Origin of the sequence: Catellatospora sp. NPDC049609, from assembly GCF_040675365.1 — a bacterium.
In the GTDB taxonomy this organism is placed as follows: domain Bacteria; phylum Actinomycetota; class Actinomycetes; order Mycobacteriales; family Micromonosporaceae; genus Catellatospora.
The window spans coordinates 1-56369 of sequence record NZ_JBFAOU010000030.1 but is presented as its reverse complement, the minus strand read 5'-3'; the positions used below and the strand labels follow the sequence as shown (position 1 = coordinate 56369).

General features: G+C 73.1%; 55 protein-coding genes, 1 pseudogene and 1 riboswitch (1 of these 57 running past the window's edge). Of the genes and pseudogenes, 19 read left to right on the top strand and 37 right to left on the bottom strand.

The annotated features are described in order from the left end of the window. Nucleotides 1-437 carry the 5' end (the start) of a permease gene (locus AB0J67_RS11970; protein ID WP_363480108.1) on the bottom strand. The gene continues 520 nt to the left of window position 1, outside the view, so 437 of the gene's 957 nt are visible here — the first part of the coding sequence; it begins with the start codon at nucleotides 435-437; the stop codon falls past the left edge of the window. 186 nt (nucleotides 438-623) lie between these two features. Then, nucleotides 624-728: riboswitch (TPP riboswitch) on the top strand. Nucleotides 729-824: 96 nt separating this feature from the next. On the opposite strand from AB0J67_RS11970, the gene AB0J67_RS11965 reads away from it, so the two are divergent. The 3 genes from AB0J67_RS11965 to AB0J67_RS11955 are packed head-to-tail and all read left to right on the top strand — an operon-like array spanning nucleotide 825 to nucleotide 3555. Further along, nucleotides 825-1409: an ECF transporter S component gene (locus AB0J67_RS11965; RefSeq protein ID WP_363480093.1), complete on the top strand. Its 585-nt coding sequence runs from the start codon at nucleotides 825-827 to the stop codon at nucleotides 1407-1409. After that, nucleotides 1409-2773: an ABC transporter ATP-binding protein gene (locus AB0J67_RS11960; protein ID WP_363480090.1), complete on the top strand. Its 1365-nt coding sequence runs from the start codon at nucleotides 1409-1411 to the stop codon at nucleotides 2771-2773. Before AB0J67_RS11965 ends, AB0J67_RS11960 begins: the two co-directional genes overlap by 1 nt. Continuing rightward, the gene (locus AB0J67_RS11955; RefSeq protein WP_363480087.1) at nucleotides 2770-3555 is read left to right on the top strand and encodes an energy-coupling factor transporter transmembrane component T; all 786 of its coding nucleotides are present in this window, start codon (nucleotides 2770-2772) and stop codon (nucleotides 3553-3555) included. Before AB0J67_RS11960 ends, AB0J67_RS11955 begins: the two co-directional genes overlap by 4 nt. Before the next feature lie 166 nt (nucleotides 3556-3721). On the opposite strand, the gene AB0J67_RS11950 is transcribed toward AB0J67_RS11955, so the two are convergent. Genes AB0J67_RS11950 through AB0J67_RS11935 form a run of 4 tightly spaced genes read right to left on the bottom strand, consistent with a single transcriptional unit; the run spans nucleotide 3722 to nucleotide 7393 of the window. Further along, nucleotides 3722-4534: an isoprenyl transferase gene (locus tag AB0J67_RS11950; RefSeq protein ID WP_363480084.1), complete on the bottom strand. Its 813-nt coding sequence runs from the start codon at nucleotides 4532-4534 to the stop codon at nucleotides 3722-3724. Nucleotides 4535-4567: 33 nt separating this feature from the next. Further along, nucleotides 4568-5323 carry a DNA repair protein RecO gene (recO, locus tag AB0J67_RS11945; protein WP_363480081.1) on the bottom strand — a complete coding sequence of 252 codons (756 nt, stop codon included), beginning with the start codon at nucleotides 5321-5323 and terminating at the stop codon, nucleotides 4568-4570. Nucleotides 5324-5350: 27 nt separating this feature from the next. After that, complete coding sequence (gene era, locus AB0J67_RS11940) at nucleotides 5351-6238, bottom strand: GTPase Era (protein ID WP_363480078.1); 888 nt, start codon at nucleotides 6236-6238, stop codon at nucleotides 5351-5353. Nucleotides 6239-6253: 15 nt separating this feature from the next. After that, entirely contained in the window at nucleotides 6254-7393 is a 1140-nt protein-coding gene (locus AB0J67_RS11935) for an XRE family transcriptional regulator (protein WP_363480075.1), read from the bottom strand. Nucleotides 7394-7510: 117 nt separating this feature from the next. Here AB0J67_RS11935 and AB0J67_RS11930 point away from each other — a divergent pair, with 117 nt between their 5' ends. From AB0J67_RS11930 to AB0J67_RS11915, 4 genes are all read left to right on the top strand, one after another. Continuing rightward, on the top strand, nucleotides 7511-8341 hold the full coding sequence (locus tag AB0J67_RS11930; protein ID WP_363480072.1) for a phosphoribosylaminoimidazolesuccinocarboxamide synthase: 831 nt from the start codon (nucleotides 7511-7513) through the stop codon (nucleotides 8339-8341). A 47-nt stretch (nucleotides 8342-8388) separates the two neighbouring features. Beyond that, the gene (locus AB0J67_RS11925; RefSeq protein WP_363480069.1) at nucleotides 8389-8577 is read left to right on the top strand and encodes a hypothetical protein; all 189 of its coding nucleotides are present in this window, start codon (nucleotides 8389-8391) and stop codon (nucleotides 8575-8577) included. After that, the gene (locus tag AB0J67_RS11920; protein ID WP_363480066.1) at nucleotides 8574-8960 is read left to right on the top strand and encodes a hypothetical protein; all 387 of its coding nucleotides are present in this window, start codon (nucleotides 8574-8576) and stop codon (nucleotides 8958-8960) included. Before AB0J67_RS11925 ends, AB0J67_RS11920 begins: the two co-directional genes overlap by 4 nt. Nucleotides 8961-9140: 180 nt before the next feature. Continuing rightward, nucleotides 9141-10373 (top strand): delta-60 repeat domain-containing protein, encoded by a 1233-nt coding sequence (locus tag AB0J67_RS11915; RefSeq protein WP_363480063.1) that lies wholly within the window; start codon nucleotides 9141-9143, stop codon nucleotides 10371-10373. Nucleotides 10374-10448: 75 nt separating this feature from the next. Here the strand turns inward: AB0J67_RS11915 and AB0J67_RS11910 are convergent, their stop codons facing one another. The 3 genes from AB0J67_RS11910 to AB0J67_RS11900 all read right to left on the bottom strand — a co-directional run bounded on the left by AB0J67_RS11910 (nucleotide 10449) and on the right by AB0J67_RS11900 (nucleotide 13721). Then, entirely contained in the window at nucleotides 10449-11165 is a 717-nt protein-coding gene (locus AB0J67_RS11910; protein ID WP_363480060.1) for a hypothetical protein, read from the bottom strand. Nucleotides 11166-11555: 390 nt separating this feature from the next. Continuing rightward, entirely contained in the window at nucleotides 11556-12602 is a 1047-nt protein-coding gene (locus AB0J67_RS11905) for a hypothetical protein (protein ID WP_363480057.1), read from the bottom strand. 93 nt (nucleotides 12603-12695) lie between these two features. Beyond that, nucleotides 12696-13721 carry a LacI family DNA-binding transcriptional regulator gene (locus tag AB0J67_RS11900; RefSeq protein WP_363480054.1) on the bottom strand — a complete coding sequence of 342 codons (1026 nt, stop codon included), beginning with the start codon at nucleotides 13719-13721 and terminating at the stop codon, nucleotides 12696-12698. 133 nt (nucleotides 13722-13854) lie between these two features. Between AB0J67_RS11900 and AB0J67_RS11895 the strand changes: the two genes are divergently transcribed. Genes AB0J67_RS11895 through AB0J67_RS11885 form a run of 3 tightly spaced genes read left to right on the top strand, consistent with a single transcriptional unit; the run spans nucleotide 13855 to nucleotide 16903 of the window. Further along, nucleotides 13855-15000: a Gfo/Idh/MocA family oxidoreductase gene (locus AB0J67_RS11895; RefSeq protein WP_363480051.1), complete on the top strand. Its 1146-nt coding sequence runs from the start codon at nucleotides 13855-13857 to the stop codon at nucleotides 14998-15000. Further along, complete coding sequence (locus tag AB0J67_RS11890) at nucleotides 14997-16097, top strand: dihydrodipicolinate synthase family protein (RefSeq protein WP_363480048.1); 1101 nt, start codon at nucleotides 14997-14999, stop codon at nucleotides 16095-16097. The genes AB0J67_RS11895 and AB0J67_RS11890 overlap by 4 nt, the downstream gene beginning before the upstream one ends. Continuing rightward, on the top strand, nucleotides 16094-16903 hold the full coding sequence (locus tag AB0J67_RS11885; protein ID WP_363480045.1) for a sugar phosphate isomerase/epimerase: 810 nt from the start codon (nucleotides 16094-16096) through the stop codon (nucleotides 16901-16903). The genes AB0J67_RS11890 and AB0J67_RS11885 overlap by 4 nt, the downstream gene beginning before the upstream one ends. 146 nt (nucleotides 16904-17049) lie before the next feature. On the opposite strand, the gene AB0J67_RS11880 is transcribed toward AB0J67_RS11885, so the two are convergent. The 7 genes from AB0J67_RS11880 to AB0J67_RS11850 all read right to left on the bottom strand — a co-directional run bounded on the left by AB0J67_RS11880 (nucleotide 17050) and on the right by AB0J67_RS11850 (nucleotide 23417). Continuing rightward, a complete protein-coding gene (locus AB0J67_RS11880; RefSeq protein WP_363480042.1) occupies nucleotides 17050-17928 on the bottom strand; it encodes a hypothetical protein in 879 nt (292 codons plus the stop codon). A 66-nt stretch (nucleotides 17929-17994) separates the two neighbouring features. Next, a complete protein-coding gene (locus AB0J67_RS11875; protein WP_363480039.1) occupies nucleotides 17995-18348 on the bottom strand; it encodes a cytidine deaminase in 354 nt (117 codons plus the stop codon). Next, nucleotides 18341-19657 carry a hemolysin family protein gene (locus tag AB0J67_RS11870; RefSeq protein WP_363480036.1) on the bottom strand — a complete coding sequence of 439 codons (1317 nt, stop codon included), beginning with the start codon at nucleotides 19655-19657 and terminating at the stop codon, nucleotides 18341-18343. Before AB0J67_RS11870 ends, AB0J67_RS11875 begins: the two co-directional genes overlap by 8 nt. Before the next feature lie 100 nt (nucleotides 19658-19757). Continuing rightward, nucleotides 19758-20309, bottom strand: a complete 552-nt coding sequence (gene ybeY / locus AB0J67_RS11865; RefSeq protein ID WP_363480033.1) for an rRNA maturation RNase YbeY — start codon at nucleotides 20307-20309, stop codon at nucleotides 19758-19760. A gap of 16 nt (nucleotides 20310-20325) precedes the next feature. Continuing rightward, entirely contained in the window at nucleotides 20326-21369 is a 1044-nt protein-coding gene (locus AB0J67_RS11860) for a PhoH family protein (protein WP_363480030.1), read from the bottom strand. A gap of 307 nt (nucleotides 21370-21676) precedes the next feature. Next, nucleotides 21677-23053, bottom strand: coding sequence for a serine hydrolase domain-containing protein (locus AB0J67_RS11855; protein WP_363480027.1), 1377 nt, complete (start codon nucleotides 23051-23053; stop codon nucleotides 21677-21679). 10 nt (nucleotides 23054-23063) lie between these two features. After that, on the bottom strand, nucleotides 23064-23417 hold the full coding sequence (locus tag AB0J67_RS11850; RefSeq protein WP_363480024.1) for a histidine triad nucleotide-binding protein: 354 nt from the start codon (nucleotides 23415-23417) through the stop codon (nucleotides 23064-23066). Nucleotides 23418-23465: 48 nt separating this feature from the next. On the opposite strand from AB0J67_RS11850, the gene AB0J67_RS11845 reads away from it, so the two are divergent. Continuing rightward, nucleotides 23466-24206 (top strand): SDR family oxidoreductase, encoded by a 741-nt coding sequence (locus tag AB0J67_RS11845; RefSeq protein WP_363480021.1) that lies wholly within the window; start codon nucleotides 23466-23468, stop codon nucleotides 24204-24206. 103 nt (nucleotides 24207-24309) lie between these two features. On the opposite strand, the gene AB0J67_RS11840 is transcribed toward AB0J67_RS11845, so the two are convergent. From AB0J67_RS11840 to hrcA, 3 genes are all read right to left on the bottom strand, one after another. Continuing rightward, the gene (locus AB0J67_RS11840; RefSeq protein ID WP_363480018.1) at nucleotides 24310-25044 is read right to left on the bottom strand and encodes a 16S rRNA (uracil(1498)-N(3))-methyltransferase; all 735 of its coding nucleotides are present in this window, start codon (nucleotides 25042-25044) and stop codon (nucleotides 24310-24312) included. Nucleotides 25045-25135: 91 nt separating this feature from the next. After that, the gene (dnaJ, locus tag AB0J67_RS11835) at nucleotides 25136-26266 is read right to left on the bottom strand and encodes a molecular chaperone DnaJ (protein ID WP_363480015.1); all 1131 of its coding nucleotides are present in this window, start codon (nucleotides 26264-26266) and stop codon (nucleotides 25136-25138) included. A gap of 49 nt (nucleotides 26267-26315) precedes the next feature. Beyond that, nucleotides 26316-27341: a heat-inducible transcriptional repressor HrcA gene (gene hrcA, locus AB0J67_RS11830; protein WP_363480012.1), complete on the bottom strand. Its 1026-nt coding sequence runs from the start codon at nucleotides 27339-27341 to the stop codon at nucleotides 26316-26318. Nucleotides 27342-27571: 230 nt separating this feature from the next. Here hrcA and AB0J67_RS11825 point away from each other — a divergent pair, with 230 nt between their 5' ends. After that, nucleotides 27572-28090, top strand: a complete 519-nt coding sequence (locus AB0J67_RS11825; RefSeq protein ID WP_363480009.1) for a DUF4870 domain-containing protein — start codon at nucleotides 27572-27574, stop codon at nucleotides 28088-28090. Between the two features lie 9 nt (nucleotides 28091-28099). Here AB0J67_RS11825 and hemW read toward each other — a convergent pair whose 3' ends face one another. Further along, a complete protein-coding gene (gene hemW, locus AB0J67_RS11820; RefSeq protein WP_363480006.1) occupies nucleotides 28100-29314 on the bottom strand; it encodes a radical SAM family heme chaperone HemW in 1215 nt (404 codons plus the stop codon). A gap of 17 nt (nucleotides 29315-29331) precedes the next feature. On the opposite strand from hemW, the gene AB0J67_RS11815 reads away from it, so the two are divergent. The 3 genes from AB0J67_RS11815 to AB0J67_RS11805 all read left to right on the top strand — a co-directional run bounded on the left by AB0J67_RS11815 (nucleotide 29332) and on the right by AB0J67_RS11805 (nucleotide 32191). Then, nucleotides 29332-30150 carry an enoyl-CoA hydratase-related protein gene (locus AB0J67_RS11815; protein ID WP_363480003.1) on the top strand — a complete coding sequence of 273 codons (819 nt, stop codon included), beginning with the start codon at nucleotides 29332-29334 and terminating at the stop codon, nucleotides 30148-30150. A gap of 87 nt (nucleotides 30151-30237) precedes the next feature. Further along, nucleotides 30238-31095, top strand: coding sequence for a hypothetical protein (locus AB0J67_RS11810; RefSeq protein WP_363480000.1), 858 nt, complete (start codon nucleotides 30238-30240; stop codon nucleotides 31093-31095). 169 nt (nucleotides 31096-31264) lie between these two features. After that, a complete protein-coding gene (locus AB0J67_RS11805; protein WP_363479997.1) occupies nucleotides 31265-32191 on the top strand; it encodes a phytanoyl-CoA dioxygenase family protein in 927 nt (308 codons plus the stop codon). 85 nt (nucleotides 32192-32276) lie between these two features. On the opposite strand, the gene AB0J67_RS11800 is transcribed toward AB0J67_RS11805, so the two are convergent. From AB0J67_RS11800 to AB0J67_RS11780, 5 genes are all read right to left on the bottom strand, one after another. Next, nucleotides 32277-33230: a hypothetical protein gene (locus tag AB0J67_RS11800; RefSeq protein ID WP_363479994.1), complete on the bottom strand. Its 954-nt coding sequence runs from the start codon at nucleotides 33228-33230 to the stop codon at nucleotides 32277-32279. 143 nt (nucleotides 33231-33373) lie between these two features. Beyond that, nucleotides 33374-34462 (bottom strand): hypothetical protein, encoded by a 1089-nt coding sequence (locus AB0J67_RS11795; RefSeq protein WP_363479991.1) that lies wholly within the window; start codon nucleotides 34460-34462, stop codon nucleotides 33374-33376. A 378-nt stretch (nucleotides 34463-34840) separates the two neighbouring features. Next, entirely contained in the window at nucleotides 34841-35341 is a 501-nt protein-coding gene (locus tag AB0J67_RS11790; RefSeq protein WP_363479988.1) for an NUDIX hydrolase, read from the bottom strand. After that, nucleotides 35338-37209, bottom strand: coding sequence for a translation elongation factor 4 (gene lepA / locus AB0J67_RS11785; protein ID WP_363479985.1), 1872 nt, complete (start codon nucleotides 37207-37209; stop codon nucleotides 35338-35340). The genes AB0J67_RS11790 and lepA overlap by 4 nt, the downstream gene beginning before the upstream one ends. 129 nt (nucleotides 37210-37338) lie before the next feature. After that, entirely contained in the window at nucleotides 37339-37905 is a 567-nt protein-coding gene (locus tag AB0J67_RS11780) for a DUF4240 domain-containing protein (protein ID WP_363479982.1), read from the bottom strand. A 507-nt stretch (nucleotides 37906-38412) separates the two neighbouring features. Here AB0J67_RS11780 and rpsT point away from each other — a divergent pair. After that, a complete protein-coding gene (gene rpsT / locus AB0J67_RS11775) occupies nucleotides 38413-38679 on the top strand; it encodes a 30S ribosomal protein S20 (protein WP_203755618.1) in 267 nt (88 codons plus the stop codon). 506 nt (nucleotides 38680-39185) lie between these two features. Here the strand turns inward: rpsT and AB0J67_RS11770 are convergent. From AB0J67_RS11770 to AB0J67_RS11755, 4 genes and pseudogenes are all read right to left on the bottom strand, one after another. After that, a pseudogene (locus AB0J67_RS11770) lies at nucleotides 39186-39452 on the bottom strand (hypothetical protein); the annotation flags it as partial. Then, complete coding sequence (gene holA, locus AB0J67_RS11765; RefSeq protein ID WP_363480105.1) at nucleotides 39449-40432, bottom strand: DNA polymerase III subunit delta; 984 nt, start codon at nucleotides 40430-40432, stop codon at nucleotides 39449-39451. The pseudogene AB0J67_RS11770 and the gene holA, both read right to left, overlap by 4 nt. Before the next feature lie 43 nt (nucleotides 40433-40475). Further along, nucleotides 40476-42605: a ComEC/Rec2 family competence protein gene (locus AB0J67_RS11760; protein WP_363479980.1), complete on the bottom strand. Its 2130-nt coding sequence runs from the start codon at nucleotides 42603-42605 to the stop codon at nucleotides 40476-40478. Nucleotides 42606-43012: 407 nt separating this feature from the next. Next, entirely contained in the window at nucleotides 43013-43666 is a 654-nt protein-coding gene (locus tag AB0J67_RS11755) for a ComEA family DNA-binding protein (protein WP_363479977.1), read from the bottom strand. Between the two features lie 675 nt (nucleotides 43667-44341). On the opposite strand from AB0J67_RS11755, the gene AB0J67_RS11750 reads away from it, so the two are divergent. Next, nucleotides 44342-46300 (top strand): S8 family peptidase, encoded by a 1959-nt coding sequence (locus AB0J67_RS11750; RefSeq protein ID WP_363479974.1) that lies wholly within the window; start codon nucleotides 44342-44344, stop codon nucleotides 46298-46300. A 61-nt stretch (nucleotides 46301-46361) separates the two neighbouring features. On the opposite strand, the gene AB0J67_RS11745 is transcribed toward AB0J67_RS11750, so the two are convergent. After that, nucleotides 46362-47300 (bottom strand): hypothetical protein, encoded by a 939-nt coding sequence (locus AB0J67_RS11745; protein WP_363479971.1) that lies wholly within the window; start codon nucleotides 47298-47300, stop codon nucleotides 46362-46364. On the opposite strand from AB0J67_RS11745, the gene AB0J67_RS11740 reads away from it, so the two are divergent. Then, nucleotides 47299-47442: a hypothetical protein gene (locus AB0J67_RS11740; RefSeq protein ID WP_363479968.1), complete on the top strand. Its 144-nt coding sequence runs from the start codon at nucleotides 47299-47301 to the stop codon at nucleotides 47440-47442. The genes AB0J67_RS11745 and AB0J67_RS11740 overlap by 2 nt on opposite strands. A 42-nt stretch (nucleotides 47443-47484) precedes the next feature. Here the strand turns inward: AB0J67_RS11740 and AB0J67_RS11735 are convergent, their stop codons facing one another. The 6 genes from AB0J67_RS11735 to pepN form a co-directional block, all read right to left on the bottom strand. Next, nucleotides 47485-48363: a DegV family protein gene (locus tag AB0J67_RS11735; RefSeq protein ID WP_363479965.1), complete on the bottom strand. Its 879-nt coding sequence runs from the start codon at nucleotides 48361-48363 to the stop codon at nucleotides 47485-47487. A gap of 17 nt (nucleotides 48364-48380) precedes the next feature. Beyond that, nucleotides 48381-48827, bottom strand: coding sequence for a hypothetical protein (locus AB0J67_RS11730; protein WP_363479961.1), 447 nt, complete (start codon nucleotides 48825-48827; stop codon nucleotides 48381-48383). Between the two features lie 42 nt (nucleotides 48828-48869). Then, a complete protein-coding gene (locus tag AB0J67_RS11725) occupies nucleotides 48870-49496 on the bottom strand; it encodes a histidine phosphatase family protein (protein WP_363479959.1) in 627 nt (208 codons plus the stop codon). A 70-nt stretch (nucleotides 49497-49566) separates the two neighbouring features. Then, nucleotides 49567-49956: a ribosome silencing factor gene (gene rsfS, locus AB0J67_RS11720; protein ID WP_363480102.1), complete on the bottom strand. Its 390-nt coding sequence runs from the start codon at nucleotides 49954-49956 to the stop codon at nucleotides 49567-49569. Nucleotides 49957-50080: 124 nt separating this feature from the next. Beyond that, complete coding sequence (gene nadD / locus AB0J67_RS11715; protein WP_363479956.1) at nucleotides 50081-50665, bottom strand: nicotinate-nucleotide adenylyltransferase; 585 nt, start codon at nucleotides 50663-50665, stop codon at nucleotides 50081-50083. A 190-nt stretch (nucleotides 50666-50855) separates the two neighbouring features. Beyond that, on the bottom strand, nucleotides 50856-53345 hold the full coding sequence (pepN, locus tag AB0J67_RS11710; RefSeq protein WP_363479953.1) for an aminopeptidase N: 2490 nt from the start codon (nucleotides 53343-53345) through the stop codon (nucleotides 50856-50858). Nucleotides 53346-53607: 262 nt separating this feature from the next. On the opposite strand from pepN, the gene trpS reads away from it, so the two are divergent. Then, complete coding sequence (gene trpS, locus AB0J67_RS11705) at nucleotides 53608-54603, top strand: tryptophan--tRNA ligase (protein WP_363479950.1); 996 nt, start codon at nucleotides 53608-53610, stop codon at nucleotides 54601-54603. Between the two features lie 24 nt (nucleotides 54604-54627). Here the strand turns inward: trpS and AB0J67_RS11700 are convergent, their stop codons facing one another. Next, a complete protein-coding gene (locus AB0J67_RS11700) occupies nucleotides 54628-55068 on the bottom strand; it encodes a GNAT family N-acetyltransferase (protein WP_363479947.1) in 441 nt (146 codons plus the stop codon). 168 nt (nucleotides 55069-55236) lie between these two features. Then, on the bottom strand, nucleotides 55237-56369 hold a 1133-nt coding region (gene obgE / locus AB0J67_RS11695; RefSeq protein ID WP_363479944.1), incomplete at its 5' end, for a GTPase ObgE.

The following is a 56369-nucleotide window of genomic DNA, read 5'->3' as shown; positions in this document are numbered from 1 at the left end:
ATCTCGGGGTTGTTCGGGAAGGCGACCGCGGTGGCGGCCAGCACGATCGGGTTGATCGCGGGCGCGGCCAGCAGGAACGCCAGCGCGGCGGCCGGGGTGACCCCGCGCCGGATCAGCGAGCCGGCGATCGGCACGGAGCCGCACTCGCAGCCCGGCAGCACCACCCCGGCGCAGCTGGCCACGGGCACCGCCAGCGCGGGGTGCTTCGGCAGCGCCCTGGCCCAGAACGAGCGGGGCACGAACACCGCGATCACCGCCGACAGCGCGACGCCGAACACCAGGAACGGGGTGGCCTGCACCATCACCGACACGAAGACGGTGGTCCAGGTCTGCAGCAGCGGGGTGGAGATCGCGTCGGCGATCGGCCCGCGGAAGAGCAGCAGTGCGATGAGCAGCACCGCGAGCAGCTCGACGGAGCCGACACGGCCGCCCAGCAGCCGGGTCCGGGCCGGACCGGCCCCACCGGGCCGTGCCGGAGGCGCCGCGGACGGGCGCTGATCGACGGAGGTCACGGGGGTCCTTAGGTATCGGGGGTGTGCCGACCGGCACAGGGTACCGCCACGCGGTTCGGTGCTAGCCTCATCGGCACAAGCGCCGCCCGCAGGCGGCTTCAGATGAACAAACAGAAACGACAGGGGAGCGCACAGCGCTGAGAGTGCGGCAACGGCCGCAGACCCTCGAACCTGATCTGGGTAATGCCAGCGCAGGGAGTTCGGTCAACACCTCACCGCCACGTCGGCTTTCGGCATACTCGAATCGGGTATTCCGGGCGCGGCGTGTGCACTTCTCCTCGTTCGTCCCCTTAACGGACCAGGAGTCTCCGCATGAACAACCACCGCTGGCGCACCGTCGACATCGTGGTCGCCTCGATCCTCGCCGTCACCTTCGGCGTCATCTTCTGGGCCTGGGGCCTGCTGTGGAACGGCCCCGCCGGGGCGATCTTCGGCGCGACCTTCCCGCCCGCCGCCGCCGCCATCTACGGCGTATGGCTGCTGCCCGCCGTGCTCGCCCCGCTGATCATCCGCAAGGCGGGCGCCGGCATCTACACCGAGCTGGTCGCGGCGATCGTCTCCGCGCTGCTCGGCACCTCCTGGGGCATCAGCGTGCTCTGGTACGGCCTGGCCGAGGGCGCGGCCGGCGAGCTGGGCTTCGCGCTCGGCGGCTACAAGCGCTGGGGCCTGCCGCAGGCCCTGCTCGCCTCGGTGCTCGCCGGTGCCACCGCCGCCGGGCTCGACCTGTACTACTACTACGCGGACTGGCAGGCCGACTGGAAGCTCGCGTACGTCGGCATCGTCATGGCCAGCACCGTCCTGTTCGCCGGCATCGGCGGGCACTACTCGACCAAGGCCCTGGCCGGCACCGGCGTGCTGGACCGGTTCCCCTCCGGCCGCGCCCGCGACCTGGTCTGATGATCGAGCTCGAGGGGTACGGGTGGCGGCACGCCGGCCGCCGCGCGTGGGCGGTGCGCGGGCTCGACCTGCGTATCGAGCGCGGCGAACGGGTGCTGCTGCTCGGCCCCTCGGGCGCGGGCAAGTCCACTCTGCTGCACGCCCTGGCCGGGCTGCTGCCGCAGGACTCCGGCGAGGCCGAGGGCACGATCCGGATCGCCGCCGGCCGGGCGGGCACCCGGCCGGTCCCCGCGGTGGGCATCGTCTTCCAGGACCCGCAGTCGCAGCTGGTGATGTCACGGGCCGGGGACGAGGTCGCGTTCGGCCTGGAGAACCTGGGCCGGCCGCCGGAGCAGATCTGGCCCCGCGTGGACGAGGTGCTCGACCGGGTCGGCTTCCCCTACCCGCGGGACCGGGCCACCGACGCGCTCTCCGGCGGCGAGCAGCAGCGGCTGGTGCTGGCCGGGGCGCTCGCCCCAGCACCCGAACTGCTGCTGCTCGACGAGCCCACCGCCAACCTCGACCCGGCCGGTGCCGCCCTGGTGCGGCAGGCGCTGCGCGACGCGGTCGGCGCCGACACCACCGTCGTGCTCGTCGAGCACCGCATCGCCGAGGTGCTGGAGCTGGTCACCCGCGTGGTCGTGCTGGAGCCCGGCGGCGGCGTACGCGAGGACATCCCGCCGCACCTGCTGACCGGGCCGCTCGGCGCGGAGCTCGCCGCGGCCGGGGTATGGGTGCCCGGCCACCCCGCCGCCGCCCGCCGCGCCGCCGGCCCGCCCGGCGAGGTGCTGCTGTCCACCCACGACCTGCGGGTACGCCACCTCGCCTACCCCGACACGACGCTGTACGCCGGGCAGGCGCTGGCGGTGACCGGCCCCAACGGCTCCGGCAAGTCGACCCTGGCCCTGGCGCTGGGCGGCCTGCTCGCCCCGGCCTCGGGCGAGGTACGCGGCCCGGACGGCCCACCGCACCGCTGGCGCGCCCGCACCCTGGCGGGCCGGATCGGCTCGGTGTTCCAGAACCCGGAGCAGCAGTTCGTCACCGCGAGCGTGCGCGACGAGCTGGCGCTGGGCGGCACCCCGCCCGGCCGGATCGACGAGCTGCTGACCCGGCTGCGGCTGGACCACCTGGCCGGGGCGAACCCGTTCACCCTCTCCGGAGGCGAGGCGCGGCGGCTGTCGGTGGCCACCGCGCTGGCCGCCCGCCCCCGCCTGCTGATCCTCGACGAGCCCACCTTCGGGCAGGACCGGCGCACCTGGCTCGAACTGGTCGACCTGCTCGCCGGGCTGCGCGACGACGGACACGGGATCGTCACCGTCACCCACGACCCCGACGTCGTCGACACCCTGGCCGACCGGGTGCTGCGGCTGGAGGCCGCGCCGTGACCGGGCCGGTCGCCGTCACCGCCCGCCCCACGCGGTCCGGGGCGCCGCTGGCACGGCGCACGCCCGTGGCGAAGATCGTCGCGCTGGCGCTGTTCACCACGGCGGCGCTGCTCACCCGGGACGTGGCCGCGCTGGGGTTCGCGCTGGCGGTGACGTTCCTGGCCGCGCCGCTGTTCGGGATCACGCCGTGGGGGCTGCTGCGGCGCGGCTGGCCGGCGCTGCTCGGCGCGGGCACCGTGGTGCTGTCGCTGGCGCTGTTCGCCGCCGACCGGTCCGGCACCGTCCTGTTCGCGGCCGGGCCGCTCGTGATCACCACGACCGTGCTGCTGAACGCGCTGTCGCTGGCGCTGCGCCTGCTGGCCATCGCGCTGCCCAGCGTGCTGGTGTTCAGCACCACCGACCCGACCGACCTGGCCGACTCGCTGATCCAGCACGCCCGGGTGTCCCCGCGCTTCGCGATCGGCGCGCTGGCCGCGTTCCGGCTGGTGGGGCTGCTCGGCGACGAGTGGCAGATGATCGCGATGGCGCGCCGGGCCCGCGGCATCGACGCCGGGCGCAACCCGCTGCGCTGGTTGCGCCTGTTCGCGAGCACGGCGTTCGGCCTGCTGGTCGGGGCGATCCGGCGCGGCACCCGGCTGGCCGTGGCGATGGACGCCCGCGGCTTCGACGCGGGCCTGCCGCGTACCGTCGCCCGGCCGATGCCCTGGCAGGCGGCCGACTGGCTGCTCGTCGCGGCCGGCGCCGCACTGGCCGCCGCGATCCAGCTCATCGCCCACCGCTGAGGCGAGCGGCGGCACGAATCCCCTGGGCGGCCCGCCCGTGACCGGCGCCGATCCGGGTGGTCGCGACGATGCGTGGTGGTGAACCCCCGCGAAGATCCGTGGACTTGCCTGGCAGATGGGCGAATCATGGACGCCGGTACGCCCATGTGCCAGGCAAGTCGGGTGATCAAGCGGCGGGGGGCGGGGCCACGGGGTTGGGCAGGGCGCCGCCGAAGCGGCGGTCGCGCTGGGCGTAGAGCTCGCAGGCGTACCACAGGTGGCGGCGGTCGAAGTCGGGCCAGAGCGTGTCCAGGTAGACGTGCTCGGCGTACGCCGACTGCCAGATCAGGTAGTTGCTGGTGCGCTGCTCGCCGGACGGGCGCAGGAACAGGTCCACCTCGGGCACCTCGGGGTGGTAGAGGTAGCGCGCGAAGACCTTCTCGTTGATCTTGTCGGGCTTGAGCCGGCCGAGTGCGACGTCGCGGGCGATCGCGGCGGCCGCGTCGGCGATCTCCGCCTGGCCGCCGTAGTTCACGCAGAACTGCAGGGTGAGCTTGGTGTTGTGCCGGCTCATCTGCTCGGCCGTCTCCAGCTCGTCGATGACGCTCTTCCACAGCCGCCCGCGCCGGCCCGACCACACGATGCGTACGCCCAGGTCGTTGAGCATGTCGCGGCGGCGGCGGATGACGTCGCGGTTGAAGCCCATCAGGAAGCGCACCTCCTCGGGCGAGCGCTTCCAGTTCTCCGTCGAGAACGCGTACGCCGACAGGTACGGCACGCCGATCTCCAGCGCCCCCTCGATGGTGTCGAACAGCGAGAACTCGCCGCGCTTGTGGCCCTCGGTGCGGGGCAGCCCGCGGTCCTTGGCCCAGCGGCCGTTGCCGTCCATCACGATGGCGATGTGCTTGGGCAGCGCCTCGGCGGGCAGCTTCGGCGGGGTCGCGCCGGTCGGGTGCGGGGTGGGCGGCTTCGGCTCACGCGCCTGCCGAGTTCTGATCAAGGCATATCCCCTGCTCCGGGCCGGAACCGTGGCTCAGGACGGCTCCCGGCGGTCTACCAACGGCAGCGAGCGTAGCTGCCGCTCCAGGTGCCACTGCAAATGCGCCGCCACGAATCCCGCACATTCGCGCTGCACCGGCTGCTCGGCCAGCTCGGCGGCGGCCCAGTCGCCCTCCAGCAGCGCCGACATCAGGTCGAGGGTGGCCGGGTCGGGGTGCGCGGCGCCGGGCGGGCGGCAGTTCAGGCAGGTCACCCCGCCGGCGGGCACGGAGAACGCCCGGTGCGGACCGGCCTCGCCGCACACCGCGCAGTCGCGCAGCGCCGGAGCCCAGCCCGCCTGGGACATCGCGCGCAGCAGGTACGCGTCGAGCACCAGCGTGCTGGAGCGCTGCCCCTCCGCGAGCGCCCGCAGCGCACCGAGGGTGAGCTGGTAGAGCCGCAGCGCGGGCTCCCGCTCGACCGGGGTGAGGCGCTCGGCCAGCTCCACGATCGCGCTGGCGGCGGTGTAGCGCGGGTAGTCGGTCAGGAAGCGGCGGGCGAACAGGTCACGGCCCTCGACCTGGGTCACCGTGTCCAGCGAGCTGCCCTCGCTGCACTGCACGTCGACGTGGCCGAAGGGCTCCAGCCGCGCGCCGAAGCGCGACGTGGTGCGGCGGACCCCCTTGGCGACCGCGCGGACCCGGCCGTGCTGCCGGGTCAGCAGCGTGACGATGCGGTCGGCCTCGCCCAGCTTCTGCACCCGCAGCACGAGCGCGTCGTCGCGGTAGAGGGGTCGGCGCATGCCCGGCATAGGCGCGAGCCTACCGACCCCTGCCGACTAGAAGCCGAGGCGGCGGAGCTGGCGGGGGTCGCGCTGCCAGTCCTTGGCGACGCGCACGTGCAGGTCCAGGTAGATGCGGGTGCCGAGCAGCTCCTCGATGTCGGCGCGCGCCTTGGTGCCGACCTCCTTGAGGCGAGAGCCGCGCGCGCCGATCATGATGGCCTTCTGGCTCTGCCGCTCGACGTAGACGTCGGCGTAGACCTTGGTCACCTTGTCCTCGGGGATGATCTCCTCGACCAGGACCGCGATGGAGTGCGGCAGCTCGTCGCGTACGCCCTCCAGGGCGGCCTCGCGGATCATCTCGGCGATCAGCACGTGCTCGGGCTCGTCGGTGAGCATGCTGTCCGGGTAGAGCTGCGGCGACTGCGGCAGGTGCCCGACCATCACGTCGACCAGCGTGTCGAGCTGCGAGTTGGCCACCGCGCTGACCGGGACCACGTCGGCGAAGTCCCCGAGGGCGTTCACCGCGAGCAGCTGCTCGGCCAGGGTCTTCTTGTCCACCAGGTCGGTCTTGGTGACGACGGCGACGACGGTCGCCTTCAGGCCGGAGATCTCCCCGGCGATGAAGGTGTCGCCCTTGCCGACCGGCTCGTTGGCGGGGATGCACAGGCCGATCACGTCGGTCTCGCTCCACGTGGCGCGGACCAGGTCGTTGAGGCGTTCGCCGAGCAGGGTGCGCGGGCGGTGCAGGCCGGGGGTGTCCACGAGCACCAGCTGCGCGTCCGGCCGGTGCAGCACGGCGCGGATGACATGCCGCGTGGTCTGCGGTTTGTTCGACGTGATCGCGATCTTCTGGCCGACGATCGCGTTCGTCAGGGTCGACTTGCCCGCGTTGGGCCGCCCCACGAAACAGGCAAAACCGGCACGGTATGAGTTATCCGCCACTCACGTAACGTACCTTCACGGCTGGAAGGCGGGTTCGTCGGCGTACCCCCGCCGCACCGTGGGCTGCTCGGCGACGAGCGCGGCGAACAGGTCGTCGACCGGGCAGTCGAGCAGCCCGGCCAGCGGGACCAGGGTCGTCGCGCCGTCGGCGTACGCCCCGAACAGCTCGCCGACCAGGCGCGCGGGCGACCGCCGGGTCCGGGCCGCGGTCATCGCGGCCAGCAGCGCGTCCCGGCCGGACGGCCCCTGGTGGCAGCGCGCCGCGGTCCACCGGCTCAGCTCGCCGTGCCGGGGGGCGTCGACCAGCCCGAGCGCCCGCAGCCGGGCGGCCATCGCCCCGGCCGACACCCCGAACCCGCGCACCAGCTCGGCGAAGCAGGCGTCGGTGACCTCACGCCGCCCGGTCACCGCCACCACCTCGTCGTAGGGCATCAGGAACGCGGCGGCGAACGCGTCGGCCCGCACCTCCCCGTCGGCGCGCTGGGCGCCGGGGGCCAGCTCCTGGTCGAGCAGCGGCTCGTCGGCGTCACCGGCCAGCACGTGCCCGAGGGCGTGCGTGAGCGCGAAGCGCTGCCTGGTGAACCGGCTGGTCACCGCCGCCAGGATGAGCCTGCTGTGGCCGGTCTGCCGGCTCAGCGCGTCGGCGCCGCCGGGCAGCGGAAGCAGCGCGACGTCGACCGCGTACGCCTGCTCGATGGCGGCGGCGAGGTCCGCGGTGGCCAGCCCGTGCAGGCCGGGCCGGCCGGTGGCGGCGCGCACCGCGGTGACGGCGCGTTCGGCGAGCTCCCGCCCGGCCGGGGCGGGCGGGCCCGGCGGCAGGGCGGGCAGCGCGGCCAGGCGCGGGCGGCGGCCCAGCAGGCGCAGCGTCTCGTACGCCGCGGCGAACCGGTCCACCAGCGCGCGCAGGTCGTCCCCGGCGCCGGGCGCGGCGGCCGGCGGGGCGGGTGCGCGGGTGCGGCCGGTGAGCAGCCAGTCGACGCTGACGTCCCCGGCGTCGGCGATGAGGGCCAGCTCCAGCGAGGTGAAGCGGCGCACCGCGTTGAGCGACTTGGACAGCTTGTCGGCGCTGATGCCGACCAGCTCGCTGAAGGCGGCCTGGCTGGGCGAGACCCGGATGATCACCGAGCGCACCCGGTCGACGACACCCTCATCCATGGCCGTCACCGTAATGACGGATAGCGATAATCGCAACGGCCCCGGTCTGCCCGCCGCCGGGGCGGCAGGCGGGCACGGCGCGGCGACACGCGGAGGCGCTCCGGTACGGTGATCTCCGTGGAGCTGCTGCACTCGGGCAAGGTCAGAGACGTCTACCGCGACGGCGCGGACATCATCCTGGTGGCGTCGGACCGGCTGTCCATCTACGACGTCATCCTGCCGACGCCGATCCCGGACAAGGGCCGGGTGCTGACCCAGCTCTCGCTGTGGTGGTTCGAGCAGCTCAAAGACATCGTGCCCAACCACGTCATCTCCGAGGACGTGCCTGCCGAGTTCGCCGGGCGCGCGGTGCGCTGCCGGGCGCTGACCATGGTGCCGGTGGAGTGCGTGGCCCGCGGCTACCTCACCGGCGGCGGGCTCAAGGAGTACCAGGCCGGCGGCACCGTGTCCGGCGTGGCGCTGCCGCCCGGCCTGACCGAGGCGTCGCGCCTGGCCGAGCCGGTGTTCACCCCGTCCACCAAGGCCCCGGTCGGCGAGAAGGACCAGCCGATGACGTACGCCGAGGTGGTCGACAAGGTCGGCGCCGACACCGCGGCGCAGCTGCGCGACATCACGCTCGCCGTGTACGCCCGCGGCCGCGACCTCGCCGCCGAGCGCGGCATCATCCTCGCCGACACGAAGATCGAGCTGGGCTGGGCCGCCGACGGCACGCTGGTGCTGGGCGACGAGGTGCTCACCCCGGACTCCTCGCGCTTCTGGCCCGCCGACGGGTACGCGCCCGGCCACGTGCAGCCCAGCTTCGACAAGCAGTTCGTGCGCGACTGGGCGGTCGGCCAGGGCTGGGACAAGACCGCCCCCGGCCCCGAGGTGCCCGAGGACATCGTCGCGGCCACGCGGGCCCGCTACATCGAGGCGTACGAGCGGCTCACCGGCCTGGCCTGGTCCTGACCCGACGGTCGTTGCCGGTGCCCCGGCGGCGGGGCTAACCTCGGCACATGGCCCGCGAAACGTACCTGGAGACCAGGCGGCGGCTCGGCCTGCCGGAGATCCCGCCGGAGCTGATGGACGAGTTCCGCGCCCAGCTCGAGCTGGAGGAGCAGCGGCGCGGCGATCCGGAGTGGATCGCCGAGCAGGAGGCCAACTACGAGGCCGTCATGGCGCAGCTGGCCCGGAAGGCCCGGTGAGGCCGCGCGGCCGCGTCGTCGACACCAGCGCGATCCGGCGGTACGCGGCCGCCGACAGCATGACGGTGAGCGCCGCGCTCGCCGGGCTGGAGGACCGCGGGTTCACCGCTGTCGTGCCCGCGCTGTGCCTGAGCGAGGCGTACTGGATGGCCGACCCGGGCGGCGAGGGCATGCTGGACATCCTCCGCACCCTGCCGCAGGTCGAGATCGTCGCGCTGGAGCCGGGCGACGCCCCGGCGGTGGGCGGGCTCGCCCGGTTCCTGGGCACCCTCGGTATGGCGCACGCCTGCCTGCTGGCCGCGGTGCTGCGGGTGCCGCTGATGACCGCCGAACCGGCGCTGGCCGGGAAGATCCTGGGTGCCGATCTCATCCGGGAAGTGTGAACCCGAGCGAGTTTTCGCTTTTCAGCCGATTTCTTCACATCGCGCCCATATCACGTTGATTATGTATTCATGCGTTATGTGATCGGCGTGTCGCTTCTGATGTCATCCGTCCTGCTAGCCGGTCCGGCTGCCGCGGAACCCGCTCCCGCGCCCTCCCCGGTCGCCGCGTTGCCTCCGGAGGTGCCCCCACCGATCCCACCCGCGGCACCGGCGGCCGCGCTCCCGCGTCGGGTCGTCTCGACCGACCCGGTGGACTGGACCCCGCACGTCACCGACGGCCGGGTCTGGGCGATGGCCCTGCTCGGCGACATCGTGGTCGTCGGCGGGGAGTTCACCACCACCACCGACGCGCTGCGCCGGGCGCCCGCCCGCCGCCGCAACCTGATGGCGTTCCGGCTGTCCGACGGGCAGATCACCCCGCTGGACGTGGACCTGAACGGGCCGGTGTACGCGCTGGCCCAGGCACCGGACGGGAGCCTGCTGGTGGGCGGCGACTTCACCGTGGTGAACGGCCGCGAGCGGCGCTCGCTGGCCCGGGTGGATCCGGTCACCGGAAGGGTGCACCGCAGCTTCTACGCACCGGTCGACGGCGACGTGCGAACGCTCGCCGTGCACGGCTCGGACCTGTACGTGGGCGGTTTCTACCGCTCGGTGCGCGGGCTGTCCCGGGCCGGGCTGGCCCGGCTGGACGCCATGTCCGGACAGCCTGACGAGGGCTTCGACCCCGGCCTGGCGCAGGGGGTGAACAACCGGCCCCGGGCCGAGGCGATGTCGCTGTCGCCGGACGGCTCCCGGCTGGTGGTGATCGGCAACTTCACCCGCGTCCAGGGGCGGAACCGGCAGCAGCTCGCGGAGTTCGACGTCACCGGGCCGCAGGCCGCGCTCACCGACTGGTCCACCGCGTTCTACGGCGCGGACCGCTGCGACTCGCGCTTCGACAGCTACGTGCGCGGCATCGACCACTCCCCGGACGGGGAATACTTCGTCGTCGTCACCACCGGCCACGACTCGGGCCCCGACCTGCCCTGCACCAGCGCGGCACGGTTCGAGACAGCCGGTCCGGGCGAGCACGCGCCGACCTGGATCAACCACACGGGAGGGCACTCCCTCTACGCCGTCGCCGCGACCGGGTCGGCCGTCTACGTCGGCGGCCACCAGCTCTGGCAGGACAACACGTATGGCCACAAGACGATGGGACCAGGCGCGGTGCGGCGCCCCGGCATCGCCGCGCTCGACCCGGCGACCGGCCGCGCGCTGGACTGGAACCCGACCCGCAGCCGGGGCGAGGGCGTACGCGCCTTCCTCGTCTCCCCGCAGGGCCTGCTGGTCGGCTCGGACACCGACGAGCTGGCCCGGGAGTATCACGCCCGCATCGGCCTGTTCCCACATCCGCCCGGCACGGCAGCGCCCTGACGCTGCGCACGGTGACGGCGCCGGCCCTCGCGTGGCCGACGCCGTCATCACACGTCACCGCGGTGCCGTGTGGCCCTAGGGCGCCTGCGGTCGCGGCGTGTGCTTGCCGCTGTGGTGGGGCTTGGGCGACTTGCTCTGGGACGGGCAGGGCGACGCCGACGGAGACGTCGACGGCGAGGTCGACGCCGAGGGCGATGTGGACGGAGACGTCGACGTCGAGGGCGATGTGGACGGAGAAGTCGAAGCGGATGGGGAGACCGACGTCGACGGCGAGACCGACGGCGGCGGGGACGACGGCACCGCGCCGGTGCCGCAGACGAACCAGTGGCTGATCTCGGGCACGTTGCCGCCCATGTTCAGCGGCGACTGCATGTCCTCGACGACCACCGGACCGACGAAGGGCCCGTCGTAGGCGTTCGCGTCCGAGCCGCCCTTGACCAGGATGCCCGAGGCCGTGAAGCCGTCGTTGATCGTCACGTCCAGGGTCGTGCCGTCCGCCGACACCTCACCGGTCCCGGCGTCGGTCGGCGGGGGCGGGTAGGACGCCTCTTCGTTCACCCCGAACAGCAGGGTTCCGGTGAACCCGGCCTCCTCGCACGTGGTCGGGTTGCCCTCGACGAAGCGCGGTTCCGGGGCCGGTACGAAACTTGCCGCTCCGGTGGCGGCGGCCGTGGTGATGCCGAAGCTCACCACCAGCCCGATGGCCAGCGCGCCCACCGACGCGAGGGCGCCTGCCCGCAGGGCCGCGTACTTCGAGCCGGGTTTGCCAGAGATCTCTTCGAGATGCTCCATGCATGCCTCCTGTCACGATAAGTAGCTGTTTAGCCACTTTGCGTAACTATTGATACCGGCAGCGCACGACGCAACCGCGACGCGCCCGGGTGGAGTCACTTTTCCGCAGTTCAGGGCTGGTCTGGCGGCCGCTGTCGCACCACGGCGCCCGGTCGCCGTTTCCGCGGTGCGGTCGCCGACCCAGCGGTCTGGTCGCGGAGCATCAGCCACCCGGACACAGGTGACGGCGCCGGCCCGCCGCTGCGGGGCCGGCGCCGTCACGATGAGGGGCGCGGCGCACCGACCGGGACCGTCCGCAGCGGCCTACCTGTCTCGGGGATGTGCACATCCTGAGACAGGTAGGCCGCTCGCCGTCACCTCTCGGCGGGCCGGACTGCCCTCAGCCGGGCGTCACCACGGGAACGCGGACATGATGTCGTCCCAGAGCGTGCCCAGCGAGGCAGCGCTCTGCCAGCCCGGCACGACCGGCCGCGAGTCGAAGCCGGCGTTCGGCGGCGGCTCGACCGGGTGCGGTCGGCCGGGCCGGGACGGCGGCTCCGGCGACGGGGTCACCGGCGGTTCCGGGGCCGCGGACGGAGCCACGGGCGGCTCCGGCGCGGCGGACGGGTCCACCGGGGCAACCGGCGGCTCGGGCGCGAAGGGGTCCACCGGAGCCACCGGCGGCTCCGGCGCGGAGGACGGGTCGGCCGACGGCTCCGGCGCGGCGGACGGGTCTGCCGGCGGTTCCGGTGCAGTGGACGGGTCGACCGGGGCCACGGGCGGCTCGGGTGCCGCCGACGGGTCCACCGGCGGCTCCGGCGGGGTGGAGGCGAAGGCGCCCGGCACCGGCGAGGCTGACGGGTCGGGCTCGGACGGCGGCGCCGACGGATCGGTGATCGGGCCGGCTGACGGCGACGCGGACGGGCCCGGCAGCGGGGCGCCCGACGGGGCCGGCTCCGGCGCCGTGGCGTCGGCAGGGCAGGTCTGGGTGAGCACGAACGACTCCGCGCTGCCCGAGATCTCGGCGGTCGCGTCGGTGAGCGTCCACCCCGCCGGCAGGGCGATCCACGCCCGGCTGGTCTCGTCGAGCACGATCGCGCCGCCCTCGTCCGGGATGAGCGCGGTGGCCTCGCCGCCGTCCGGCACGGCGAACGTGGCCTTCACGGAGAGGAAGTCACCGGTGACGAGGTGGTCGCCGGGCAGGTTGAACACCCACACGTCCTGCCCGGCCAGCGGGCCGCCGCCGAAGAGCGGGCTGCAGTCGCGGGTGGCGAACTCCGCGGCGGCGACGCCGGTGTCGCCGGGGTTGATACCGATGGGAGCGTTCGCCCAGGCCTTCGCCGTGGGCTGGGTCAGGCCGGCTGCCATCAGCGCCGCCCCGAAGACGAAGGCCGTCGCCCCGCAGGCGGTGAGGGATCGGGACCCCGGCCGGGTCGATGGGAACAAGAGACGTCGCATGCATACCTCCACTGAGCTCGACGCAGCCCAGTGACTACCCGACGTCACCTACCTCAAACCGGACTAATCGGGAAAACTTGGAGAATTGGGAGTTCAGTGCACTCCAGCCGCCCGGCCGGTGCTCCCGCGTACCACGAGCTCGGCCGCGGCGGGCACGGTGCGCCCGCCCGGCTCGTCGTCGAGCAGCAGCCGCATCGCCTGCGCCCCGATCTCCGACAGCTGCAGGCGCACCGTGGTCAGCGCCGGGGTGAGGTCCGTGGCGACCGGCAGGTCGTCGAAGCCCGCCACCGACACCTGCTCCGGCACCGGCCGGCCCAGCTCCCGCAGCGCGGCCAGCGCACCGGCCGCCATCAGGTCGTTCAGCGCGAAGATCGCGGTGATCGCGGGGTGCTCGCGCAGCAGCGTGTGCGCCGCCGCGCGGCCGCCCTCCCGGGTGAAGTCGGCGACGGCGACGTGCGGGCGGGCCACCACCGAGGTGAAGCCCGCCAGCCGCTGCGCCACCGTGGCCAGCCCGGCCGGGCCGGTGATCACGCCCACCTCGCGGTGGCCCAGGGCGACCAGGTGCTCGGCGATCACGCGGCCGCCGCCGTACTGGTCGGGCTGGACCGTGTCGATGCCGGTGCCGTGCGCGCCGATGGCGGCGACCCGCCCGCCGGAGTCGGCGAACGCCGCCACCTCCTCGGCGAACGGCTCGCTCACGAACGCCGAGCCCGCCAGCAGCACCGCCCGCGCCCGCTGCGCGCGCAGCCGGGCCAGGTAGTCGCGCTCCAGCCCCGGATCGCGGAAGGTGTTGGCCACCAGCACCATCAGATCGTGCTCACGGGCCACGCCCATCGCCCCGGCCGCGATCGCGGCGAAGTAGGGGTCGGCGATGTCGTGCACCAGCACCCCCACCACGGTGCTGCGCGAGCGGGCCAGCGACTGCGCCGGGGCGTGCGCGACGTAGCGCAGCTCGGTGGCGGCGGCGGTGACGCGTTCGGCCAGCGCCTCGGCGACCCTGCGCCCCCCGCTGCCGTGCAGCACCCGGGACGCGGTCGCCAGCGAGACACCGGCCGCGGTGGCGACCTGCTGCAGCGTGACCGCGCTGCCGGGGGTTCTGGTTGACGAGGTTCGAGGCATGGGCGTAGGGTACCGCCTCGACGGCGGAAAGCGCTTTCCACCTTCTACCCGATCCCCCTTGACGATGCGTCCCTCGCGCCGCGCATGCGGCCGGGCGGGCGCATCGATCGCACCGAAGTGGAGTGACGTGAACATGGACCGCAGATCAGTCGGCATCGTGATGAACGGTGTCACCGGCCGGATGGGCTACCGACAGCACCTGGTGCGGTCCATCCTCGCCATCCGCGAGCAGGGCGGCCTCACCCTCGCCGACGGCACCGTCGTCTGGCCGGAGCCGGTGCTCGTCGGCCGCAACGCGGCCAAGCTGGAGCAGCTCGCCGAGCAGCACGGGCTCACCCGGTACACCACCGACCTGGCCGCGGCGCTCGCCGACGAGAGCAACGAGATCTACTTCGACGCCCAGGTGACCACCGCGCGGGTGGCGGCGCTGCGCCAGGCCATCGCGGCCGGCAAGCACATCTACACCGAGAAGCCGACCGCCGAGACGCTGGAGGAGGCCGTCGCCCTGGCGAACGAGGCGAAGGCCGCCGGGATCAAGCACGGCGTGGTCGCCGACAAGCTCTACCTGCCGGGCCTGCTGAAGCTGCGCCGCCTGGTCGAGTCGGGCTTCTTCGGGCGCATCCTGTCCGTGCGGGTCGAGTTCGGCTACTGGGTGTTCGAGGGCGACTGGCAGGCCGCGCAGCGTCCGAGCTGGAACTACCGCACCGAGGACGGCGGCGGCATCATCCTCGACATGTTCCCGCACTGGCGCTACGTGCTCGACCACGTGATCGCGCCGGTCCGCTCGGTCTACGCGCAGGCCGCCACGCACATCCCGCAGCGCTGGGACGAGCGCGGCCAGGCCTACCCGGCCACCGCCGACGACGCGGCGTACGCCGTGCTGGAGCTGGAGGGCGGCATCATCGCCTCGGTCAACAGCTCGTGGACCACCCGCGTCGACCGCACCGAGCTGGTCACCTTCCACGTGGACGGCACCGAGGGCAGCGCCGTGGCCGGCCTGCGCAACTGCCGCGTCCAGCACCGGGCGAGCACCCCGAAGCCGGTGTGGAACCCGGACCTGCCGGTCAGCCACGACTTCCGCGACCAGTGGACCGAGGTGCCGGAGAACGACGTGTACGACAACGGCTTCAAGCGCCAGTGGGAGGAGTACCTGGCGCACGTGGTCGCCGACGCGCCGTACGGCCACGACCTGTACGCCGGTGCCCGCGGGGTGCAGCTGGCCGAGCTGGGCCTGCAGTCGGCGCGTGAGGGCCGCAAGATCCTGGTCGGTGACCTGTGACGGGCGAGCTCACCGCGGCCCGGCCGGCCGACAGCGGCCGGTCGCGCGTCTTCTACGCGGCCGCGCACGTGGTGGCCGACCCGGCCGCCGACAACGGCCCCGGCCGCCCGGCGGTCGTGGACTGGGACGCCACCATGGCGTTCCGGCACCACCTGTGGTCGCTGGGCCTGGGCATCGCCGACGCGATGGACACCGCGCAGCGCGGCATGGGCCTGGACTGGGCCGCCACCACCGAGCTGATCCGGCGCAGCGGCGCCGAGGCCAAGGCCGTCGGCGGCACCCTGGCCTGCGGCGCGGGCACCGACCAGCTCGCCCCGGGCGCGCACTCGCTGGCCGACATCGAGGCGGCGTACGCCGAGCAGCTCGACGTCGTGCAGCAGGCGGGCGCGAAGGTCATCCTGATGGCGTCGCGGGCGCTGGCCGCGGCGGCCGCGGGCCCGGCCGACTACCACGCCGTCTACGGCAAGCTGCTGGCGCAGGCCGACCAGCCGGTGATCCTGCACTGGCTGGGCGACATGTTCGACCCGGCGCTGGCCGGCTACTGGGGCGCGGCCGACCTGGACGCCGCCACCGAGAGCGCGCTGGAGCTGATCCACGCCAACGCCTCGAAGATCGACGGCATCAAGGTGTCACTGCTCGACGAGGCCCGCGAGGTCGCGATCCGGCGGCGGCTGCCTGCGGGTGTGCGTCTCTACACCGGAGACGACTTCAACTACCCGCAGCTCATCGCGGGCGACGAGGTCGGCTACTCGGACGCGCTGCTGGGCATCTTCGACGCCATCGCGGTCCCGGCCGCCAAGGCGCTGGCGGTGCTGGACACCGGCGACACCGCCGGGTTCCGCGCGATCCTCGACCCGACCGTGCCGCTGGCCAAGCACATCTTCGGCGCGCCGACGTACCACTACAAGACCGGCATCGTGTTCCTGGCCTGGCTCAACGGCCACCAGGAGCAGTTCCGGATGGTCGGCGGGCAGGAGACGTCGCGCTCCCGCGACCACCTGCTCGAACTGCACCGGCTGGCGGGTGAGGCGGGTGTGCTGGCCGACCCGGACCTGGCCGCGCACCGGCTGGCGCTGTACCTGGACGGCGCCGCATGAGGCTGTCGCTGAACACCGCCACGATCAAGAAGGCCACCCTGGAGCAGGCCGCCAGGCTCTGCGCCGAGCACGGCATCAGCGGCATCGGCCCGTGGCGCGACGTGGTCGAGGCCGCGGGCGGGGCGAAGGCGGCCCGGCAGCTGCTCGACGGGCACGGGCTGACCGTGACCAGCCTGTGCCGGGGCGGCTTCTTCACCACCGGCTCGGCCGAGGCGCTGGACGACAACCGGCGCGCCGTCGACGAGGCGGCCCAGCTCGGCACCTCCGAGCTGGTGCTGGTCGTCGGCGGCCTGGCCCCCGGCTCGAAGGACCTGCCCGCGGCCCGGGCGAACGTGGCCCGCGCCCTGGAGCAGCTCGTGCCGTACGCGAGCGGCCACGGCGTACGCCTGGCGATCGAGCCGCTGCACCCGATGTTCTGCGCCGACCGTGCGGTGGTCTCCACCCTCGGCCAGGCGCTGGACCTGGCCGAGCCGTTCGCCCCGCACGAGGTCGGCGTCGTCGTCGACACGTACCACGTGTGGTGGGACCCGCAGCTGTTCGACCAGATCGCACGCGCCGCCGGGCGGATCTCCGCCTACCAGGTCTGCGACTGGGTGGTGCCGCTGCCCGCGGACATGCTGCTCGGCCGCGGCCACGTCGGCGACGGCCACATCGACTTCGCCCCGATCACCGAGGCGGTGCTGCGGGCCGGCTACACCGGCCACGTCGAGGTCGAGATCTTCAACCAGTCCATCTGGGACACCGACCCGGCCGACACGGTCAAGACCGTCGTCGACCGCCATCTCACCCACCTCGGCCCCCTCTGACGAAAGAGCATGATCGCTGTTTCGGGGCAGAATCTGTGGTCTGACTGCAGTTTCTGACCCGAAACAGCGATCTTGGCCCCGGACAACCGGACCCCTGACGCTGGACGACACCCGTCCCGCGCAGCCAGCCCGCCGACCGAGGCCGGTCAGCGGAGGGACTCGCGGAACAGGGCGGCCCGCAGCCGGACCGAGGTCGGCACGGTCTTCTCCACCGTCCGGTGCCACTTCATCGCCGCACCGATCAGCAGGGCCGCGAACAGGACCCCCGCCAGCCCCGCACCGCAGCTGGCCCCGAGCTCGTTGTTCACGCCCCAGGCGGCCTCGGGCGGCGCGGCCGGGTCCCGCCACAGCCACCGGCCGAGCGCGGCTCCCCCGATCAGCACCTGCGGGGTGAGCAGGAACAGGTTCAGCCCGAGCAGCACGCCGCCGTACCGCAGGCTCCGGCGCAGCGCGCCCGCCAGCCACCACCCCGGCACCAGCCCGAGCAGCAGCCCACCGAGGGCGAACCAGCCGACCCGCGACGGCTCGCCCCGCACCACGCTCATCACGAGCGACGGCCCCTCGATGTCGTTGTACCAGCTCCGGTACTCGTCGACGGCCACCAGGTGCCAGCCGTCCCGGTACGCCGTCACCGTCCACGCGTCGCCGCCGACCTGCCACCCGGCGGCGCCCAGCCGGTGCCGCGCGGCGGCGATCACGTCCTCCTCCACCGCCGCCTCGGGCAGGGCGTAGGAGACCCGCACGGCACCGGCGAGGTAGCGCTCGTCCGTGCCGACCAGCCAGAGCGCCGGGTCGCCCGCCCTGTCGTACTCGTACCCGAACAGCTCGTCGTCGCGGCGGACCGCGGCCGCGGTCAGGTCGCCCGCAGCGTCCTGGGTGAGCCCCACCGCGACCTGGTCGGACGGCAGCGGCGGCGCCCCGCGCCAGCCCAGCCAGGCGCCGGCCTGCAGCCCCATCGCGCCGATGGTCAGCGCCGTCCACAGCGCCAGCCCGGCCGGGCCGATCCTCGCCCGCAGTCCCCGCATGTGGGCGAACGCTAGAGGATCTTCAGCGGACCCGCATCGGCCGAACGCCCATGATCAAAGCGGGGATCAGGCCGTGCCGGTCGCGGCGATGGTGCCGTCCGGAGTGGCCAGGTACACCGGGATGCCGGTGGTCACGTCGCTCACGGCGGCCAGGTCCGACGCGTCGACCACGGACGCCTCGGTCACCACGAGCGCCGCCTCCAGCGTGCTCGCGCCCGCCGCGACCGCCGACGCCACCGCCAGCCGCAGCGCCGACACCGAGAACGAGGGCAGGTTCACGCTGACCCCGGTGTACGTGCGGCCGTCGCCGTCGCGCACCGCGGCGCCCTCGATCGCGCCGATCCGGGCACGGGCCGAGCGGGCCATGGTGAGCAGCTTGCGGTCCTCGGCGGAGACGGTCTCCGCGGCGAGCTCAGACATCGGCCATGTGCCTTTCCTGGGAGGTCGTTTCGTCGGCGGGCACGTCTCGGGTGACCAGCACCGTGTCGATGTGGTTGCGGCGGCCGGTGGTGCCCTCGGCGACCAGGGTCAGCCCGCCCACCGACACCCGCGCGCCCGGGATGGGCACCCGGCCCAGCGCCTGAGCCAGCAGGCCGGCGACGGTCTCCACCTCGTCGGCGGGCAGCTCGACGTCGAACAGCTCGCCCAGGTCCTCGACGGGCAGCCGGCCGGTCACCCGCACCGCGCCGTCGTCGAGGCGCTCGACCGGCGGGCGCTCCACGTCGTACTCGTCGGTGATCTCACCGACGATCTCCTCGAGGATGTCCTCGATCGTGATCAGGCCGGCGGTGCCGCCGTACTCGTCGATGACGATGGCGAGGTGGGTGCGGGCCGCCTGCATCTCCGACAGCAGGTCGTCGACGGGCTTGAACTCCGGTACGAACGAGGCCACCCGCATCAGGTGCGCGACCGGCGTGTCCGCGCCGCCCTCCTGCACCTGGCGGGCGAGATCCTTCAGGTACACCACGCCCAGCACGTCGTCGACGGACTCGCCGATGACCGGCACCCGGGAGAAGCCGGAGCGCAGCGCCAGCGCCAGCGCCTGCTCGGACGCCTTGGTCGACTCGACCCACACCATCTCGGTGCGCGGCACCATCACCTCGCGGGCGATGGTGTCGCCCAGCGCGAACACGGAGTGGATCATCTCGCGCTCGCCGTGCTCCACCACGCCGCGCTGCTCCGCCAGGTCGACCAGCTCGCGCAGCTCCACCTGGGTGCTGGCGAACGGCCCCTCACGGAAGCCCTTGCCGGGGGTGACCGCGTTGCCGATGACGATGAGCAGGCTGGCCAGCGGGCCGAGCACCCGGCCCAGCCAGCGCAGCACGGGGGCGGTGTAGCGGCCCACCTCGTACGCGTGCTGGCGGCCGATCGTGCGCGGGGCGACGCCCACCACGACGAAGCTGGTGACGGTCATCGCGCCCGCGGTGACCAGCGCCGCGGTCCAGCCCGGCCCGAACGTGTCCACCGCGACCAGCGCCACGAGCGTGGTGGCGGTGAGCTCGCTCAGCAGCCGCAGCAGCAGGAGCAGGTTGATGTGGCGTACCGCGTCGGAGGCCACCGCCTGCAGCGCGGCCGCGCCGCGCAGCCCCTCCCGGGCCAGCTCCGCCGCGCGGGCGGGCGAGATCACGGCCAGGGCCGACTCGGCCATCGCGAACAGGCCCGCGAGCACCACCAGACCGGCTGCCGACCAGAGCAGCGACGCGTCGGGCAGGCCGCCCAGCTCGCTCACCGCACTGCCCCGTCGGACGCCCGTGGGCGGTCGTCGGCGGTCCACCGTTCGGGGGGACCACCGGGAGGCTCCAGCGGAGCCGGGACGGTATGGGCAGGGTTCATGATCCGCTCGCCCCGCCTGCCGCCCGCGCCTGCCAGCTCTCCAGGAGTTTGCCCTGCAGGGCGAACATCTCCCGCTCCTCCTCCGGCTCGGCGTGGTCGTAGCCGAGCAGATGCAGCACGCCGTGGATGGTGAGCATGCTCAGCTCGTCCGCGGTGCTGTAGTCACCGTGCAGCCCGGAAGCGGGCGCCTCCGGCACGTTATCACCGGTCCGCATGCGGGGATCGGCGCTCCCGTAGCGAGCGGCCTGGGAGGCGGCCACCTCCGGGCACAGCACGATGTCACCGAGCAGCGAGGGCTGCCCGCCGGAGGACTCCGACGGGCCGTGGTCGATCGTGTCCTCGTCCATCGGGAAGGCCAGCACGTCCGTGGGGCCGTCCTTGTCCATCCAGCGGTGGTTCAGCTCCGCCATGTAGTCGGAGTCGACCAGCAGCACCGACAGCTCGGCGAGCGGGTTCACCCCCATCTGGACCAGGGCGTGCCGGGCCACCGCGACGATGGCGTCGGCGTCGACGTCGAACCCGGACTCGTTGGCGATCTCGATAGACACTCTTCATTCCCTCGCGTCAGCGGCGTCGCCCGGCACCGCGTCGCGGCACCGGATGAACGTTCGCCGGAAGCGTCTCACGCTGCTGGGTCTCGTCCCACTTGGCGTACGCGTCCACGATCTCGCCGACCAGCCGGTGGCGCACGACGTCGGCACTGGTCAGCCGCGAGAAGTGCACGTCCTCCAGGCCGTCCAGGATCTCCTGCACGACACGCAGGCCGCTGCGCTGGTCACCCGGCAGGTCGACCTGCGTCACGTCACCGGTGACCACGACCTTGGAGTTGAAGCCCAGCCGGGTCAGGAACATCTTCATCTGCTCGGGCGTGGTGTTCTGGGCCTCGTCCAGGATGATGAAGGCGTCGTTGAGGGTCCGGCCGCGCATGTACGCCAGCGGAGCCACCTCGATCGTGCCCTGCGTCATCAGGCGCGGGATCGACTCGGGGTCCATCATGTCGTGCAGCGCGTCGTAGAGCGGGCGCAGGTAGGGGTCGATCTTCTCGTTCAGGGTGCCGGGCAGGAAGCCCAGCCGCTCCCCCGCCTCGACCGCGGGCCGGGTCAGGATGATCCGGGTGACCTGCTTGGCCTGCAGCGCCTGGACCGCCTTGGCCATGGCCAGGTAGGTCTTGCCGGTGCCGGCCGGGCCGATGCCGAAGACGATGGTGTTCGCGTCGATCGCGTCCACGTACTTCTTCTGGCCCAGGGTCTTGGGGCGGATGGTGCGCCCGCGACGGGAGAGGATGTTGAGGGTGAGCACCTCGGCAGGCCGCTCGGTGGTGCCCTCATCGGTCAGCATGCCGACGGTGCGTCGGACGGCGTCCTCGGTCAGCGTCTCGCCCTTCTCGATCAGCTCCAGCAGCTCACCGAAGACGCGCTCGGCAAGCGCGTTCTCGGCCGCCGGGCCGGTGATGGTGATCTCGTTGCCCCGGACCAGGATGTCGCTGGACAGGGCCTTCTCGATGAGCTTGAGCACGCGGTCGCCGGTGCCCAGCAACTGGACCATGACACTCGGGTCAGGCACGGTGATCTTCGTCTGCACCGCGTTCGGAGAGGAACCAACGCTCATAATTCGGCCGACCGGCCTTCCGCCACCCGCTCTCTAATCCCCGCCGGCCGGCTCCGGTCGCCCGCCGCTTGCCCCCATCGTAGTCGCGGACACCGACTTCGCCGCCAGTGGTTATGGCGCGCCGTCCGCCGGACCCGCTCCTGCTGAGGGCGTCATACCCCGCCGGCCACGCGGCGACACCCGCCGATCCCCGCCCCGTCCGCACTCCCCGGCGCCGATCTTGCGCGAACTGTTGCCCATTCGCCCGGATCGCGCGTGTCGTACCCACAGCCCGCGCAAGATCGCCGCCGACGGGGGGGTAGCGGGGTCAGGGGTGGCTGGCCCAGATGCCGTCGAAGGTCTCCTGGCGGCGGGTGAAGCGGTAGGTGGCCCAGTGGAGGCGGATCACCTGGCCGGTGTCGTCGCGGGTCAGGCGCAGGCGCTCGCCGACCTCGCGGCCCGAGACGGTACGCAGCACGTCCGGCTCGCCGGGCAGCGGTGCGAACACCGCCGGGGGCGCGTCGGCCGGGTCGTCCGCGCCGCGGGCGGTGAGGGCGCCGTCGGACCAGCGGAACACGTACTCGAAGCCCTCGCCCCACCAGCGGCCCAGCACGCCGCGCAGGTGCTCGGGGGCGGCCTGCCCGGGCGTCCACGGTGCGATGTCCACCGGGTCGGCGGCCAGCGACTCCTCGATCAGGCGGTGCGGCAGGTCGATGATCGCGTCGGCGGTGCCCGAGGAGGCCAGCACCGCCGCGGACAGACCGCCGGGGTTGCCGGGGCCGCCGTGGCGGCCGCACGCCGCGGCCAGGAAGCCGGGCATCGCGCCGTTGTGGCCCACGTGCAAGGCCCGGCCCTCGCGCGGCCACAGCATCAGGCCCAGGCCCCAGCCGGAGCCCCAGACGGCGTCGTTGCGCGGGGTCAGCGGCCAGCGCGCCTCCTCCAGCGTGGCGGCGGCCAGCACCTCCCCGGCCGGGTCCACCGAGGCCGGGTCGGCCAGGAACGCAGCCCAGCGCGCCTGGTCGGCGGCGGTGCTCCACAGCTGCGCCGCCGGGGCCACCGCACCGAAGTCGGTCGGCGGCTCGGGGCGGGCGTGGTCGGAGTACTCGTCGACGAGGTAGCCGGTCGCGGCGTGCGCGGGCACGGCGTACGTCGTCGCGGACAGCCCCAGCGGGCGGCAGATGCGCTCGTCGACCAGCTCCCACCAGGTGCCGCCGAGCCGCTGCGCGGCGAGGTGGCCGAGCAGGGCGAAGCCGAGGTTGGAGTAGTGGAAGCGGCGCGCCGGCGGGTGGATCGCCTCGGTGCGGGCCAGGTCGTCGAGCAGGCCGGGCAGGTCCGGCGGGGTGAGCGTGTCCCACACGTCGCCGACCGGCTCGCGCTGCAGCCCGGCGGTGTGCGACAGCAGCCGCCGGATGGTCAGCCCGCCGTGGGCGGGCACCTTGAGGTGCGCGTCGATCGGGTCGTCGAGGTCGAGCAGCCCGGCGTCGCGGCACTGCAGCACCAGCACGGCGGTGAAGGTCTTGGTGATGGAGCCGATCCGGAACGGGGTGTCCGCGCTCAGCGCGGCCGCCGGGTTGCCCGAGCCGCCGACCTGGAACGTCCACACCGGACGGTCGTCGCGCCGCAGCGCCACGCTGAGCGCGGGCACGCGGGCCTCCGCCTGCACCGCGCGGACCAGGCGTTCGAGAGAGCGGTTCACATCAGCCACGCGGGGCAGACTACCCGGTGAGCTCACCGTCCATCGCCACGCCGCCGAGCAGGTGGGCGTGCGCGTGGAACACGGTCTGGCCGACCAGCGCGCCGGTGTTGAAGATCACCCGGAACCCGTCGCCCAGGATGCCCTCCGCCGCCGCCACGTCCGCGACGGTCGCCAGCACCTCGCCGGCGAGCGCGGGGTCGTCCATGGCCAGGGTGGCCACGTCCGCGTAGTGCTCCTTGGGGATGACCAGCACGTGCGTGGGCGCCTTGGGTGCGATGTCGCGGAAGGCCAGCGTGTTCGACGTCTCGCGGACGATGATCGCGGGGATCTCGCCCGCCACGATGCGGCAGAACAGACACTCGGGTTCGGTCACGAGACAGATCGTAGGCTGACCGGTATGCCACTGCCGAGAAGAGTGTTGGTGACCGGTGCGTCGCGCGGCGTCGGCCGGGCGGTGGCCGCCGCGTTCGCCGCGCACGGCGACCGCGTCGCGATCCACCACCGCGACTCCGCCGACCACGCCGCGTCGCTGCTGGCCTCCCTGCCCGGTCAAGGGCATGCGGTGGTACGCGCCGACCTGGCCGACCCGGACGCCACCGCCGCCATGGTCGACGCCGCGGCGCAGGCGCTGGGCGGGATCGACGTGCTGGTCAACAACGCCGGGCAGGCATACCCGCACCCGATCACCGGGGTCTCCTACGACGAGTGGCGCGAGACGTGGGCACGCACCCTCGCGGTGAACCTGACCGGCCCGGCCAACGTGACGTACTGCGCGGTGCGGCACATGCTGGCCCGCCCAGCCGGGGCACCGCCCGCCCGGATCGTCAACGTCGGCTCCCGGGGCGCCTACCGCGGCGAGCCCGGCCAGCCGGCGTACGGCGCCGCCAAGGCGGGCCTGCACGCGATGGGCCAGTCGCTGGCGGTCGCGCTCGCCCCGTACGGCATCGCCGTCGCCACGGTCGCGCCCGGCTACGTGCTGCAGGACGAGTCCAACGCGTCGTACAAAGTCCCGCGCGGCGAGCAGCACGCCTCGCAGAGCCCGTTCGGCCGCGTCGCCCGCCCCGACGAGATCGCCGCCGCCGTCCTCTGGCTGGCCGACCCCGCCGCCGAGTGGGCCTCCGGCGCCGTCCTCGACCTCAACGGCGCCTCCCACCTCCGCTGACCCCGCCAAGATCGCCCGACTTGCCAGGCACCTGTGCGTATCTTGAGCGCCCATTCGCCCATGTGCCAGGCAACTCGAACGATCAAGGCCGGCGGGCGGCAGGTCACCAGCGGGAGAGGCGGGTGGCCAGGACGGACAGGGCCGCCACGCCGGCGGTGGAGGTGCGCAGGACGGTGTCGCCGAGGCGGACCGGGCGGGCGCCGGCGGCGGTGAACGCGGCCAGCTCCGCGTCGTCGATGCCGCCTTCGGGGCCTACGACCAGCACGATCTCGCCCGATGTGGGCAGCTCGACCTGGGACAGCCGGTCGGTGGCCTCCTCGTGCAGCACGTAGGCGGCGTCCGCCGCGCCGAGCCGCTGCGCGAGCTGCTTGGTGGACAGGTCCGGGTCGCCGCCCACGGTCGGCAGCCAGCTGCGCCGGGCCTGCTTGGCCGCCTCGCGGGCGACGGCGGCCCACTTGTCGCGCGCCTTGGCGCCCCGGTCGCCGCGCCACTGCGCCACGCTGCGTGCCGCGGCCCAGGGCAGGATCTCGTCGACGCCGACCTCGGTCATCGCCTGCACCGCCAGCTCGCCCCGGTCGCCCTTGGCGATGCCCTGGGCGACGGTGAGGCGCGGGTCGGGCGCGCGGGCGTACCGCCGCTCGGTGACCACCACGTCGAGACTGCCCTTGCCGACGGTCTGCACCGTCGCGGAGGCCACCCCGCCCCGGCCGTCGGCGAGCAGCAGCGCCTCACCGGCCCGCAGCCGCTGCACGGTGGCGGCGTGATGCCCCTCGGGGCCGTCCAGGGTGAAGGTGTCCCCGCCCGGCAGCGAGTCCACGAGAAACAGCGGCGCGCTCACGGCCACACCCTCCAATGGTGATCATGAACCTGTGGCCACGACCTGCCGTCGAGCCGTGCCACAAGTTCATGATCAACGCGGAAAAAGACGGTCAGTGGCCGTTGAAGGCGTCGCGGACGCGGGAGAAGAAGCCGCCCTGCTTGGAGAGCTCGGCGACCTCCTCGCCGCGGGCGCGGGCGAACTCGCGGAGCATGCGCTCCTGCTCGCCGTCCAGGCGGGTGGGCGTGCGGACGTCGAGGTGCACGAAGAGGTCGCCGCGGCCGCTGCCGCGCAGGTGCGGCACGCCCTTGCCGCGGATGCGCAGGGTCGAGTTCGGCTGGGTGCCGGGCTTGACCTCCAGCTGCTCCTCGGAGTCGAGGGTCTTGATGGTGAGGCGGGTGCCGAGGGCGGCGGCGGTCATCGGGACGGTGACCTTGCAGTGCAGGTCGTCGCCCTTGCGGGCGTACACGTCGTGCGGGCGCTCGTGGATCTCCACGTAGAGGTCGCCGGACGGGCCGCCGCCCGGGCCGACCTCGCCCTGGCCGGCCAGGCGGATGCGCATGCCGTCCTCGACGCCGGCCGGGATCTTCACGGTCAGGCTGCGGCGGGTGCGCACCCGGCCGTCGCCGGCGCAGGTCGGGCAGGGGTGCGGCAGGGTGGTGCCGAAGCCCTGGCAGGCGGCGCAGGGGCGCGACGACACGACCTGGCCCAGGAAGGTGCGCTGCACCGACTGCACCTCGCCGCGGCCGCCGCACATGTCGCAGGTCTTCGGCTGGGTGCCCGCGGCGGTGCCGGCGCCGGAGCAGGTGGTGCAGAGCACCGCGGTGTCCACGGTGATCGGCGCCTCGACCCCGAACGCGGTCTCGAACAGGTCCAGGTCCAGCCGCAGGATCGCGTCGGCGCCGGGCCGGGTGCGCGGGCGCGGGCCGCGCGAGCCGCTGCCGCCGAAGAAGGCGTCCATGATGTCCTGGAAGCCCACGAACGGGCCTCCGGCGCCGCCGCCCGCACCGCCACCGCCGCCGCCGGGCGCGAGCGGGTCGCCGCCCAGGTCGACGATGCGCCGCTTCTGGTCGTCGGAGAGGACCTCGTACGCGTTGTTGATGTCCTTGAACTTCTCCGCCGCGGCCGGGTCCGGGTTGACGTCCGGGTGGTACTGACGGGCCAGCTTGCGGTAGGCCCGCTTGATGTCGTCGGCGTCGGCGTCCTTGGGAACGCCGAGAATGCCGTAGTAGTCCTTGGCCACGCTGTCCTCAAGCCTCAGTTCATCGACAACAGGTTCATCAACGGTCAGATCAGTGCTGCGCCAGCATCTCGCCGAGGTAACGCGCGACCGCGCGTACGGTGGCGATGGTGCCGGGGTAGTCCATGCGGGTCGGGCCGACGACGCCCATCCCGCCCACGACGGTCGCGCCCGGGCCGTAGCCCGTGCTGACCACCGAGGTGCTGCGGAGGTCCACGACCTCGTTCTCGTCGCCGATGCGCACCCGGGCCGACCCCGCCTTCACCTCGTCGAAGAGCTTCAGCAGGATGACCTCCTCCTCGAGCGCCTCGAGGATGGGGCGCAGCGCGCCGGTGGACAGGTCCAGCGGACCCATCCGGGCCAGGTTCGACGTGCCGGCCAGGGCGATGCGCTCCTCGTGCCGCTCGACGAGCGTCTCCAGCAGGACGCTGACCAGCGTGCTCATGGTTGCCTTCGCCTGCGGCTCGGCCCGCTCCACCAGGCCCTGCACCAGCGGCGGGGTGTCCACCAGCTTCACCCCGGCCAGCGTCGCGTTGAGCACGCGGCGCAGGTCGGTGATCTCCTCCGGGTCGACCGGGCCGGGCAGCTCCACGACCCGCTGCTCGACGCGGCCGGTGTCGGTGATCATGACCAGCAGCAGCCGGGTGGTGGAGACCGGGACCAGTTCGAGATGGCGTACGGCGGAGCGGGTCAGGCTCGGGTACTGCACGACGGCGACCTGGCGGGTCAGCTGCGCGAGCAGCCGGACCGCGCGGTGCACCACGTCGTCGAGGTCGACGGCGCCGACCAGGAAGCGCTCGATCGCCCGGCGCTCGGCCGGGGAGAGCGGCTTGACCCGCGACAGCCGGTCGACGAAGAGCCGGTAGCCCCGGTCGGTCGGCACCCGGCCGGCCGAGGTGTGCGGCTGGCGGATGTAGCCCTCGTCCTCCAGCACGGCCATGTCGTTGCGGACCGTGGCCGGCGAGACGCCGAGCGCGTGCCGCTCGACCAGCGCCTTGCTGCCGACCGGCTCCTGCGTCGCGACGTAGTCCTCGACGATGGCGCGCAGCACCTCGAGCTTGCGGTCGTCCAGACCCATACGCACCTCCCGCTGGCACTCGTCGCTACGGAGTGCCAGTCTACGTGGGCCGTCACCCGGACGGCATAGGCGTGGTGACCGGTCCGACATTCCGCCGGACCGGACAGTGATCCCAGACGTCTCCCCGGCGGACGTGACGGTCAAACTCGGCCGGACGGGCAGTGGAATGTCGCCTATCGGTCATGAGCGTTGACTAGCGCCGATTGATCCACACCCCTAGCCTGTCGGGCATGAGTGAACCCACCCCGCCCGGCTCCGCCCCCGAGCCGCCCGGCTACTCGGCGCCGCAGCCGCCGTCGTCGCCGTCCTACGAGCCGCCGGCCTCGGCAGCGCCGCCGCCGTCGGCCCCCTCGTCCGTCCCGCCCTCGGCTCCCGGCGGTTACCTGCCGCCGCCCGCCGGTGGTCCGGCCCCGGTCGGCTACGCCAACGCCGACGACAAGACCTGGGCCCTGATCGCGCACTTCGGCGGCATCGTGGTCGGCTTCCTCGCCCCGCTGGTCGCCATGCTGGTCAAGGGCAACGAGTCGCCGACCGTCAAGGCGCACGCGGTCGAGGCGCTGAACTTCCAGATCACCGCGACGATCGCCTACGTGGTGACCTTCATCCTCAGCGTGTGCAGCCTCGGCTTCCTGTTCTTCCTGCCGTTCATCGTGTGGATCCTGGTCATCATCTTCTGCGTGCTCGCCGGCATGAAGGCCAATGAGGGCCAGCTCTACCGCTACCCCGGCACGCTTCGCCTGATCAAGTAAGACCCGGCCTCACCAGGCCAACAGCGAGTGGACCACCGCGTCCGCGAGGAGACGGCCGCGCAGCGTCAGCGCCGCGCGGCCGTCCGCGTACGCGGCCTGCGCCAGCAGCCCGTCCGCGAGCGCCCGCGCCGCCGCCGCGCGCCCGTCCGGGCTCAGCACGTCCAGCGGCAGGCCCTCGGCCAGGCGCAGCCGGAGCAGGACGTCCTCGGTGTGGCGCTGCTCACCGGTGAGCACCTCCCGGCCCAGCCCCGGGGACAGGCCCTCGGCCAGGCGGGCCGCGTACCGGCCGGGGTGCTTGACGTTCCACCAGCGCACCCCGCCGACGTGGCTGTGCGCCCCCGGGCCGAGGCCCCACCAGTCGCCGCCGCGCCAGTAGAGCAGGTTGTGCGCGCACCGCGCGGCCTCGTCGGCCGCCCAGTTGGACACCTCGTACCAGCTCAGCCCGGCCGCGCTCAGCGCCGCCTCGGCCGCCAGGTAGCGGTCGGCGGCGGTGTCGTCGTCGGGGGCGGCGATCTCCCCGCGCCGGATCCGGGCCGCCAGCCGGGTGCCGTCCTCCACGATCAGGGCGTACGCGCTGACATGGTCCACCCCCGCGCCGGTCACCGCGGCCAGCGAGGCGGCGAAGTCGTCCTCGGTCTCCCCCGGCGTGCCGTAGATCAGGTCGAGGTTGACGTGCTCGAACCCGGCCTCGCGCGCCTCGGTCGCGGCCTGCGGTGCCCGCCCGGCGGTGTGCTGCCGGTCCAGGATCCGCAGCACGCCCGGCGCGGCCGACTGCATGCCCAGCGAGATCCGGGTGAAGCCGGCCGCGCGCAGCTCGCGCAGCTTCGCCGGGTCGACGGATTCCGGGTTGGCCTCGGTGGTCACCTCGGCGCCGGGCGCCAGGCCCCAGGCGGCGTCGACCGCCTCCAGCATCCGGCCGAGCTGGGCCGGGCGCAGCAGGGTCGGCGTGCCGCCGCCGACGAACACGGTGTCCACCCGCGGCGGCGCGGGCAGCAGCTTCGCGGCCAGCGCCAGCTCGGCGAGCACCGCCTCGACGTACCCCTCGGTGTCGGCGCCGCCCAGCTCCGACGCGGTGTAGGTGTTGAAGTCGCAGTACCCGCAGCGGCTCGCGCAGAACGGGACGTGCAGGTACACGCCGAAGCCACGGCCGCCGACGTCGGTCAGCGCGGAATCGGGAAGGGCGCCGTCGTCGGGGACGGGTTCGCCGTCGGGGAGCTGTGCCACGGCTCTAGTCTGCCCTCATGTCCTCACCTGACTCACCTCTCGTCCGGGTCACCCACGCCCGCGGCGTAACCACCATCACGCTGGACAGCCCGCACAACCGCAACGCGCTGTCCCACCGGCTGATGACCGAGCTGCTGGCGGCGCTGGCCGGGGCGGCCGGCGACGACCGGGTGCGCGTGATCGTGCTGGACCACACCGGCCCGGTGTTCTGCTCCGGCGCCGACCTGGCCGAGACGGCCGCCGCGGCGAAGTCGGGGCAGATGCCCGCCGCGCTGCTGGGCGACGTGCTGGGCGCGGTGGCCCGGTCGCCGAAGCCGGTGGTGGCCGTGGTGCGGGGCCCGGCGCGCGCCGGGGGCCTGGGGCTGATCGCCGCGGCCGACCTCGCGGTGTGCGCGACGGCGGCGACCTTCGCCTTCACCGAGGTGCGCCTGGGCGTGGTGCCCGCGCTGATCTCCTCGACCGTGCTGCCCCGGCTGGCGCCGCGGGCCGCGGCCGAGCTCTACCTGACCGGCGACGTCTTCGACGGCGCCCGCGCCGCCGCGGTCGGCCTGGTCACCGCGACCGCCCCCGCCGACGACCTGGACGCGGTGGTCGGGCGCTGGTGCGACAGCCTGGTGCGCGGCGCGCCGGCCTCGCTGGCGACCACGAAGGAGCTGCTGCGCCGCCGGCCCGAGCCGGAGCTGGACGCGGAGCTGGCGTACCTGTCGGATATCTCGCTGCGCTTCTTCGGCTCCGCCGAGGGTCGCGAAGGAGTCGCCGCATTCCGGGAGAAACGGGATGCCGCCTGGGTTCCGGCGTCCGACGAGGACGGTGCCGCGGTGGCCGGCACGCCGTAAGGTGGCGGGAGCGGACGTGGCTCGCCCCGGTCGGCGGACCTCGCGGTCCCGCCCCGCTGGACGCCAGACCGAGTGGAGGAGGTCGCCGTGAAGGGCCGGCAGGTGCTGACCGTTCTGGTGATCCTCGTCGTGGTGTTCGGCGTCGGCGGCTACCTGGCCCGCGAGCAGTTCGAGGGCGGCCTGCGGCTGCCCAGCCTGGGCGCGCCGGAGTGCGTGGCCCGCGCCGGCGGCGAGGTGCGCCTGGACCCGGAGCAGATGGCCAACGCCGCCACGATCGCCGCCGTCGGCATCGCCCGCAACGTGCCCGACCGCGCGGTGGTGGTGGCGCTGGCCACCGCGCTGCAGGAGTCCAAGCTGCGCAACCTGGAGCACCTCGGCGAGGGCAACGACCACGACTCGGTCGGGCTGTTCCAGCAGCGGCCCAGCCAGGGCTGGGGCACCACCAAGCAGATCATGGACCCGCGGTACTCAGCGAAGCGGTTCTACACCAGCCTGCTGAAGATCAAGGGCTGGGAGCGGCTGCGGGTCACCGACGCGGCGCAGCGCGTGCAGCGCTCGGCGTACCCGGAGGCCTACGAGAAGTGGGCCGAGGAGGCGACCGTGCTGGCCTCGGTGCTGACCGGCCAGCAGGCGAACGGTGTGACATGCGACACACGGCCCGCCGAGGGCGGCGAGCTGACGCCGGGCGGGCTGGCCGAGCGGATGAAGCTCGACTTCGGCGCCAAGGCCAAGGGCGTCACCGCGGTGGGCACCGAGCTGCGCATACCGGCTAAATCGGCCAAGGCGGGCTGGCAGTTCGCGCACTGGCTCGTGGCGCACGCGCCTGCCGCGGGGGTGAGCCGGGTGACCTTCGCGGACCGGCAGTGGTCCGCCCGTGACGGCTCGTGGTCGGGTGCCGAGAAAGTGGCCGAACAGGTGGTGGCCGAGGTCGTCAAGGGCGAGTAACCCTGATGGCAGGCCGGTCGGCGAACCCCCGCGCGACACAGTCGGGCGCGAAGGCGAGTTAGTATCGGCTCTCGTTCGCGAAGTTGGCTCACCCCGGCACGCCACCCCCAAGTCGCGCGCCCCGGTCCACCTTCGTCTGCCCATGTCTGGAAGGACGCAAGGGGAGGATATGACCATCACCTCTCAGGAGCCGGCGACGGACTACGCGCCGCTCACCGACGCCGAGCGCAGGGAATTCCACGAGCGCGGGTATCTGCACCTGCCCGGCGTGGTGAGCGAGGACCGCGTGGCCGAGCTGCAGGCCGAGGCCGACCGCCTCTACGCCGAGCACCAGGCCGTCGGCCACCTCGACAAGACCGGCTCGCTGCACCTGCTGGGTGCCGTCAGCCACAGCCTCGCCTTCGCGCGGATGCTGGACTACGGTCCGACCTTCCGCTACATCTGGGGCCTGGCCGGCTGGAACATCTACTCCCAGCACAACCACCTCGACGTCAACCCGCCCTACGAGGAGGACGAGACCCCGCGCTGGGAGTGGCACCAGGACGGCTGGCGCCAGAACTCCGACGCGGAGTACTACGAGCCCTTCTACGGCAACATCCCGCGCCCGATGCTGTCGCTGAAGGTCGCCATCGTGCTGAGCGACATCTCGGAGCCCGGCCGTGGCCAGACGCTGTGCATCCCCGGTTCGCACCTGAACAACAGCATGCACCGGCCGACGGACCCGGCGGAGATCGCCAAGGGCCCGGAGGGCGCGGTGCCGTGGCTGGCCAAGCCCGGTGACGCGTTCATCTTCGACCGGCGCCTGTGGCACTCGCGTTCGCGCAACCGGTCGCAGTTCACCCGCAAGATGCTCTTCATGAGCTACACCTACCGCTGGATCCGCCCGGTCGACGACATGCCGATCGACCGCGACTCGGCGTGGTACGCCGCGCTCACCCCGGTGCAGCGCCAGCTCGTCGGCGAGGCGTTCGGCAACCTGAAGGTGCAGAACATGTGGGGCGTCGGCGAGGGCGGCTGGATCGACGACACGATCCCGCTGCGCGCCGAGCTCAAGGAGCGCGGCCTGCTGGACCGCTCGGTCCCGTGGCTGCGCTGAGACCTACCGAGCCCGCTCCGGCGGGCTGCTGACGACGAGGCCCGGACCGCCTGGCGGTCCGGGCCTCGTCGTGTACGACGGACAATCAGTTCTGCTTGCCCGCGAGGCCCGCGACGCCGAGCAGCCCCGAGTCCGAGTCACCCGTGATGTTCTGGTTGCCGGACTTGCACTGACCCGCGACGAACGACGGGCTGCCGATCGGCAGTGCCGGGCCGAGCTGGCCGAGCAGGCCGGACGAGGCGCAGGTCTGCAGCGGCAGGATGTCGAAGACCTGGTTGCTGAGCAGCGGGATCACCGCCGGGTCCTTGCGCTTCTGGATCGTGCTGTTGCTGTTGTAGCAGTCACCCAGCACGGTGGTCGGCGACTGCACGGCGGCCGCCACCCCGACGATCGAGGCGGTGGAGCCGCAGATCTGGACCGCCCCGGCGTTGACGACCGAGCCGCTGAGCAGCGACACCAGGCTGCGTGGCGACTCCTGCGCGCCCTCCTTCGGCTCGGCGATCATCGTGTTGGCGTTGAAGCAGTCGCCGATCACGGTGGCGGCCGAGCTGACCGCGGCCGCGACGCCGGCGATGGCCGCGGTCGAGCCGCAGACCTGGATCGGCAGCGCGTTGACCGAGGTGTCGTCCAGGATCGAGATGATCCCCTGCACCTGGTTCTGCCGGATCAGGACGTTGCCGTTGGCACAGTCGCCCAGCACGGTGTTCGGGGAGCGGAACGCGACCGAGGCCGATACGACCTGGGCGGACGTGGAACCACAGGTCTGCCACGCGGCCGCGGTCAGGGCAGTGCCGTTGGCGATGGAGATCAGCGGCTGACGTGCGTCCTGCTGTGGACCGCGGGCGGCCGCCGCGTCCACGGCCGCGAGTGCCCGCCCGGCGGCCTGCTGCACCGCCGCCTGCTTCAAGGTGGTCGCGGCGGTCCTCACCGGATCCGCCTGCGCCGGTCCGGCCGTGGGGGCCGCGGCAGCCGCGGAACCCAGTACCGCCACCGTGGCGAGCGCTCCAGCCGCGACGACCCCGGCCTTGCCTATCTGCATCGTCACTCCTTGTAGGAATTTCTGGCCGCCGACGACCAAGTCCCGGGTGCGCGGCGGCGCGGCATGAGTTGTCATTGGGCGAGCATTCGAAGGGGCGAGTCGCGCTGGCGCGACCCGCCCCGTCTGCCGTACCGGATCAGCGATTAGTCGATGACCGTGTTGGCGTTGTAGCAGCTGCCGATGACCGTGTTCGGCGAGCCCAGCGGAACGGCCGCAGCGATGATGTTGGCGCTCGTCGAACCGCAGGACTGCAGCGGCAGGATGTTGACCGACGAGTTGTCCGCGACAGTGATCAGGCCCTTCGGGCCCTCCTTGTCGATCTTCACGTTGGCGTTCTTGCAGTCGCCGTAGACCGTGTTCGGCGAGGTGATCGGGATCGCCAGGCTGATCACGTCGGGCGAGGTCGAGCCACAGGCCTGCAGCGTCGCCGCCAGCACCGAGGTGCCGTTGAGCGCGGAGATCAGGCCGAAGGAGTCGACGTCCCACGGCGCGTCCCAGCCGCCGCCCCGCGCCTGCGGCGCGACCTTGGCGTTGGAGCGCTTGGCCCACGCGTCGCGGTTCTTCAGCGCGCCGACCTTCTTGACCAGGGCCTGGCGGGCCTTGTCCATGGCGGTCGACTGGCCGACCGGCATGGCCTCGACCCGGCCGGACTCCTTCCAACCGTCGTGGTCGTCCCACTCGTCCTCGGCGCCGATCTCGACGTTGCCGTTCTGGCAGTCGCCGAACACCGTGTTCGACGAGGTGATCGGCACGGTGATGCCGACAACCTGGCCGTCGGTCGAGCCACACGACTGGATCGTCGCGATGCCCACGGCGGTGTCGTTGCCGACGCCGATCAGCGGGTACTCGTCAGACTGCTTGATCTTGATGTTGCCGTTGGCGCAGGCGACGTCGTCCTTGTGCCCGTAGCCGTCGTGGCCGAAGTTGGCCAGCACCGTGTTGGGCGAGGTGATCGGCACCGAGATGCCCACGACGTTGCCGCTGGTGGAGCCACACTGCTGGAGCGCGGCCACGTTGACGACCGTGCCGTCGAGCAGGGCGACCAGCGCCTGCGGGTCGACGTCCCACGGCGCGTCCCAGCCGTTGTTGTCGAAGCCGCCGCCGCGGGCGAGCTTCAGCTGGTTGGCCCCGACCTGGCGCATCGCGCTGGTCTTGCCCTCGGTGGTGGAGGTGCTGGCCTGGGTCAGCGCAGAGGCGTCCGTGCTGGGCGCCGCAGCGGCAGGAGCCCCCATGATCGCCACTGTAGCGAGAGCGCCCGTGGCGACGACTCCGGCCTTCTTCATCTGCATCGTCACTCCTTGTGCGACTTTGGAACCTGCTTTGCCCTCATATCGGGCGAAAGCGGCAAAACACTGCACTTGAGGTAACGATGGCTACATTGCCCAGTTACTACGGGTTTGCCCTTTTGTCAGCAGATCTTCGGCCGCTCGCCGTCCCCCTCCCACCCGACCGACCTACCCCGCCCGGGGGACAGCCCCCACAGCCCCCACGATCATCCGACTTGCCTGGCAAACGGGCGTATCTTGTCCACCCATTCGCCCATCTGCCAGGCAAGTCGAGCGATCAAGGCCGGCGTGCCGGGCGCGACGGCGCGGCGTCGCGGTGAGGGCTCAGTGGGGCAGGGTGCGGGCGTCGCGCAGGGCGCGGTCCATGGTGGTGAAGGCCATGGGGGGCGGGTCGGCCAGGGGCAGCCAGGTCGCGTCGGACGACTCGGCGGGGTCCAGCCGCAGCCGCGCGCCCTCGGGCAGGCGGGCCAGGAAGAAGCAGTCCAGCACCGGCAGCCGCTCGCCCTGGAACTCGTAGTCGCCCACGTACATGCCGACGAAGCGGCCCAGCTCGACGTCGACGCCGAGCTCCTCCCGGGCCTCCCGGCGGGCGGCGTCGGCCGGCTCCTCCCAGCCGTCGCAGAAACCGCCCGGCGTCTCCCACAACCCGGCGCGGGGCGGCCGGGCACGGCGCAGCGCGAGGAAGCGCCCGGCGCCGTCCAGCACGATCAGGCTGGCCGTGGGCCGGGCGTTGAGGTAGTGCTCGTACCCACACGAGCGGCAGACAGCGGGCGGCGCGGCCGCGAGGGCCGCGCCGCAGCGGAAACAGTGTCCCGCGAAGGTCACTTCTTCTTGCCGCCCTCGGGGGCCTCCGAGGTGGACAGCGCGGCGATGAAGGCCTCCTGGGGCACCTCGACCCGGCCGACCATCTTCATGCGCTTCTTGCCTTCCTTCTGCTTCTCCAGCAGCTTGCGCTTACGGCTGATGTCACCGCCGTAGCATTTGGCGAGCACGTCCTTGCGGATGGCGCGGATCGTCTCGCGGGCGATGACGCGCGAGCCGATGGCGGCCTGGATCGGCACCTCGAACTGCTGCCGCGGGATCAGCTTCTGCAGCTTGGAGGCGATGGTCGTGCCGTACGTGTACGCCTTGTCCTTGTGCACGATGGCGCTGAACGCGTCGACCGGCTCACCCTGCAGCAGGATGTCCACCTTGACCAGGTCGGAGGCCTGCTCGCCGCTGGGCTCGTAGTCCAGGCTGGCGTAGCCCTTGGTGCGCGACTTCAGCTGGTCGAAGAAGTCGAAGATGATCTCACCGAGGGGCAGCGTGTAGCGCAGCTCGACCCGGTCGGCGGACAGGTAGTCCATGCCCAGCAGCACACCGCGGCGGCCCTGGCACAGCTCCATCACCGCGCCGACGTAGTCGTTGGGCGTCAGCACCGTGGCGCGGGCGACCGGCTCGTACACCTCGGCGACCTTGCCGTGCGGGTACTCGCTCGGGTTGGTGACCGTGATCTCCTTGCCGTCGTCGGTGACCACGCGGTAGACCACGTTCGGCGCGGTGGCGATCAGGTCCAGGCCGAACTCGCGCTCCAGCCGCTCCTGGATGATCTCCAGGTGGAGCAGGCCGAGGAAGCCGCAGCGGAAGCCGAACCCGAGCGCCGCGGAGGTCTCCGGCTCGTACACCAGGGACGCGTCGTTGAGCTTCAGCTTGTCCAGGGCGTCGCGCAGCTCCGGGTAGTCCGAGCCGTCCAGCGGGTACAGCCCCGAGTAGACCATCGGCTTGGGGTCCTTGTAGCCGCCCAGCGGCTGGCTGGCCGGGCGCTGGTTCAGCGTGACCGTGTCGCCGACCCGGGACTGCCGCACGTCCTTCACACCCGTGATCAGGTAACCGACCTCGCCGACGGACAGCGACGGCGACTTGATCGGCTCCGGGGAGATCACGCCGATCTCCAGCAGCTCGTGCACGGCGCCGGTCGACATCATCTTGATCCGGTCACGGGCGTCCAGCCGGCCGTCGATGACCCGGATGTAGGTGACCACGCCGCGGTACACGTCGTACACCGAGTCGAAGATCATGGCGCGGGCCGGGGCGTTCGGGTCGCCGCCGGTCGGCGCGGGCAGCTGCCGGACGATCTCGTCGAGCAGGTGCGACACGCCGTCGCCGGTCTTGCCGGACACCCGCAGGCAGTCCTCCGGCTCGCAGCCGATCAGGTGCGCCAGCTCCTCGGCGTACTTCTCCGGCTGCGCGGCCGGCAGGTCGATCTTGTTGAGCACCGGGATGATGGTGAGGTTGTTCTCCATCGCCAGGTACAGGTTGGCCAGCGTCTGCGCCTCGATGCCCTGCGCCGCGTCCACCAGCAGGATCGCGCCCTCGCAGGCGGCCAGGCTGCGCGACACCTCGTACGTGAAGTCCACGTGCCCCGGGGTGTCGATCATGTTGAGCACGACCTGCTCGCCGGCCCGCTCGCCCTCGCGCACGGTCCACGGCAGGCGCACCGCCTGGCTCTTGATGGTGATGCCGCGCTCGCGCTCGATGTCCATCCGGTCGAGGTACTGCGCCCGCATCTGGCGCGGGTCGACCACCTCGGTGATTTGCAGCATCCGGTCCGCCAGCGTCGACTTGCCGTGGTCGATGTGGGCGATGATGCAGAAGTTGCGGATGGCGCCCGGGTCGGTGTCGCCGGGCTTGTTCGATCCGAGCAGCGGAGGCACGGTGATCCGTTCTATGAGCGTGAGGCGGAACCTGGAGCGGCCGTCCCGGTCCCGTGGAGGCGGTCATTGCCGTCCCTATGATCCCACGCCCGCCCGCCGCGCCGAAGCGGGCCGACGGTCAGCCGCCACCTAGCAGCGGCACCCCTCGTTCGCGGGCCACCCGAGCACCAGCCCGCTCAGCCGCGGCAGGCGGTGGCGCATCTGGTCGTCGTCGTCGAAGTCCCAGCGCTCGCCGGCCGTCCCGGCCCGCGTCGCCGCGGGCAGCACCAGCTCGGCACCGGCCACCTCGCGGAACGCGTCCTTGGCGGCGTACCCGACCAGCTCGGCGAAGATGGCACTGTCGTCGTCCCACTCCACGGCCTCGACCACCGACGGGTGCCCGGCCAGCGTGTCGGGATCGGCCAGCGCCTTGGTGTACCACTCCCGGCCGGCCGCGACCAGCCCGCTGCGGAAGTCGACGAACGCGTCGTCGGAGCAGCCGCCGCCGATCAGGTGCGCCGCACCCCACACGTCATAGCGGTCCGCCGCGTCGCGGAGCCGGTCGAACTCGGCCGCGAAGGCGGCGATCTCCGGCAGGTCCAGCGCGACCAGGCGCGCCGTCAGCGCCTTCGCCATCCCCGTGCCGTCCTCGCCGATGTCGCCGTCGACATCGGTGCGGGCCTGCTCGATCAGCATCCAGAAGCGCTCGCTGTCCACGAGCGCAAGTCTGCCATCCGAACACCGCGCCGCCCGCCCCCGAGCACGGGTGTCGCCCACCCGTCACCCATACGGCACCCGACCTCCCTCCCCGGTGGGGCTCGCGGCCGGCGTCCGGGGCCGGCGTCCTGGCCGGCGATGATCGCGGATTCGTGCCGGAAAGTCAGGTGGGAGTACAGGTTCTGGCACGAACGAGCGATCTTGCGACTCGGAGGCCACCCCTCAGCGGGCGGCCGGCTGGCAATGATCGCGATGTCGGGTCGAAAAGTGAGGTGGGAGTGCGCTTTTCGACCCGTGGTCGCGATCTTGCCCCCGGTCGGTGGCGGGGGCGGGCACCCGGAGGGGCGGCGCGGTACGCTGTGCGGGCGACGTATGACACAGGCGGGTGCGCCCGGCCCGGTTTGGGCCGAGACCTGGGCACCTGGTAACCTGGCACGTCGCGGCTGGTGCTTCACGCGTCGGCCCACCCGAACCAATCAACCGAAACGAGCAGGACGAGGCTGTCGCGTGGCGAACATCAAGTCCCAGATCAAGCGCAACCGGCAGAACGAGAAGGCCCGGCTGCGCAACAAGTCGGTCAAGTCGTCGCTGAAGACCGCTGTCCGCAAGTTCCACGAGGCGAGCGCCACCGGTGACGTCGAGAACGCCACCGCGCTGCTGCGCGACGCCACCCGCAAGCTGGACAAGGCCGTCAGCAAGGGCGTGATCCACAAGAACCAGGCGGCGAACCGCAAGTCTGCGATCGCCAAGAAGCTGGCTTCGCTCTCGGCCTGACCGTCGCAGCGTGCCCGTTCGCGGCACCGCCAGACGTCGCTTGATGCCCGGCTCCCCTGGGAGCCGGGCATCAGCGTGTCCGAGCATCGTGTGTCCGGGGACGACGATGCGGCGGATGCTCGTGGCCCGCGTCGACGCGCTGCCTGACCGAGGCGCGGGGCAGCGCGCGCTGGTCCACAACGGCACGCCACATGTCCCGGGTGGGGCGGCTACTCGTAGCGGTACGCCGCCGACTGGCGGGCGCGCTGCTCGGCCGTGCCGAGCCACGGCTCCTCGGCGGCCGGGCTGACCGGCCCCACCTGCTCCTCATCGCCGTAATAGCCGGACGCATCCGGCTCGGCGTGCACCGCCGCTGCCTGGACAGGATGTGCCACGGGACGGGACGGCGGCTGCTGGAGGCCGGCCTGGCCCTCGCTCGGCACCGCCTCGCGCAACCGCACCGTGGGCTGCGTCAGCGCCCGCCGCGTCCGCGCCGCCCGCCGGGCGCGCGCCACCGACTCGACCCCGGAGCGCATGGTCGCGCCCGCGATGACGTCGTTGACCTTGACCATGACGGCGACCGAGACGGGCAGCACCGCCACCGCCCACCAGCCGGTGAGCTCGGCCAGCGACAGCAGCACGGCCAGCGCCACGGTGCCCTCGAAGAACAGGAAGCACATCAGGTTGCTGGGGCGCACGTACTGCAGCCCGAGCACCCGGGCGTAGAGGGGGCGGTTGCGGGCCTCCTCGGGGCTGATGCCGCCCGCCCGCCGGGACCGGACGCCGGCCGTCATCGCGCCCCTCCCACCTGTTTGGCCTGTGCGAACGCCACGATCGTGCGCTCCAGCGCGTAGTCGCGGTCCTCCTCGCCGCCCTTCACGGCGGCGTTGCAGTCGGCGGCCGCCCGCATCGCGAGCACCAGCCCGTCCGGCGTCCAGCCGCGCGCCTGGCGCTGCGCCTTCTCGATCTTCCAGGCGGGCATGCCGAGCGTCGAGGCCAGCTGGTACGCATTACCGCGCCCCGCCGAAGCCACCCGGGCCACGGTGCGCACGCCGTCGGCGAGCGCGTCGGCGATCGGCACCGGGTCGACGCCGCTGTGCCGGGCCCAGCGCAAAGCCTCGAGCGCGGCGGGCACGTCCCCGGCGACGGCGGCGTCGGCGACCGCGAAGCCGCTCACCTCCGCCTTGCCCCGGTAGTAGCGGGCCACGGTGGCCTGGTCGATGCGGCCGCCGGTGTCCACCATCAGCTGGGCGCAGGCTGCGGCGAGCTCGCGCAGGTCGTTGCCGACCGCCTCGATCAGCGCCTCGGCGGCGTCGGTGCCGCAGCGGCCGCCGAGCCGGCGCACCTCGCCGGTGACGAAGTCGACCCGGTCGCGGTGCTTGCTGAGCTTGGCCGCCGGCACGACGGTCGCGCCGCCCTTGGTCAGCGCGTCGGCCAGGGCCTTGTTCTTGGCACCGCCCGCGTGCGCCACCACCAGGCACACGTCGGGGTCGGGCGCCTTGGCGTAGTCGAGCAGCACCGCCGTGACGTCCTTCTTGGCGTCCTGGGCGCGGCGCAGCACCAGCACCCGCGCGCCGCCGAACAGCGACGGGCTCAGCAGCTCGGCGAGCTCGCCGACGAGCATCGTGTCCGCGTCCACCTCGCGGAGCTCCGCGGCCGGGTCGGCGGCACGGGCCCGGGCGGCCGCGTCGGAGATCGCGCGCGCCACCAGGAGCTCCTCGTCGCCCAGCACGAGGACCACGGGTGTCAGGACGGGGGACGGAACCTGGCTCACCACCTCGCTATCGTCGCATGAGGCTCCGACCAGCCGTCCATGGTCACTCGAACGGGCGCGTCGGGAGAACGACTGAAAGCTTCCCTCGTTCGAGCACCACGGCGAGGTCGCCGCTGACGTCGGTGCGCAGCACCCGCGTCCCGTGCCCGGTGAGCCGGGCCAGCACGGACGGGCTCGGGTGCCCGTAGTCGTTGTCCCGCCCCACGCTGACCAGGGCGATCCGCGGCGCCACCGCGTCCAGGAACGCCGGCTCCTGGTAGGCGCTGCCGTGGTGGGAGACCTTGAGCACCTGCGCCGACACATCCGTGCCGGCGTCCAGCAACGCCCGCTGCCGCTCCGTCTCGGCGTCCCCGGTCAGCAGCACCCGTACTCCGCGCACGGTCGCCGCGAGCAGCAGCGAGTTGTTGTTCGGGTCACTGCGGGTGCCGCGCACCGGCTCGGAGCCGAGCACCTCGATGCGTACGTCGCCGACCGTCCATCCGCCGGACGCGGGCGCGTCGCTGACCGGCACCCGGTGCGCCGCCGCCGCGCGGGCCACGGCGTCCCGGCCGGTCGCCGGCTCGGGCCAGGAGGTGGTGACCACCGCGTCGACCCGCCGCCCGGACAGCACCCCGTCGAGCCCGCCGATGTGGTCCAGGTGGAAGTGGCTGACCACCAGCAGCGGCACCTCGTCCACGCCCAGCCCGCGCAGGCACCGGTCGACGTCGGCCGGGCGCGGTCCGGCGTCCACCACCACGGCGGCACCGCCGCCCGCGTTGAGCACGGTCGCGTCGCCCTGCCCGACGTCACAGGCGACGGCCACCCAGCCGTCGGGCGGCCAGCCTCCGGCGAGCACCCGTACCGGCAGGGCGCCGAGCATCGCGGCCAGCGCGATCACGGTGGCCAGGCGCCGCACGGCGGGCCGCCGGAACCCGATCAGCAGCAGCACGGTCAGCCCGGCCAGCAGCAGCGCCCCGGGTGCGCCGCCCGGCCACGGCAGCACCCCCGCGGGCAGCTCGCTGCCCACCCGGGCGACCGTGACCAGCCACCAGGCAGGCCAGCTGCCGAGCCAGGCGGCGAACTCGGCGCCGTCGGGCCATACCGGCGACAGCAGCGCCGCCGCGACCCCGGTGACGGTCGCGGGCGCGATCGCCGGCACCGCGACCAGATTGGCCGGTACGGCGACCAGGCTCAGCGTGCCGCTGATCCCCGCGACCACCGGGGCACAGGCGAGCTGCGCCGCGGTCGGCACGGCAAGCGCCTCGGCGACCCCGGGTGGCACGCGGCGGCGGCGCAGCGCGTCCCGCAGCGGCGGGGCGAGCAGCAGCAACCCGGCCGTGGCCAGCACCGACAGGGCGAACCCGGCGTCGGCGGCGAGCTCCGGGTCGACCACCAGCAGCACCACGACGGCCGCCGCCAGGGCGGGCAGCGCCGCACGCGAACGGCCGGAGGCCAGCGCCAGCAGCGCCACCCCGCCCATCGCGGCGGCGCGTACCACGCTCGGCGAGGGCCGGGCCAGGATCACGAACCCGACCACCGACACCGCGCACAGCAGCGCGGTCAGCCGCGGCCCCGCCCTCCCCCACCGGGCCAGCAGCAGCACGGCACCGGTCACGATCGCCACGTTGGAACCACTCACCGCGGTCAGGTGCGTCATGCCCGTGTCGGTGAAGGACTGGTCGACCGCCGGGTCGAGGCGGCTGGTGTCGCCGACGACCAGGCCGGGCAGCAGGCCGCCGACGGCCGCGTCGAGCGGTGCGCAGGCGCGTTGCAGCCCCGCCCGCAGCCCACCGGCGGCGCGCTGCGCCCACGACGCCTCCCCCAGCAGCACCGGCGGCGCGTTCGCCGAGAGCACCGCGGCGCGCAGGTCACCGCCCCGGCTGGGGCCGAACCGCACCTCGGCGCGTACCCGCTGACCGGGCAGCAGGCCGCGCCAGCCGTCGCCGGTGGCCAGCAGCAGCACCCGCACATCGGTGCGCAACTCCCCCGCCGACTCCAGATGCGCCGCCACCACCCAGGTCTGCTCCCGCCCGGTCACCCCGGCGGCCGGGCGCGGGTCGTCGGCCACGGTCAGCTCGACGCTGACGGTGGCCCGCCGCTCGACCAGCCCGGCCAGCTCCGGCGCGTCCCGCGCGGCCAACCGCGCCCCGGTCGCCGCCGCCCCGCACAGCACCCCGAGGAACGCCCCGGCCACGATCCACCGCCACGTCCCACGGGCACTCGGGCCGAACTCCCCCGCCCGAGCTGCAGTTTCGGGGAAACTGCGGCCTCCATCGCCTGTGTGGGCACAGTTTCCCCGAAACTGCGCGAGCAGCCGACGGACGCCGGACGGCACGCGCGTGGTGGGTCGGCGGTCGGCGGGGTGGGCGGCGCCACTGGTATGGACGGCGCGACCGGGGTGCGTGGCGTGATCCGGGTGGGCGGCGCGACGACGCCGGAGGTGGCGAAGGTGGCCAGTGTGCGAGGTCGCGGTGAGGAGCGCGCCTGCCGCACCGGCGGCCGCCAGCGCCAGTGCTACCGGGAGGTTGGTGAGCAGGGCGGTGAGCGAGGCGGCCCAGCAGCCCAGCGCGAACGGGGCGAGCCGCAGGTCGGGGCCTTCCATCAGACCGTGACCAAGTCTTTGAGCTGTGCGAACTTCGACTCGCCGATGCCTTCGACCTGGCGCAGGTCGCCGACGCTGCGGAACTCGCCGTGCCGGGCGCGGTAATCCAGGATGCGCTGGGCGAGCACCGGCCCGACCCCGGGCAGCGCGTCGAGTTGCGCCAGCGTCGCGGTGTTGAGGTTCACCGGGCCGCCGGCCGCCGCACCGTTGCCGGTGTCGCCGGCCGCACCGGCGGCGGGCAGGCCCGGCACGGCGACGGCGATCAGCTCGCCGTCGGTGACCTTGCGGGCCAGGTTGACGGCGGACAGGTCGGTGTCGGGCAGCACGCCGCCCGCGGCCTCGATGGCGTCGGCGACCCGTGCGCCGGGCGGCAGCCGGACCAGGCCGGGCTTGCGTACCCGGCCGGTGACCGCGACGACCAGCGACTGCGGGGACGCCTGAGCGGACGGCCGGGGCGCGTCCGGCTGGACCACCGCCGGTTCCGGTGCGGGCTCGGTGGACGGCCGCGCCTGCCAGGCCAGGTACGCCGCGATCGCGACGACCAGCGCGGCCACCGCCGCCAGCGCCCGCAGCCCGCGCCGCCCCGGATCGAACGCACCCCGCCCCGGCAGCGCACTGGGCGGCGACGAGTCCGGCGGATCGGCCCCGGGCACGCGGGTCTCGGTGGAAAAGACACGGGACTCGGCCGGGAACGCGTGGGTCTCAGCACGAACGGCGCGGGACTCGGCAAGGAACGCGCGGCCCTCTGCCGCAGAGGCGCGGGTCTCCGCAGGAACGGCTCGGGACTCGGCAGGAAAGGCAGGGAACGGGCTGGGCTCGGCGGGGGATGCGCTGGACTCGGCGGGAAAGGCACGGGTCTCGGTGGGAAGCACGTCCAAGAAGGGCGCGTCGAGTCCACCGGGCCACCCCGGCTGCGCGACGGGCGTCGGCACCGGCTGCGGCCTGGCGAATACCCGGTGCAGCCGGTCGCGGGCGGCGGCCTCGTCGGGCGGTGGTGAGCGGAAGGGCGACAGCACGCGGCCACGCTAGGCGGGCACCGGCGCACGGCGTACCCGCCAAATCCGTTGCCTGTGGACGACCGTGCGCTTGGGGACAACCGCCTGATCAAGCCCTCGCCGTGCTATGGGCGGCCCCACCCGCGGGGGCATCCAATGCGGACTCTTACGCCCGCGCGAAGTTCATAAACAGTTTTGAGGTTACGAATCATCGAACGCTGTTAACCGCACTGCCGCAACGGATTCATCCGCTCCTAGGTTCGGCGCACCCCCTTCGCGGTCGGCGTCATCGGGACCCGGCCGCGAAGCAGGGATCTCTGGGAGGAGAGAACCTTGCGCCAACGATTTTCCGCCCTCGGCATCGCGATCATCGTCGCGTTCGCCGGGGCCCTGGGCGCCGGTGGCGCGGCGAACGCCGCCCCCACCGGACCTGACGCCCCCGTCCTGTACGCCGACAGCCCGAACGCGGTCCCCGGCCGCTACATCGTGGTCTTCAAGGACGCCGCGGTCCCCGCCGCGGGCGTCGGCACGAAGGCGCGCGACCTGGCCGGCCGCTTCGGCGGGCAGGCCCGCCACGTCTACACGGCCGGGCTGCGCGGCTTCTCCGTGCAGCTGTCGGACGCGCAGGCACACAAGCTGGCCGCCGACCCGGCGGTCGCCTCGGTCGAGGCGGTGCAGCGCATCGGCATCGCCGACACCCAGAACAACCCGCCGAACTGGGGCGACGACCGGATCGACCAGCAGAACCTGCCGCTGAACCAGGCGTACACCTACCCCGCGAACCCGGGTCAGGGGGTGACCGTCTATGTGCTGGACACCGGCATCAACGCCAACCACGTCGAGTTCACCGGCCGGGTCGGGCAGGGCACGGACATGGTCGACAACGACAGCAACCCCGCCGACTGCCAGGGGCACGGCACGCACGTGGCCGGCACCGCCGTGGGCACCAGCTACGGCGTGGCCAAGAAGGCCCGCGTGGTGGCCGTACGGGTGCTGAACTGCCAGGGCAGCGGCACCAACGACGACCTGATCGCGGGCATCAACTGGGTGCGTACCAACGCCCAGAAGCCGGCCGTGGTCAACTACAGCATCGGCTGCCAGAGCCGCTGCACCAGCCAGGCCATGGACAGCGCCGTGTCGAGCCTGATCTCGTCCGGCGTGCAGTTCGTCCAGGCGGCGGGCAACTCCTCCGACGACGCCTGCTACTACAGCCCGCAGGGTGTCGCGGCGGCGGTCACCGTCGGCAACACCAACAGCTCCGACGCCCGCAACAGCAGCAGCAACTACGGCTCCTGCCTGGACATCTTCGCCCCCGGCACGAGCATCGTGTCGGCGTCGTACTCCAGCAACACCGGCAGCGCGACGATGACGGGCACCTCGATGGCCTCGCCGCACACGGCGGGCGCCGCCGCGGTGTACCTGGGCCTCAACCCCAGCGCCACGCCCGCCCAGGTGCGTGACGCGCTGGTCAACAACGCCACCACCGGCAAGGTGACCAGCCCGGGCAGCGGTTCGCCGAACCGGCTGCTCTACACCGGGTTCATGAACGGCGGGACCAACCCCAACAACCCGTCGGTCACCAACCCGGGCAACCGGAGCACCGCCGTGGGGCAGTCCGTCAGCCTGCAGATGCAGGCCAGCGGGGGCACCACGCCGTACACCTGGAGCGCCTCGGGCCTGCCCGCGGGCCTGTCGATCAGCTCCTCCTCCGGCCTGATCACCGGCAGCCCGACCACGGCCGGGACCTCCAACGTGACGGTCACGGTGACCGACGCCGCGTCGAAGACCGGCACGGCGAACTTCACCTGGACCGTCACCACCGGTGGCGGTGGCTGCACCGCGACGCAGGTCGTCGGCAACTCGAGCTTCGAGAGCGGCACCACGCCGTGGACGGCCGACACCGGCGTCGTCGGCGCCTGGGCGGGCTCGGGCTACCCGGGTAAGACCGGCACCCGCAGCGCGTGGCTGGGCGGCCAGGGCCAGACGCAGACCGACTGGGTCCAGCAGTCCGTGACGATCCCGTCCGGGTGCACCAGCGCCACGCTGCGCTACTGGGTCCGGATCACCACGGCCGAGAACGACGGCCAGGTCTGGGACCGGCTGACGGTCACCCTGGGCGGCACGACCGTGGCCACCGCCACCAACCTCGACGCCAACTCCGCGTACGTGGAGAAGGTCGTCAACGTCAGCCAGTTCATCGGGCAGACGGTGACGCTGCGGTTCAACGGCGCCGAGGACCAGTCGCTGCAGACCAGCTGGGTCATCGACGACGTGACCATCAGCGCCTCCTGACGGGAAGGCTCACCGATCGGGGGGAAGGGCGGCCGGGCATCTCACGACGATGCCCGGCCGTTCACTCCCACTCCCAGCGCATGCCGACGATGCCCGGCGGGATGTCGGTCGCCACCAGGTGCGCGCCGTGCGTCGAGCCGATCCAGACCTCGCGTACGCCCTGGTCGGGTGCGTGGATGCCGCGCCGCTCGAAGCGGTAGCAGCGGGCCGGCACCGCGTCGCGGTCGAACTGCACCTGCAGCACGTACTCCCCGACCGGCACCGAGAAGCCCCGGTAGTAGTTGTCGGTCGCGACGGCCGAGCCGCTCTCGAACTCGTACTCCAGCACGACGGTGTCGCCCTGGGACAGCATCCGGTCGAAGATGATCTCGGCGGCCTGCAGGCCCGACTCCGGGTCCGAGCGGACCCGGCCCAGCCGGCAGTTGCGCAGGGCGTGCACGCCGGTGGGCGCGCCCAGGTCGTCGGTGCGGAAGATGCCGACGGTACGCGAGACCCGGTCCACGTTGGCCCGCAGCACCTGCCGGCAGGTCAGGCTCAGCTCCTGCCGCCCCGCGCCGACCGTGTAGAGGTCATGCAGGCTGATCCGGGTCAGCTCGTGGTACATCCACTTGTCGAGCTCACCGATGATCTTCGAGACGCTGTTGCCGTTCTCGAAGAGCCGGTCGATGTCGATGGTGCCGGGCGGCTGGTTGAGCCAGCGCCCGCGCGGCCGGCGCGGGCCCAGCTGGGCGATCAGGGACTCGGCGGGCAGCGACAGGATCTGCTCCAGCAGCCGCACCGCCTTCATCGACTCGGGACGCTCCGGGCGGCTGCGCCCGCGCCGCCAGTAGCTCAGGGTGGCCAGGCTGACGCTCACCCCGGCGGCGGACAGCCGCTCCTGGATCTCCTCCGGCCGGATGCCACGGTCTTCGATGGCCAGGTGCAACGCGGCGGAGAACGGGCCGGTGCGCAATGCGTGCGCCAGGTCCCGGCCGAGAAGTTCAGAACGAGCCTTCTCCATGAACGCTGAGTATCACCACGGCATCGCCCCAGCGCTACCCGAAGCCGCCTGCGGCTCGGTCCCGCCGCGCTTCGCATGGACGTTGGCCTATGTGGATGAGTTCGATCTCGAAAAAGTCATCCAGATAGGCCAACGTCCATGAAAAGCGGGTCGCGGCAGCGCGTGGCCGCCGGCATCCGGCGGGTCAGAGCTGGTCGTCGAGCAGGGAGTGGGTGGGGGCGGGGAGGCGGTGGACGACGACGCCGGCCAGGCCGGGCCCCACGTGCGCGGCGACCACCGCGCCGACCTCGCTGGTGTACAGCTCGCAGAGGCGGTCGCCGAGCCGGTCGCGCAGCGCGTGCTCGACCCACTCGGCGCGCTCGGCGGCGGCCAGGTGGTGCACGGCCACCTCGACGGGGCCGTCCCCGGCCGCCTCCAGCGCGAGCGCGACCAGCCGGTCCAGCGCGCGGGCGGCGGTGCGCACCTTGTCGCGCATGGTGATGCCGCCCGCGGTGACCTCCAGCAGCGGCTTGACCGCCAGCGCGGTGCCCAGCAGCGCCGAGGCGGCGTTGATCCGGCCGCCGCGGCGCAGGTGCTCCAGCGTGTCGACGTAGAAGTACGAGCTGGTCCGCTCGATGGTGTCCAGCGCCGCGGCGCGTACGCCCGCCAGGTCCGCGCCGTGCGCGGCGGCGCGGGCGGCGGCCAGCGCGGGGAAGCCGACGCCCATCGCGGCCGAGCAGGAGTCGACGACCTCGACCGGGCCGGGTGCCTCGGCGGCGGCGGTGGTGGCCGCGCCGAGCGTGCCGGACAGCGCCCCGGCCAGGTGCACGGACACGACCCCGTCGACGCCGGTGGCGAACAGCTGCTCGTACACCTGCGCGAACTCCGCCGGGGTCGGCTGGGACGTGGTGACCGCGACCCGGCGGGCGGCCAGCGCCACGGCCACCTCGGCGGGGCTGACGTCGACGCCCTCCCGGCCGGAGACGCCGCCGAGCACGACGTGCAGGGGCACCACGGTGAGCGACCCGTCCGCGACGGTGGCGGGCAGGTAGGCGGTGGAGTCGGTGACGACGGCTATCGGCATGCGCGCACGTTAACCCGTCACGACGCCGGGCTCGCCGACAGGACTTCCAGCACGGGGCCCACCTGGCAGACGGTCATCATGTCGGGGCGGGTGCGGCCCTTCACGGTCACCTTCGTGCCCGGCTTCAGCTGGGCCGGGTCGCCGCCGAGCAGCTGATACGTGACGCCCGCGGTGCGCAGCACGGTGCAGCCGCCCTCCAGGTCGATCCGCTCCACGGTGCCCGTCGCGGTGATCACCGTGCCGTCCTTGGCGGGCGGCGGCACGATCGGGCCGGACGTGCCCGGCCGGGGCTTGGCGGTGGGACTGGGCGGCAGGAAGTCCGACGGTGACGCACCCGGCGTGGACGGCTGCGGGGTCACGGAGCTGCCCACCTCCGGCTCCTCGGTCGGGGCGCAGCCGGTGAGCAGGAGACCGCCCAGCAGCGCGCCGGTCAGCAGATGAGTGAGGGGGCTTCGCGTCGTCATGTCAGTTCGGACGTTACCGCCCGGTGGCAAGTTGCGCGAGCTTCAGACCCCGACGTTGTACGCCGACACGCGCCAGCCGTACGACTCCTGGTGGATGAGGTCGACCCAGTGGCAGTTCTGCACCGGCGCGACGGTCGGCAGCATCTCCTCCGGCCAGCCCAGCAGCGCGGCCACGCCGTACTTGATGGCACCGCCGTGCGCGGCCAGCACGATCGTGCCGCCGGGCAGCCGCTCGCCGGCCTGCCGGATCGCCTCGCTGACCCGCTTGCCCAGGTCGGGCAGCGACTCGACGCCGTCGCCCGGATCGGGGTCGGCGGCCCGCCAGCGGGCGTACGACTCCGGGAAGCGCTCGCGCACCTCCGGCGTGGTCAGGCCCTGCCAGGCGCCGAAGTGGCGCTCGCGCAGCCGGACGTCGCGCTCGGCGGCCAGCCCGGTGAGCTCGGTGAGCGCCGCGGCGGTCTGCGCGGCGCGGCCGAGGTCGCTGGTGAGGAGCAGCTGCGGCGCCCGCCCGGCCAGCGCCTGGGCGGCGGCCGCGGCCTGCGCCCGGCCGACGTCGTTCAGCGGGACGTCGAGCTGTCCCTGCACGCGCTGGGCGGCGTTCCAGTCGGTGTTGCCGTGCCGCCACAGCAGGACCCGGGTGAGCGGCTCCGTGCCGCGTTCCAGGCTCATGCCCGCGCCTCGCCGCGCTCGGCCGCGCCACGCGCGGCGACGAGCCGCCGGGACGGCTCGTCGCGCTCGCTCACGCGGCGTCCTGCGTGGCCAGGTCGCGGTCGACGAACTCGATCCGCGCGCAGTCCTTCCACAGCCGGTCCAGCGCGTAGAACTCCCGCTCCTCGCTGTGCTGCACGTGCACCACGATGTCGCCGAAGTCCAGCAGGACCCAGCGTCCGGCCCGCTCGCCCTCGCGGCGCACGGGCTTGGCCTTCTCGGGCAGCTGGAGCAGGGCATCCTCGACGGCGTCGACGATGGCCAGCACCTGGCGCTCGTTGGGCGCGGACGCCACGACGAAGACGTCGGTGAGGACGAGCTGCTCGGCCACGTCCAGCAGGACGATGTCCTCGGCCTTCTTGTCGGCGGCCGCCTGGGCGGCGGCCAGGGCCATCTCGACGGCGCGCTCGGTTGCGGGCACCTTGGTCCTTTCGTCGGCTGGCCTGCCCGCGATGGTCGCGATCAGGCTCAGCATCCAGAGTCTCACAGGAATTACCCGGCCCGCCGCCGAGATAGTCACGCGGTGGGCCCGGACACTTCGGAAATCAGCGGTATAGATGACGCTTTGTGATGTATTGCACCACGCCGTCCGGTACCAGGTACCAGACCGGCTGCCCCGCGGCGACGCGGCGGCGGCAGTCCGTCGACGAGATCGCCATCGCCGGCACCTGCACCAGGCTCACCACGTCGGCGGGCAGGTGCGCGTCGGTCAGCATGAACCCCGGCCGGGTCACCCCGATGAAGTGCGCCAGCTCGAACAGCTGGTCCGCGTCCTTCCAGGACAGGATCCTGGAGAGCGCGTCGGCGCCGGTGATGAAGAACAGCTCGGTCTTGTCGCCGTACTGGTCGCGCAGCTCGCGCAGCGTGTCGACGGTGTAGGTGGGCCCGTCCCGGTCGACGTCCACCCGGCTGACCGTGAAGCGCGGGTTGGACGCGGTCGCGATCACCGTCATCAGGTAGCGGTCCTCCGCCGGGGTGACCGCGCTGTCGGTCTTCTGCCACGGCCGGCCGGTCGGCACGAAGACGACCTCGTCCAGCGCGTACCGGTCGGCGACCTCGCTGGCCGCGACGAGATGGCCGTGGTGGATCGGGTCGAAGGTGCCACCCATGACCCCGATGCGTTGCGCCACGGCCCGATTCTATGCCGCTGCCCGGAGAACCCCGCCCTGCCATAGACGTTGGCCTATCTGGATGAACTTTTGATGATCGAAGTCATCCGGATAGGCCAACGTCCATGCAAAGCGCGGCGCGGCCCCGCCGGGCGACGGCCACCCGCCGCGCGACCCGGTCAGCGGGCGGCGCGGCGGGTGGCGGCGCAGGTCAGGCGGCCTGCTGGGCGCGCAGGGCGCGGGCCAGGTCGTCGGTCTCGTCGGCCAGCGCGCGGTGCAGCAGCGGGTGCATCGGCCCGGCCAGCGCGGCGCGCGCGGCGGCCAGTGTGTCCTCCGACACGGCGTACACCGGGTAGGCCGACTTGCCGAGCAGCGCCAGCATGTCGCCGGAGCGGCCCTCCGAGCGCGGCAGCTCGGCGAAGAACCGGGTCACGTACGGCGCGGTCAGCTCGGCGTGCTCGGGCCGCCACATGCCGTCGCCCGCCGCGGCGGCGATCCGGTTGGACTGGCCCTGCTCGTTGACGACCAGGTCGAACGCGCGCTCCTTGGCGGCCGGATCGGGGCGGCTCGCGCGCACCCGCACCGCCTCGTGCTCGCCCTTGTCGCTGGGGTCGCGCTGCAGCTCGGCGTCGATCTCGTCCTCGGTGACGTCGCCCAGCACGGCGAGCCGGCCCAGGATCGCCCAGCGCAGCTCGGCGTCGACGGCCAGCCCGTCGGGCACCCCGGCGCCGGTGAGCCAACCGCGCAGCAGCGCCCGGTCGCCGTCACCGCCGGCCGCGATCAGGTTGCGGGCCGCGGCGAGCTGGTGCCCGCTGCCCGGCGCGGCCGTGGCCAGCAGGGTGCGGGCGGCGGCGGCCAGCGCCCGGCCCGCGGCCGGCTGCCGGTCGGCGGGGACGAGCCGGGTCGCCGCGTAGCGGGCCAGCCCGAAGACGGACTCGACGATGGTCACGTCCGGGTCGCCGGGCAGCGCCGCCGCGGCCAGCTCGACGAACTCGACGGCGGGCCACTCGGCGTCGCGGGTGGCGTCCCACGCGCTGTTCCACCACAGCGCCCGGGCCAGCGGGTCGGGCTGCGCGGCCAGCAGCGCGGGCAGCTCGGCGCGGGTGCGCTCGTCCACCCGGATCTTCGCGAAGGTGAGGTCGCCGTCGTTGAGCAGCAGGCCCCGGCCGCGTACGCCGGACAGCTGCGGCACCGGGGTGAGCTCGCCGGTGACCTCGATCTCGGTGCGCTGCCAGGCCCCGTCGGCGTCGAACCAGCCCAGGCCGATGCGGTGGGCGCGCAGCGTCGGGTGTTCGGCCGTGGCGCTCTGCGCGACCGCGACGGAGGCGTACGACCCGTCGGCGTCCCATTCGACGACCGGGCGCAGCGTGTTCACCTGCGGGGTGCGCAGCCACGCCTGCGCCCAGGCGTCGAGGTCGCGCCCGCTGGCCAGCGACAGCGCGCCGAGCAGGTCGGCCAGGGTCGCGTTGCCCCAGGCGTGCTTGTCGAAGTACGCCCGCAGCCCGGACAGGAACGCCTCGTCGCCGATGAACGCGACCAGCTGGCGCAGCGCCGAGCAGCCCTTGGCGTAGCTGATGCCGTCGAAGTTGGCGAACGCCGCGTCGGTGTCGGCGACCTCGGTCGGCGCGATGGGGTGCGTGGAGGGGCGCTGGTCGGCGGCGTACCCCCAGGCCTTGCGGCCGACGCCGAAGCGGGTCCACGACTGCGGCCACGGGCTGACCTCGGCGACCAGGCGGTAGCCCATGTAGGTGGCGAACGACTCGTTCAGCCACAGATCGTCCCACCAGCGCATGGTGACCAGGTCGCCGAACCACATGTGCGCCATCTCGTGCGCGATGATGGCCGCCCGCTCCAGCCGCTCGGTGTCGGTGACCGCGGCCCGGAACAGCAGCTCGTCGCGGAACACCACGCAGCCGGGGAACTCCATCGCGCCCCAGCTGAACTCGGGCACGAACGCCTGGTCGTACTTGCCGAACGGGTACCGCACGCCGAACAGCTCGTGGTAGCGGTCGAGGAACGCCTTGGTCAGCGCGAAGATCTCGGGGGCGTCGCGCTCCAGCACCTCGGCGTAGCTGGCGCGGGCGTACAGGCCCAGCGGGATGCCGTCGTGGGCGTCGGTCAGCTCCACGTACGGCCCCGCGACGAAGGTGATCAGGTAGGTGGCGACGGGCTTGGTCGCCGGGAACTCCCACCGGCCGGGCGCGGTCTGCGCGCCGGACTCGTTGGCGCGGACCAGCCAGGACGGGTCGGTGGTCACCGACAGGGTCACCGGCGCCTTGAGGTCGGGCTGGTCGAAGCAGGCCATGAAGCGGGGCGCGTCGGTGATCGACGGCTGGGCGTAGACGTACACCTGCTTGTCGGCCGGGTCGGTGAAGCGGTGCATGCCCTCGCTGGAGCGGCTGTAGGCGTACTCGGCCTCGACGACCACGGTGTTGCTCGCGGCGAGCCCGGCCAGCTGCAGCCGGCCCTCGGTGAACGCGGCCGCGGGCAGCTCGGCCCCGTTGAGCGTGGCCCGGAGCAGCCGCTCGGGTCGCACCTCCAGGAACGTCTCCGTGCCGGGGTCGGCGGTGAAGCGGACGGTGGTCACCGAGCGGAAGAGTTCGTCCCCGCCGGTCAGCTCCACGTCCAGCGCGTACGCGAGGTCCCGGACGGTGGCGGCCCGCGCGACGGCTTCCAGGTGGGTGAGGCAACGATGCGACATGCTGCCCATCCTGCCTGATGCGAAGCATGTGTTGAACAACCGCCCGGCCCTCGCGCGGCAACATTCTTGCCGATCACGCCCGTCAAGGGGACAATGGTCGCCATGCGGATGACGAACACCATGTGGTGGCTGCCCTGACGGGCGGCCCGCTTCCGCGAACCCAGACACCAGAAGGCCGCCCCACCGGGCGGCCTTCGTCGTGCACGGCTCCTGCCGGGCCCGGCCCGCCCGGACGGGCGGCTCCGACCCACCGGAGACCGACATGACCGTCACCGTCACCCCCACCCGCACCCGCCGCCTGTCCGCCTGCAAGCCCACCGGCCACCTGCAGCTGGGCAACCTGTTCGGCATGATCCGGCCGCTGGTGGCCGGGCAGGACGACAGCGAGACCGTCACCATGCTCGCCGACCTGCACGCGTTCACCGTCGAGCACGACCCCGCCGCGGTCCGCGGCCTCACCCTGGAGCAGGCGGCGGTGCTGCTCGCCGCGGGCGTCGACCCGCAGCGCACGACCCTCTACGTCCAGTCCCACCTCGCCGAGCACACGCAACTGCACTACCTGCTGGAATGCGCCACCGGGTACGGCGAGGCGCAGCGCATGGTCGCGTTCAAGGAGAAGGCGGCCCGCGCCGAGCACGTGCGGCTCAGCCTGCTCACGTACCCGGTGCTGATGGCGGCCGACATCCTGCTGCACGACACCGAGGAGGTGCCGGTCGGCGACGACCAGCTGCAGCACGTGGAGCTGGCCCGCACCATCGCGAACCGGTTCAACGGCCGCTACGGGCAGGTGTTCACGGTGCCGCGGGCGGTGCCCGCGCCGGTCGCGGCGCGGGTGATGGACCTGGCCGACCCCACGTCCAAGATGGGCAAGACCAACGTCGTGGGCGCGGGCGTCATCAGCATCCTCGACGACCCCGGCACGGTACGCCGCAAGATCATGCGCGCGGTCACCGACGGCCTGGACGCGGTGCGCCATGACCGGGAGCGCCAGCCGGGCGTGACCAACCTGCTGGAGATCTACCGGGCGTGCACCGGCTCGCCCGGCGAGTTCGGCTCGTACGGGCAGCTCAAGCGGGAGACGGCCGACGCCGTGGTGGCCGTGCTGGCGCCGTTGCAGGAGCGCTACGAGGCGCTGCGCCGCCGCCCCGAGACGGTCGAGCGGGTGCTGCGCGAGGGCGCCGAGCGGGCCCGCCCGCGGGCCGCCGCGACACTGCGGCGGGCCGGCGAGGCTATCGGACTCGTCGGGAGCGCGTGCTGAGCAGCGGGCTCCGCAGGTCGCGGGTCAGGTCCTGACGATCTTCCGGGTGAAGCAGACGGAGTAGGGATTGCCGATGTACCTGCCGTACGGCTCGGTCCGGTCGTAGCCGGCCGACTCGTACAGCGCGATCGCCTCGGGCTGGTTGACCCCGGTCTCGAGAATGATCGAGTCCAAGCCCTGGGCGGTGGCCCGTCGTTCCAGTGCCGCGAGGATGCGGCGGGCCACCCCGGCGCGGCGATGCGCCGGTTGTACGAACAGACGCCTGATCTCACCTACGCCGGGGCCGTACGGGACGATCGCCCCGCAGCCGACGGGCCGGCTCAGCACGTACGCCACGACGAAGCGGGCGTGCGGGTCCAGTGGTGACCGGGTCGTGCCCGGGTACCGCGCGAAGAGTTCGTCCTCGGCGGCGAGCACGAGCGCGGTGACATCAGGGTGGGTGATCTCACGGTGCTGGATCAACACCGTCGAGACGCTAGACAGGGCTTGTTTCCGCGTTGTTTCACAAACCGCACAGCGAGGCGGTACGCGTTGATATGGCGGACACTGTCACCGAATCGTTGCCCAGCACGCGCCGAACGGCCCGGCGCGCCGCAGTGAACGGGCGGCGCACCGGGCCGGACGGCGTATCGCTCAGCTCTCGTCGTCGGTGTCGTCGGGGGCGAAGTCGTCCTCGTCCTCGAGCCACTCGTCGCCCGCGGTGTCGCCCTCCGCGCGCTGCCGGCGCGCCTTGCGGGCGGCGAGCCGCTCCGCCGCGCCCGGCCGGGTGATCTCGGCCTCCAGGCGCACGTCGGTGCCCCGGTTGCCGGGGGTGAAGTCCGCGCCCGCGTACACCGTGGGCTGCCAGTCGAACTCGCGGGCGCCGATGCGCACCGGGTCGCCGGGCCGCGCGCCCAGCTTGGCGAGCTTGTCCTCGACGCCGAGCCGGGCCAGCCGGTCGGCGAGGTAGCCGACCGCCTCGTCGTTGTCGAAGGTGGTCTGGCGCACCCAGCGCTCGGGCTTGACGCCCTTGACCACCCAGACGCCGTCGCGGTCCTGCTCGATCTCGAACCCGGAGTCGTCGACCGCCTTCGGGCGCAGCACGATCCGGGTCGGCTCCAGCACCGGCGCGGCGGCGCGGTGCTCCTCGACCATCCGCGCCAGGGCGTACACCAGCTCGGTCAGCCCCTCCCGGGTGGCCGCGCTGACCCGGTAGATCGGCCAGCCGAACTTCTCCAGGTCGGGCGTGGTGATGTCGGCCAGATCCCGGCCGTCCGGGACGTCGATCTTGTTGAGCACGATGATCCGGGGCCGGTCCCCCAGCCCGCCGTACTGGGCCAGCTCCGCCTCCAGCGCCTCGATGTCGGCCACCGGGTCGCGGTCGGTCTCCAGCGTCGCGGTGTCCACCACGTGGGCCAGCACCGCGGTGCGCTCGATGTGGCGCAGGAACTCCAGGCCCAGGCCCTTGCCCATGGCCGCGCCCGGGATCAGGCCCGGCACGTCGGCGACGGTGAACACGTGCTCGCCGGCCTGCACCACGCCCAGGTTCGGCACCAGGGTGGTGAACGGGTAGTCGGCGATCTTCGGCTTGGCCGCGGAGATCACCGAGATCAGCGAGGACTTGCCGGCGCTGGGGAAGCCGACCAGACCCACGTCGGCGACGCTCTTCAGCTCGACGATCACGTCCAGCCGGTCGCCGGGCTCGCCCAGCTCGGCGAAGCCGGGCGCCTTGCGGCGGGCGCTGGCCAGCGAGGCGTTGCCGCGCCCGCCCCGGCCGCCGCGGGCCA

Bases quoted from the DNA above. Each gene is read 5' to 3' on its own strand.
- AB0J67_RS11965 (WP_363480093.1), top strand. From the start codon at position 825: ATGAACAACCACCGCTGGCGCACCGTCGACATCGTGGTCGCCTCGATC.
- AB0J67_RS11960 (WP_363480090.1), top strand. From the start codon at position 1,409: ATGATCGAGCTCGAGGGGTACGGGTGGCGGCACGCCGGCCGCCGCGCG.
- recO (WP_363480081.1), bottom strand. From the start codon at position 5,323: ATGCCGGGCATGCGCCGACCCCTCTACCGCGACGACGCGCTCGTGCTG.
- AB0J67_RS11935 (WP_363480075.1), bottom strand. From the start codon at position 7,393: ATGGATGAGGGTGTCGTCGACCGGGTGCGCTCGGTGATCATCCGGGTC.
- AB0J67_RS11925 (WP_363480069.1), top strand. From the start codon at position 8,389: ATGGCCCGCGAAACGTACCTGGAGACCAGGCGGCGGCTCGGCCTGCCG.
- AB0J67_RS11910 (WP_363480060.1), bottom strand. From the start codon at position 11,165: ATGGAGCATCTCGAAGAGATCTCTGGCAAACCCGGCTCGAAGTACGCG.
- AB0J67_RS11905 (WP_363480057.1), bottom strand. From the start codon at position 12,602: ATGCGACGTCTCTTGTTCCCATCGACCCGGCCGGGGTCCCGATCCCTC.
- AB0J67_RS11900 (WP_363480054.1), bottom strand. From the start codon at position 13,721: ATGCCTCGAACCTCGTCAACCAGAACCCCCGGCAGCGCGGTCACGCTG.
- AB0J67_RS11895 (WP_363480051.1), top strand. From the start codon at position 13,855: ATGGACCGCAGATCAGTCGGCATCGTGATGAACGGTGTCACCGGCCGG.
- AB0J67_RS11885 (WP_363480045.1), top strand. From the start codon at position 16,094: ATGAGGCTGTCGCTGAACACCGCCACGATCAAGAAGGCCACCCTGGAG.
- AB0J67_RS11880 (WP_363480042.1), bottom strand. From the start codon at position 17,928: ATGCGGGGACTGCGGGCGAGGATCGGCCCGGCCGGGCTGGCGCTGTGG.
- AB0J67_RS11875 (WP_363480039.1), bottom strand. From the start codon at position 18,348: ATGTCTGAGCTCGCCGCGGAGACCGTCTCCGCCGAGGACCGCAAGCTG.
- AB0J67_RS11860 (WP_363480030.1), bottom strand. From the start codon at position 21,369: ATGAGCGTTGGTTCCTCTCCGAACGCGGTGCAGACGAAGATCACCGTG.
- hrcA (WP_363480012.1), bottom strand. From the start codon at position 27,341: ATGGGTCTGGACGACCGCAAGCTCGAGGTGCTGCGCGCCATCGTCGAG.
- AB0J67_RS11825 (WP_363480009.1), top strand. From the start codon at position 27,572: ATGAGTGAACCCACCCCGCCCGGCTCCGCCCCCGAGCCGCCCGGCTAC.
- AB0J67_RS11815 (WP_363480003.1), top strand. From the start codon at position 29,332: ATGTCCTCACCTGACTCACCTCTCGTCCGGGTCACCCACGCCCGCGGC.
- AB0J67_RS11805 (WP_363479997.1), top strand. From the start codon at position 31,265: ATGACCATCACCTCTCAGGAGCCGGCGACGGACTACGCGCCGCTCACC.
- AB0J67_RS11800 (WP_363479994.1), bottom strand. From the start codon at position 33,230: ATGCAGATAGGCAAGGCCGGGGTCGTCGCGGCTGGAGCGCTCGCCACG.
- AB0J67_RS11795 (WP_363479991.1), bottom strand. From the start codon at position 34,462: ATGGGGGCTCCTGCCGCTGCGGCGCCCAGCACGGACGCCTCTGCGCTG.
- AB0J67_RS11740 (WP_363479968.1), top strand. From the start codon at position 47,299: ATGAACGCTGAGTATCACCACGGCATCGCCCCAGCGCTACCCGAAGCC.
- AB0J67_RS11745 (WP_363479971.1), bottom strand. From the start codon at position 47,300: ATGGAGAAGGCTCGTTCTGAACTTCTCGGCCGGGACCTGGCGCACGCA.
- AB0J67_RS11735 (WP_363479965.1), bottom strand. From the start codon at position 48,363: ATGCCGATAGCCGTCGTCACCGACTCCACCGCCTACCTGCCCGCCACC.
- AB0J67_RS11730 (WP_363479961.1), bottom strand. From the start codon at position 48,827: ATGACGACGCGAAGCCCCCTCACTCATCTGCTGACCGGCGCGCTGCTG.
- AB0J67_RS11725 (WP_363479959.1), bottom strand. From the start codon at position 49,496: ATGAGCCTGGAACGCGGCACGGAGCCGCTCACCCGGGTCCTGCTGTGG.
- pepN (WP_363479953.1), bottom strand. From the start codon at position 53,345: ATGTCGCATCGTTGCCTCACCCACCTGGAAGCCGTCGCGCGGGCCGCC.
- trpS (WP_363479950.1), top strand. From the start codon at position 53,608: ATGACCGTCACCGTCACCCCCACCCGCACCCGCCGCCTGTCCGCCTGC.